The organism is Phocaeicola coprophilus DSM 18228 = JCM 13818 (assembly GCF_000157915.1).
In the GTDB taxonomy this organism is placed as follows: Bacteria; Bacteroidota; Bacteroidia; order Bacteroidales; family Bacteroidaceae; genus Phocaeicola; species Phocaeicola coprophilus.
The window spans coordinates 171,020-221,273 of sequence record NZ_EQ973635.1 but is presented as its reverse complement, the minus strand read 5'-3'; the positions used below and the strand labels follow the sequence as shown (position 1 = coordinate 221,273).

Below are 50,254 nucleotides of genomic sequence, written 5' to 3'. Positions count from 1 at the left end.
TTATGATTATCATGCTGAAAAATATGAAGTTATCGGCCGGGAAATGTCCATTGCCTGATTTGGATATTTCGTTTATATATCCTACATTTGCAGTATCTGACGAATCAGAAAGACCTTAATCACGGATTAGACATATTGATCATTTGATTTGAAAACATATTAATTTAACAAAAGATATCTACTATGGATAAGCGCCAACAAGCATTGTTGTTTTTATTGATCGCTGCCGGTGCATTCAGCGGATGTAAGGATCAAAAGCAGAATGCTCCTGAAAAAGAAGGGGTGGAAACAGTTCTTCCTGCCCAAGTAAATGAAGTAACGGTAATGACTTTAAAGAAAAACACCTTTGAGCATGAACTGGTAAGTAATGGAAAGGTGACTGCCTCTCAATATGCCGATTTATCGTTTCGTGTGACATCGGAACCTGTTGCTCATATTTATGTGAAGAATGGAGATGTAGTCAGGAAAGGACAAAAGATAGCAGAGCTGGATCTCTTTACCTTACAAAATAGTCTGGAAAAAGCTGAAGTCAGCCTTCGTCAGTCTGAACTGGAAATGAAGGACGTGTTGATCGGACAGGGCTATTCGCTGGACAAAATGCAAGAAATACCTCAGGATATTGTGAAGCTGGCTGAAGTGAAAAGCGGATATGCCCAGAGCCATGCTGCCTATGAACTGGCCAAATATGAATTGGACCATGCGGTATTGACTGCACCTTTTGATGGAGTCATTGCGAACCTTGAAACTCGCGGATTTAATCGTCCTGATGCAACCAAAGCTTTTTGCCGGGTGATTGGAGGCAGTGGCATGGAGGTCAGTTTTCATGTCTTGGAGAGCGAGTTGCCTCTTGTAAAAAGAGGAGACAAGGTAGAGGTCTCTTCCTTTGCCAATGCGTCGGGAACGTGCAGCGGTACTATTTCTGAGATCAATCCGTTAGTAGATGAGGACGGACTGGTCAGTGTCAGGGCAAAGGTGAACGGAAATATCCGCCTGTTTGACGGCATGAATGTGAGAGTCAGTGTAAAGCGTTCTGTTCCTGATCAGTTTGTCGTGCCTAAGACGGCTGTAGTTTTGCGTACCGGAAAGCAGGTGATATTTACTCTTAAAGACGGAAAAGCCATGTGGAATTATGTTACGACCGGACTGGAGAATATGACGGAATATACTGTGACAGGCGATGGAATGGAAGAAGGAGCACAGATCATTGTAACCGGAAATGTCAATCTTGCACATGAAGCTCCTGTTAAAGTGATACCTTAAACGCTTTGTATATGGTAAAATTTCTGATAAAACGGCCGATAGCGGTACTGATGGCATTTACCGCCTGCTTTATTGTGGGACTGGTGACTTATTTCTCTTTGCCTGTATCGTTGCTTCCGGATGTGGATATTCCGCAGATAACCGTACAGGTCAGCGGGGAAAACTCATCGGCAAGAGAACTGGAGAATACGATGGTGGCACCGGTCAGACGGCAGCTTATGCAGGTTTCCGGATTGACAGAGATGAAGAGTGAGACGCGTGATGGTTCGGGTATTATCCGTCTGTCGTTCGATTTCGGGACGAATACCGACCTTGCCTTCATTGAGGTGAATGAAAAAATCGATGCAGCCATGAACGGACTTCCGAAGGACGCTGTACGGCCGAAAGCCATTAAAGCCAGCGCTACGGATATTCCGGTGTTCTATCTGAACATGACCTTGAAGAATGATCTTCCATACAGGCAAACCAATGAAGATGCCTTCCTGAATATGTGTACCTTGGCTGAAAACGTCGTGAAGCGGCGTATAGAGCAGCTTCCTCAGGTGGCAATGGCCGATATGACAGGAGTTCCTCAGAAGATGCTTCGTATTGTTCCTGATATGGGAAAGATGGAAAGTCTGGGAATGGGGATCACTGATCTGGAGAATATACTCGCTGCAAATAATGTGGAGCCGGGGAGTATGCTTGTCCGCGACGGTTATTATGAATATAACATACGCATTGCATCTATTCTCCGTACGCCGGAAGACGTTGAGAATATATATTTCAACCGCAATGGGCTTGTTATGCAGCTCAAGGATATTTGTCATGTACAGACTGTAACCCGAAACGAAACCGGGCGTTCTCTGGCTGACGGCAAGCGGGCCGTAACTCTGGCCATCATCAAGCAGGGAGAAGAAAATATGGATAATCTGCGAAAGGAACTGAAGGAAACAACGGATTATTTTGCAGAGATTTATCCTGATATCGAGTTCGGTATTTCACGCAATCAGACGGAATTGCTGGATTATACAATTTCCAATCTGCAGCAGAACTTTACGCTGGGTTTCCTGTTTATCTTTATTGTTGCGGTGTTCTTTATCGGTGATGTACGTTCGCCCTTGGTGATCGGTATCACTATGATCATATCGGTTGTGATTACTTTCTTCTTTTTCTATATCTGTCACATATCCTTGAATGTCATCTCACTTTCCGGTCTGATTCTGGCCGTAGGTATGATGATTGACAACGCAATTATCGTTACGGAGAATGTGTCTCAGTATCGGGAGAAAGGATATTCGTTACGGCGTGCAGCAGTAGCCGGAACCTCAGAAATGATTACTCCGATGCTCAGTTCCTCACTGACCACTATTGCTGTCTTCGTACCTTTGGTTTTTATGAGTGGAATTGCCGGTGCCATTTTTATGGATGAGGCTTTTTCCATTACTTCCGGACTGATGGTGTCTTATTTCACAGGTATTATGCTGCTTCCGGTTCTTTATATGCTGTTTTATCGTATTGGAATCAGAAAGCATAACTGGTTTACCGCCAATTTCAAGAATTTGCTGAAGAATGAGTGGCTGACAAAATTTTATGATGCGGGTATAGAGTGGGTATTTTCCCATCGCAAACTTAATTTTGCCCTGGCATTGTTTTCATTGCCATTGTGTGTATTTATGTTCTGGATCATAGAAAAGGAACGTATGCCGAAGATTGATCAGAATGAGACCGTAGTCAGTATCGAATGGAATGAAAACATTCATGTGGAAGAGAACCACCGAAGAGTCAATGCTTTATTGGCCCTGACGGATAGTCTGGTGGAAGAACATACGGCTTATGGTGGGAATGCAGGACTATCTGTTAGGAACAGAAAATGAGCTGGCTTCCGGTGAGGCGGAACTGTATTTCAAGACAGAGAAACCTGAGCAGATTCCTGTTCTTACCGAGATGATCAGCAAGAATATTCATCAGGATTATCCTGCGGCGACTGTTACATTCTCTCCTCCAGTGACAATCTTTGAAAAATTGTTCGTTACCGGGGAACCGGATCTGGTTGCACAGCTTCGTTCGTCTGACCGTACTTCAATGCCTGAAGCAGATGATGTCAGAAATATTGAGAAGCGTATAGCGGAGGAAACCGGATACACGCCGGAAGGAACTCCTTTCAGAAGTCAGCTTAATCTGGAAATAGACCGTAACAAGCTGCTTATTTATAATGTTGACTATAATGATGTGGTAAAAGTGCTGCGGACAGCCTTGAAAGACAATCAGGTCTCTACGCTCCGTTCGTATCAGCAGTATCTTCCCATTGGTATAGCCGGACGGGAAATGAGTGTGAACCGCATTCTGGCAGAAACTATGGTAGAAACTTCCGGTGATAAAACGACTCAGGAGAAGAAATATATTCCTTTGCGTGAGCTTGTAAGAATTGTTTCCGATGAGGACTTGAAGGAAATCACTGCCGGACGTAACGGGGAATATATACCCGTGAATTTCTATCAGGTTGCGGATGTACCGGCAGCCATAGAGGGCGTAAGAAAGGCTGTAGATGAGGACAGCCACTGGGATGTCAGTTTCGGAGGAAACTTCTTTTCGAACCAGAAGATGATGGGAGAACTGACTGTGATCCTTTTCATTTCGATTCTGCTGATGTATTTTATCCTGTGTGCCCAGTTTGAAAGCTTCCTGCAACCCTTGATAGTGCTGGCAGAAATTCCGATGGATATAGCTTTCGGACTGGTAGTGTTATGGGCGACGGGACATACCATGAATCTGATGTCGGCTATCGGTATCATTGTTTCCTGCGGTATTGTTGTCAACGACTCCATTCTGAAGTTGGATTCGATCAACGAACTGCGGAAGGAAGGAATGCCTTTGCTGGAAGCCATTCATACTGCCGGCCACAGAAGACTGAGAGCAATTATCATGACAACCCTGACTACCGTGTTTGCCATGGTTCCTTTGCTTTTCACTTCTGATCTCGGTTCAGAAATGCAGCGTCCGCTTTCCATTGCCATGATAGGCACCATGATGGTAGGGCTTTTTATAAGTCTTTTTATAATTCCTTTGATTTACTGGTATATATATAGAAAACATGAAACTCACAAAAATTAGTATATGCTTCCTGCTTGCGCTATGCGGAGCAGGGGTGCAGGCCCAAAGCGTATTGAGGCTGGATCTGAAAGAAACTATTGCCATGGCCAATGACAGTTCATTATCAGCCTTCCGCTATAAGAACATGTATTTGTCCGGCTATTGGGAGTATCGCAGCTACAAGGCTGCACGTTTGCCGAGCCTTACCCTGAACATGACTCCGGCTCAATACTACAGATACATTACCCAGCGATACGATTCTCAGGAGAATGTTGATGTGTATCGTGAGCAGCAGATGCTGAGTGCGAGCGCAGGGTTGAGCCTGGCACAGAACTTCGATCTTCTCGGAGGTACATTCTATGTAGATACACAGTTGGATTATATGCGCAACTTTGGAGATTCCAAATCCACTCAGTTCTCTACCGTACCGTTCCGTATCGGTTATCAGCAGGACTTACTTGGATATAATGCTTTCCGATGGGACAGGAAGATTGAACCTCTGAAATTTGAGAAAGTCAAGAAGGAGTATCTGTATAATGCTGAGAGTGTGTCGGAAGAAGCTGTTACTTATTTCTTTGATCTTGCCATGGCACAGGCGGACTATAAACTGGCCTTGGATAACGTGGCTACGACGGATACGTTGTATGCCATCGGAGAACAGCGCCAGAAGATTGCTGCGATCTCCCAGGCTGATTTGCTTACGTTGAAGCTGGATAAGGTCAATGCCAGAAATACTTTGCGCAATGCTGAGATTACGAGAAAGCGTGCCATGTCTGCCCTTGCCACCTTCTTGAACCTGGACCGGAACTCATACATCGAGATAGATCTTCCGGCCCGTCCGAGATATATTGATGTTTCTGCAGATCATGCCATGACTCTTGCCCGGGAAAACAATCCTACCTATCTGGCCCAACGCCAGAATGTTCTGGAAGCCGAACGAGATGTGGATCGTACAAAAAAGGAATCCCGCTTCAATGCCAGCTTCAATGCCAGTGTGGGCTTTAACCAGGTGGCGGATAACATCAGTGCGGCCTACCGTAACCTGCTTCAGCAGGATCTGGTTTCGTTCACCGTATCTGTTCCTCTGATTGACTGGGGAGTACGCAAAGGCAAATATAATATGGCCAAAAACAACCTGAATGTTGTGAAGATTGCTGCCCGTCAGGAAGAAATCAGTCTGGAAGAAGATGTTATGATGACGGTGAGTGATTTCAGTGTGCAGCAGGACCTGATAGCCAGTGCTGAAGAAGCACTTGACCTTGCCGAACTGGCATATGATCAGACCCGTAAGCGGTTTATTATCGGAAAGGCAGACATCAACAGTCTGACACTTGCCCTGAACCGTCAGCAGGAAGCCCAGAAAAACTATATTCAGGCCATGCAGAATTATTGGTTGAATTATTATAAGATACGCAAGCTGACCTTATTTGATTTTGAGTCGGGTATGTCACTTTCCGAACGTTTTGATTTCGATAACCTGAGAAGATAGTTGAATAACTATGAGAGAAAAAGAAAACAGGCAACCTGCAACATGGTCGTCTTTCACCTTAATAGTCACATTCGTGTGCCTGTCACTGGTGGGATTGGCACTGGCACCTCTTTTGCCGGTAAAGCTGTCTCCCTCCCGCAATATGCCGGGACTTTCCGTCTTTTTTACGATGCCCGGCAATTCGGCAAGAGTGGTAGAGACGGAAGTAACCAGTCGGCTGGAAGGCATACTGTCCAGGGTGAACGGGATCAAAAGCATAACTTCCACTTCCGACAACGGAAGCGGTTATATACAAATATCGCTGGATAAGCACGCAGATATTGATGCAACGCGCTTTGAGGTGTCTACATTAGTCAGACAATTATGGCCGCAACTTCCTGAGGGAGTGAGCTATCCGCTTATTTCCACGCAGCGGAGTGATGATAACGCATCGCGGCCTTTCATGACTTATACGCTGAATGCTCCGGCCACACCGATTGTGATTCAGAGATACGGGGAGGAACATATCAAGCCGCAACTAGCCGCCTTGAATGGAATATATAAGGTAGAACTTAGCGGTGCTACCCCAATGGAATGGCGGATTGTATATGATAATGTGCAGTTGGAACGTATTGGAGTCGGTGTTCAGGATATTCTGACAGCTATATCGGAAAGATATGGCCGGGAGTTTCTGGGCATCTGTGAGCTGGAGACTGCCGGTAAAACAGAGTGGATCAGACTGGTTCGTACTACGGAAGGAAACCCGAAGGGATTTGTTCCATCTGAGATTTATGTGAAAACCAAGGATGGAAGCATGCTTCCTCTTGACCGTCTTGTGAAAGTTATCCGTTCCGAACAAGAGCCGACGTCCTATTACCGCATCAATGGTCTGAACTCGGTATATCTTTCCATTACGGCTTCAGAGACAGCTAACCAGCTGACATTGGCTGAGGATGTAAGGAAAGTGATTGCCGAGGTGGAGGCAACCATGCCGGCCGGATATGAGATACATACCAGTTATGATGCTACGGAATACATTTCAAAGGAACTGGATACCATTTATTTCCGAACCGGAATAACCGTATTGATTCTGTTATTGTTTGTAGCAGTTATCACCCGTAATCTGCGCTATCTTTTTTTGATCATCACCGGACTGTCGGTCAATATTGCTGTGGCTGCCATCCTTTATTACGCTTTCGGGCTGGAGATTCAGCTCTATTCGCTGGCCGGTATTACTATTTCATTGAACCTGGTGATCGACAATATTATTGTCATGACCGATCATATCCTGCGGCGACGCAACCTGAAGGCATTCATGTCGGTTCTGGCTGCTACGCTGACCACGATCGGTGCACTGGTGATCATCTTCTTCCTGGATGAGAAGATCCGTCTGAACCTTCAGGACTTTGCAGCTGTGGTAATTATCAACCTGGGTATATCCTTGCTGGTTGCCCTGTTCTTCGTTCCTCCGATGATTGAGAAGATCGGTCTGGCCGAAGGAAAGCCCAGACACGCCCGTATGTGGGTAAAACGGGGGACGGTGTACTTCACACGTTTCTATCGGAAAATGATCATTCTGCTGAGCAGATATCGGGGATTTGCTTTTTTTGTGCTGGTATTGGGATTTGGCCTTCCGGTATTTATGCTTCCCGAGAAAATTGAAGATGCGGAAAAGAAGGGGAAATGGGCGGAATGGTATAATACGCTTTTTGATAACAATACCTATAAGGAAGATGTGAAACCCATTGTAGATAAGGTGCTGGGCGGTTCTTTACGTCTGTTCGCCGAGAAGGTATACGATGGAAGTTACTTTAACCGTGACGAGAGTGAGGTGGTGCTTTACATCAATGCCACGCTTCCCAACGGAAGTACGCTTCAGCAGATGGATGTGCTGATTCGTAAGATGGAAACCTTTCTGAGTGAGTTCAAGGAGATCAAGCAGTTTCAGACTTCCATCTACAGTGCCCGCCGGGCAAGTATTCAGGTATATTTCAAAAAAGAATACAGTCATACGGGATTCCCTTATGTACTGAAATCGGACGTCATCAGCAAATCTTTGGCTCTGGGTGGAGGAAGCTGGGGAGTCTATGGTTTGCAGGATCAGGGATTCAGCAATGATGTGCGCGAGTCGGCCGGAAGTTTCCGGGTGAAGATGTATGGCTACAACTATGACGAGCTGAGTTTCTGGGCTGAAGAAATGAAGAAGCAGCTTCTTTCACACCGGCGTATCAAGGAAGTAAATATCAATTCCGAGTTCTCATGGTGGAAGGATGATTATACTGAATTCAGCCTGGAATTCAACAAACAGAAGATGGCTGAGGAGAATCTGACCGCACAGGAACTGTTTGCCGTGTTACAACCGGTGTTCATGCGTGATCAGATAGCGGGAGAGATACTCTATGACAATAGTCTGGAGCGCTTGTGCCTGTCGTCACGTCAGAGCAGTGAATATGACGTATGGGCTTTTATGTCGGTACCGTTCACCGTCAATGGTAAGTCGTATAAATTATCTGATCTGGCTGTACTTACCAAGGGACAGGCACCGAAACAGATTGCCAAGGAAAACCAGCAATACCGTCTGTGTCTGCAATATGAATATATCGGTTCTTCGGAGCAGGGGCGTAAATTGCTGGACAAAGATATCGAAGTGTTGCGCAAACGCCTGCCTATGGGGTATACCGTTGAGAATGATAACGCCTACTGGAGCTGGGGAAAGGATGACAACAGCCAGTATTTCCTGCTGGTGATCGTGATCCTGATCATCTTCTTCATCTCGGCCATTCTGTTCAATTCGCTGAGCCAGCCGCTTGCGATTCTGTTCGTGATACCGGTATCATACATCGGTGTGTTCCTGACATTCTATCTTTTCGGACTGAATTTTGATCAGGGAGGTTTCGCATCCTTCGTATTGCTTTGCGGTATTACGGTCAATGCGAGCATTTACATTCTGAACGAATACAATGCCATCCGCCGTAATTTCCCGAATCTTTCCCCGTTGCATGCCTATACCAAGGCCTGGAATGTGAAGGTGATTCCTATTTTCCTGACCGTCATGTCTACAATTCTGGGATTTGTTCCGTTTATGATTGGCGAGAAAACTCCTTTCTGGTTCCCGCTGGCTGCCGGAACAATCGGAGGCCTTGTGATGTCCGTGATCGGTATCTTCATCTATCTTCCTGTACTGAGTGTATCGGGAACGGTGCGGAAACGTCTGGTCCGGGTTGCTGTACCTCCAGAGAAGAAGATACGTTTCCGTCTGATGGATCTCTTGAAGTTCAGAAGAAAGAAATAACGGAATAAAGCTTGTTCCGGAGGGTGTGTCACAATATTCAAAACCGTTTTTCCTGGCTACAACTGTCTGTAGCAAGGATAATGCTTAAGGTTTGAATGTTGTGACATGCCCTTCCGGATTTTTTATTTGGATCTTAAAATTATTTAAATAAGAAAGTGTGATTTCTTAATTAGTGTGTGATCTGTTATTTTTGCAAAAAAATAGATTACAGAAGAATGTTATTGCGTAAAAACACTAAAAGACATATCCTGCGTGTTGTTTGTATGATCATGCTGATGCTCATACATTTTGATGCGTATGGTTATGAGCTGGCAGCTGTTTTTCAGGAAGTGAACGCAGAGCATGTTCTTCCCGTTTCGGAAGCCGAAATACAGATCGTTCAGGGTAATGACGTTGAAATAGAATGGGCTGATCCCGTTTATCGTCATTCTTCTTTACAGCAACGAAGTGTCGTTAAAATGTTCTTTACCTTATGTGGCTTCTGGGGACTTCTGGTAACCTGTTTCCGGTTAGTTCTACCCCGTTACTATGTTTTTGCTGATTTTGGGAAAGGTAAGATAAGGCAAGTTCATCTACTTTATTGTCTTTTACTTATTTAATACTTGTCACCTTTCTGTTTGTCCCCGACGTTGTCGGAGGACTTCTCTTTGTATATTAACATAGTTATCTTTTTTTATTTTATTTGTATCTTATGAAAATGTATTTTCACAAGGTAGTGGCTTTGTCGTGTATGACAGGGCTGCTTCCTGCTTGCCAGTCAGCAAGCGACAAGAAGGTTGGGGGAGATGAAACAATACCGGTGACCTTACTGCAACCGACCACGATTGAATTGCCGCGGTCGTATGTGGCCGATATCCAGGCTATCCAGTTTGTAGAAATAAAGCCGAAAGTGGAAGGCTTTGTAGAACAGGTACTGGTGGACGAAGGAGAACTCGTCAAGAAAGGACAGCCGCTGTTCCGTTTGAGTTCGGAAAATTATGCGGAGGCCGTCAAAGAAGCTGAAGCGAACTATAAGCAGGCTCAGGCTGAGCTGGAAATGGCAAATTATGAGACTGAACGTGTACAGCGTCTGGTGGAGAAACAGATTTTCTCTTCCATCCGTCTGGATCAGGTGAAGCGTGAACAGGAAGTGGTTCGTATGAAAGTGGAACAGGCACGCGCACAATGGCAGCGTGCACAGATGGACTATGGCTATACGACGATTGTATCTCCTTTTGCCGGATATGTAGACCGTATACCATATAAGGTGGGAAGTCTTGTGAATCCTGAAAGTCTGCTGACCACCGTCAGTGATATTTCTGAGGTCTTTGCTTACTATAAAGTGAATGAGAGCGAATACCTCCGTTTCAAGCGGGCTCAGCTGAAGGGAGAGAATCTGCAGCAGGAAGACAATGTGGAACTGGTTCTGGCCGACGGAATGGTGTACAGTCATAAAGGACGGCAGGAAACCGTGGAGGGAGACTTTGAAAGAGGTACCGGCTCCATTGCTTTCCGTGTGCGTTTCCCGAACCCTGACGGACTGCTGAAACACGGTGTGACGGGTAAGGTTCGTATGCTGACACGCATGGAGGATGTCTGTCTGGTTCCGCAGAAATCTACTTTTGAAATCCAGGATTTCACCTATGTTTATCTGGTCGATTCGCTGGGAGTGGCCAAAGTCCGCAGCTTCGATCCCATCGAACGTTATCAGAACTATTACATTACTCAGGACTTGCAGCCGAATACAGCCATTGTATATGAAGGAGTCCAGATGGTGAAAGACGGAATGAGCATACGTGTAGATACGGTAGCGTTTGAAGATGTGAGAAAAGAACTTCATCTGGATAACCTTCAACGATAATCTGTCGGCCTATGTTCAAGTTATTTATTCGCAGGCCGATTCTTTCGGCCGTTATCTCCGTGATCATTGTTTGTCTCGGAGCCCTGGCTATTGTTTCGTTGCCCATTACCCAGTTTCCGGACATTGTTCCGCCTTCGGTCACTGTTACTGCGCGCTATACCGGAGCGAGTGCTGACGTAATGTCCAAGACGGTGGCTACTCCGCTGGAGCGGGCCATCAACGGTGTGTCTGGTATGACTTATATGACGACGGTGTGTACCAATGACGGTATGTCGCTGACCACGATTTATTTCAAGGTCGGTACAGACCCTGATGTGGCGGCGGTGAATGTGCAGAACCGTGTGACGACTGTACTGGACGAGTTGCCGGAAGAAGTAATCCGTGCCGGAGTCGTGACGGAAAAAGAAGTAAACAGCATGCTGATGTATCTGAATGTGTTCAGTACGGACAGTACCCATACGGAAAAGTTTGTCTACAACTTTGCTGACATCAATATCCTTCGTGAGTTGAAACGTATTGACGGAGTCGGACTGGTAGAGATTATGGGTAGCCGGGATTATGCCATGCGTGTGTGGCTGAACCCCGGACGTCTTGCCGCCTACAATATGGTGCCTCAGGATGTGACAGAGGCCATCCGCCGGCAGAACATCGAGGCTGCACCAGGAAAAACCGGTATCGGTTCGGACAAACTTCCCCAGCAGTTGCAGTATGTGCTGCAGTACACGGGTAAATTCAGTACGCCTGAAGAATACGGTGAAATTGTGTTGAAGGCCATGCCTGACGGTTCGCTGCTGAGGCTGAAGGACGTGGCTCAGATAGAGTTTGATTCAGAAGACTATAACATGATTTCAATGACTGACGGACGTCCGTCGGCCTCCATCATGATCAAGCAGCGTCCGGGGTCTAATGCCCGTGAAGTCATCCAGAACATCAAGCAGCGCATGGAGGAAATCAAGGAAAGCAGCTTTGCACCTGGTATGGATTACAACATTGCCTATGATGTTTCCCGTTTTCTCGATGCATCCATCCAGTCGGTTCTGAAGACCCTGCTGGAAGCCTTCCTGCTTGTATTCATCGTTGTATATATCTTCTTGCAGGATTTCCGTTCGACCCTGATCCCGGCCATTGCCGTTCCGGTGTCGCTGGTCGGTACCTTCTTCTTCATGCAGTTGCTCGGTTTCTCCGTCAACATGCTGACTCTTTTCGCACTTGTGCTTGCCATCGGTATTGTGGTGGACAATGCCATCGTGGTGGTGGAGGCAGTCCATGTAAAGATGCACGAGGAAAAACTTTCTCCCTACAAGGCTTCTGTGGCTGCCATGAAAGAAATCGGTGGTGCGATTGTGGCCATTACTCTGGTAATGTCGGCCGTGTTTGTGCCGGTAGGTTTTATGGAAGGTACGGTCGGTATCTTCTATCGCCAGTTCTCTCTGACGCTGGCCGTAGCCATTGTCATCTCGGGAGTCAATGCCCTGACTCTTTCACCGGCCCTGTGTGCCCTGCTTCTCCGTCCTGCCGGAAAAGGTAAGAAGAAAGCAGTCTGGCTGCGCAAGTTCTTTGTCGTGTTCAACCGGGGATATGACCGTTTCGAGCGGCGTTACGATCTGGGACTGCACAAATACCTGGGACGTAAATTCTTCACTTACGCCACACTCGTGATCTTTTTGCTGGCAACTTACGGCATGAATCTGATCTTGCCTACCGGATTTATTCCCAACGAAGACCAGGGAATGGTGTATGTAAATGTGGATGCCCCTCCGGGAGCGACTGTGGAACGCAGTGAAAAAGTATTGAATGAGATTCAGGCAGCCCTGTTGCCCTTCGATGAGATTGAAAGTATATCCACTCTGGCAGGTTACAGTCTGATGACAGAAACGGAAGGTGCCAGCTACGGAATGGGAATGATCAACCTGAAACCCTGGAGCGAACGTGAACAGGGAGTAAACGAACTTCTACAGGTGTACAAGGACCGTACTTCGCATATCAAGGATGCGGATATTCAGTTCTTTCTTCCTCCTTCGGTTCCGGGCTTTGGTAATGCGAGCGGTTTTGAGCTGCGTTTGCAGGACAAGACGGCAGGCGACTTCCACGAGTTTGCTGAAGTAGCCGACCGTCTGGTGGAGAAACTGAATGCTGATCCGCGCCTTCGCGGTGTAACTTCCGGCTTCAATCCGAACTTTCCGCAATATATGCTGAAGGTGGATCTGGCCAAGGCCGCCAAGCTGGGAGTTGATCTGGACAAGTCGATGGAGACTTTGCAGGCATATATCGGAAGTTTCTATTCGTCCAACTTCATCCGTTTCGGTCAGATGTATAAGGTAATGATTCAGGCTTCTCCCGAATACCGTATGAAGCCCGAAGACCTTTACCGCCTGTATGCTAAGAACAATGACGGCAATGTGGTGCCTTATTCCAACTTCATGACCATGGATCGCGTATACGGCCCCAGCCAGATCACCCGTTATAACATGTTTACCTCGGCACTGATCACCGGTGAAGGAGAGCCGGGAGTCAGTACGGGTGATGTGATCCGTGTGGTAGAGGAAATCTGCAAGGAAGTGCTTCCCCGCGGATACGATGTGGAATGGTCAGGTGTTACGCGTGAAGAAAAAGATTCCGGCGGACAGACATTCCTGATCTTCGGTATCTGTCTTTTGTTTGTTTATTTGTTGCTGGCTGCCCAGTATGAGAATCTGCTGCTGCCCCTGTCCGTCATCCTTTCTTTGCCGGCGGGTGTTTTCGGCTCTTATTTCTTCCTGCAGCTGGCCGGACTTGAAAACAACATCTATGCACAGGTTGCCCTGGTCATGCTGATCGGTCTGCTTGGAAAGAATGCCATTCTGATTGTCGAGATGGCCAATCAGTTCCGTCATCAGGGCCTGTCCGCCTTCGATGCAGCCGTGAAGGGAGCTGTCAGCCGTCTGCGCCCCATCCTGATGACCTCGTTTGCCTTTATCTGCGGACTGATTCCGTTGCTGATGGCTAGCGGCGCAGGTGCTTTGGGTAACCGTTCCATTGGTACGGCAGCAGCCGGAGGTATGTTTATCGGAACCGTTGTCGGTATTTTCCTGGTTCCCGGATTGTATTTGATTTTTGAAACACTGTCGGCTCGGTTAAGCCGCAATAAAGTTCAGTATGAAGATGATGAAGACTAAATTGAAATATGTTCTGATTGCAGCCATGGGGCTGTCGGTGATGGGAGGGTGCAAGGCACCTTCCCTGACACCGGACGAAGCTGTCCGGCTTCCGGAGATGTATACGGAAGATACAGATACGGTGACGGTAGCCACGCTTTCCTGGAAAGCTTTCTTCCCGGATGACTATCTGAAAGCCTACATTGATACGGCCTTGCTCCGGAATCCGTCTTTCCTGCAGGCCGTGGAACAGGTATCCATTGCCCGTGCCCAGCTGCGTGTCGGGAAAGGAGCCTTGCTGCCTGAAGTTTCATTGGGGCTGGCCGGAGGCATCCAGCGCTTTGGAGAATATACGATGGACGGTGTGGGAAACAGCACGACCAACACGCCGGATCTGGCCAAAGACAAACATATCCCTGATCCTTATAAAGACTTGAACCTCGGACTGAACTTCAGCTGGGAGGCAGATATCTGGGGCAAACTGACAGACCGCAAGCGGGCTGCTGCCGCACGCTGGATGAAATCTGTCGAGGCACAGGAACTGGCCCGTACCATGATGATTTCGGAAGTGGCCTTGCAATATTACAACCTGGTGGGACTGGATAAGAAACGTTCTGTCCTGAAGGGAGCAATCAATAAGACTCGTGAGTCGTATTTGCTGACGAATGAACTGATGAAAGAAGGAGAAGTTTCCCGTCTTTCCGTTGACCAGTTCCGTTCGCGTCGCCTGAAACTGGAAGAGATGCTGCTGGATACCGAACAGCAGATTGCCGAGGCAGAACGGGCGATGGCGCTTTTGCTGGGCAAGCTTCCTTTCGAGATCCGGCGTTCCACTTTTGAGGAAGTTTCCGAATACAGTTTCCCGGCCGATGTCGGTATTCCGGCACAGTTGCTCCGGAACCGTCCGGACGTGCGTGCAGCAGAGTTTGAACTGCTGGCCAGCAAGTCGGATGTGTCTGCGGCGCGTAAGGCTTTCTTTCCTTCACTGGTGATCGGAGGAGGGGGAGGATTCAATGCGTTCAGTCTTGAAAAATGGTTTTCTTCTCCCGCTTCGCTGGTCTACAACCTTGCAGCAGGAATCACGGCACCGGTTTTCCGGCGTAACGAGCTGCGCAGCCTCTGGCAGGAAGCAAAGAGCCGCCAGCGGATAGCATTGCTCGGTTACCACGATACGGCCCTGCGGGCTTATCAGGAGGTGGTGAACCTGATGACGGCTTCTGAGCAGATGAATCAGCGGAAGGCTTTGAAGAAGGAAGAAAGCCGCATTCATCACCGTTCCATCTATAATGCCAATGAATTGTTCAAGACGGGATTCGCCGGTTATCTGGATGTGCTTTCAGCCGATGAACGTTATCTGGACTGCGAGCTGGAACGTATTGAACTGAATATAGCCTACTGTCAGCTGCATGCGATGCTTTACCGCTCGCTCGGCGGCGGACGGTTCTAGCCGGAAGTCTTTCGTCCGGACGGGGGATGAACCTTTCGTCCGGACGGCAGACTGCCGGACAGATATTTTGTCCCGGCACGGGTATGCCGTATCTGAATTGTTATTACTTTTGCGGAGATTTTTAAAGATGAAGCGAAATGAAAACTTATACGTTGGATGATCTCATCATCAAGGAGCATCTGCTGGAACTGGCGGAAAAGGGAAACAAGCCGTTTACCGAAAGCCTGAATCCCGGCGTAGAGCATGTGCTGGGCATACGTGTCCCGGATCTTCGCAGGCTGGCAGCCCGTATTGCCCGGACAGACTGGGAACGTTTTCTGGAAACGTCGGACACGTTCTATATGGAAGAGCGTATGCTCTATGGGATGGTGCTCGGATGCATTCGCCCCGACGAAGACCTGGAAGTCTATCTGCATCGGGTGACTTGTTTTGTCTGGATGATCAACAGCTGGTCTGTGTGCGACACATTCAAGTTCGCGGGAGGACAGCGTTTTGTGGACCGTCATGCCGGACGTCTGTGGGAATATCTGAAACAATGGATGAATGCGGACGGAGAATATGAAGTGCGTTTCGGCGTAGTCATGTCAATGAGTTATTTTGTCGATGAAGCCCATCTGGAGGAACTCTTGGCCTGTTATGATTCCATCCGTCACGAAGGCTATTATGTAAAGATGGCAGTAGCCTGGGCCCTGTCCGTCTGTTTCGTCAAGTTTCCGGAACGTACCATGGAGTATCTGAAAAACAATTCGTTGGACACCTTTACCTATAACAAGACATTACAGAAGATTGTGGAATCCTGTCGGGTGGACAAGGACACCAAAACCTTGATCCGTTCCATGAAGCGTCCCTCCGACAAGCAGAGGAACGTCATGGAGTAAGTTCCGGCCGGGAGGCTGCGATACGCTATTCAGCGTTTTTTCTCAGCCATTCCAGTCTGCGCTGATCGGGCAGGTGTTTCACCTTGAAATGTTCGAAAGTAGCCTTGAATCCTTTTCCGTCCGGGCAGGCAGCCATCAGTCCCACCTGCACAGGTGTGTTGTCCTGGAGCCAGGCATTCCGCATCAGTGTATAGTTCTTGTCATCGAATGAATAGAAGATTTCCACCGCATCGAGCCGTCTGACCGCTTTGATCCAGATATAGGGAACGGCTTTTTCCAGGGTGATGACACTCCAGTCTGATGTATTGTGGGTGACAACGGTGCTCAGGTTATATTTCCCGTCTACAAACTCAATACCGGCCTTGATGTAGTTCTTGTGGTCGATACGGATCATGATGCCGGCCTGGTCGAAACGGGCCTGATAGTCTCCGGTGATCTTTACCTTCGCTTCGAATTCCCCTCCGTAGGTTGCATAGTAAAAAGGTGCGTCGTCTACGGTAAATCCATAATGTGAGATACGCCAGTAGTCGCTTTGCGGAGTGACGAACAGGGAAAGTGTCTTGTCTTTGATTTCCCATTGTTCCGGTTCGTTGAACCATTGCATTTTTTCCAGTGACTGTGCCATGCCGGTCTGTAAGGACAGCAGCAAGGCAGCGCCTGCTAACAGTTTTTTCATCTTGCTTGTTGGTTAGTCTGAATTATGATTCTTTTTTGATTACTTTTGCAAAGGTAGCATCCTGAAGCAGGACGTGCAATGATTATTAATAACCATTTTATCGGTATGGACATTGTAGATAAACTGAACAGAAAGTTGTTGAAGCAGGATTTTATTCCTCGGGGAAAAGCCGCGTATCAGGAAGAACTCGAAATGTACAAAGGCATTGCGCGGGGGTATGCGGTGATGGAGAATGCTGTTGCCGTGTTGAGCGATATGCGTTCGGACTTCAGTTATATCTATTATGGCGGCTTTGCCCGGACGCTGGGGCTGGCCGGCAGCGTTTCTGCTGAGCAGGTGGATTCCATCTGGGAAGAGAATATCCTCCGCCTGATCCATCCGGATGACTTGCATGAGAAGTATTTGCAGGAGCTGCGTTTTCTTCATTGGATCAGCCGTCTTCCGGAGAAGAACCGGAAGGATTATTATCTGTCAAGCCGCCTGAGAATGCGGGATGATTCGGGCAATTATCAGCCCGCATTGCATCGGATGTTTTATGTACCCGCTCCCTGGGACCGTGGCTTGTGGCTTGCCCTGTGCCTGTATAACCCGTTGCTTACGGAGTTTCCGGAAGGTTGTGTGGTGGTACATGCGGTGACGGGACAAGTCAGAAGACTGGAAAAATGCCATGCAGGAAGTATCCTGACCGAGAGGGAGAAGCAGGTGCTCCGGCTGATTGATCAGGGAATGATGAGCAAGACCATTGCCGAACAGCTTTCCATCAGCGTGAATACGGTCAGCCGGCACCGGCAGGAGATTCTGAAGAAACTTCGGGTGAGTAATTCCATCGAAGCGTGCCGGGTAGCCAGGGAGCTGGACCTCTTCTGAATGAAGGGCGGGAAGTGACCGCACGATACCTTCGCATTGACTGGTCAATGCAAAAAAACGACCGCTCGATCGGGCCCCAACGACCGCTCGATTGAGCTGCAACGACCGCTCGATTCGGCTTCAATGACCGCACGATTCCGGCCGGAAAAAACGTCGAATTCTTTTGATGAAAAGCCCGAATTCTTTTCCCTGAAACGTCGAAACGTTTTTTAAAAAGCCCGGCGGCTTTTTTTGAATGCAGAAGTCTTCCGGGTGATGAAAGGAAAACAGAAATGCCGGTTACGCACAGGTTCTTTCACATGCGTAACCGGCATTTCTGTTGGAGGCTGTGTCAGATGCAGCCTTTGCTGGAAGGAATTTCGTAATGGTGGATATCCCTTCGGGCAGCCATCCGGATGCTTCGGGCCAGAGCCTTGAAGATGCCTTCAATCTTGTGGTGCTCGTTAGTGCCGCTCGCCTGGATATTCAGGTTCATGGCTGCGGCGTCGCTGAACGACTTGAAGAAATGAAGGAACATTTCGGTCGGCATGTCTCCGATGCGTTCCCGTTTGAATTCAGCATCCCAGACAAGCCATGCACGTCCTCCGAAATCGAGTGCCACCTGGCAGAGACAGTCGTCCATGGGCAGGCAGAAGCCGTATCGTTCGATGCCCCGCTTGTCACCCAGTGCCTTTCGGAGGCAGCTTCCCAGGCAGATGGCCGTATCTTCGATGGTGTGGTGTTCGTCCACTTCCAGATCTCCTTTCGTGTGAATGGTCAGATCCATGCCTCCGTGTTTGCCGATCTGTTCGAGCATGTGGTCGAAGAATCCCAGTCCGGTATGGATGTCGCAGGTTCCGTTTCCGTCCAGATTGACGCGGATATAGATGTCTGTTTCCCTGGTAGTCCGGCGTTCTTCCGCAATCCGTTCTCCGGCAAAGAGGAATTCAGCCACGCGGTCCCAGTCGCGGGTGGCCAGCACGCATACATCCTCCAGATCCTTTTCCTTCAGCAGATCCTTGTTGTCCTGCAGGAGGATGGCCTTGCAGCCCAGGTTCCGGGCCAGTTCCACGTCGGTTGCCCGGTCGCCAATCACAAAGCTGGCACTCAGGTCGTATTCCGGATTGTTGAGGTAGTCGGTCAGCATGCCCGTGCGCGGTTTCCGGGTCGGCGCGTTGTCCTCGGGGAAGCTCCGGTCGATCAGCACCCGGTCGAAAGTAATGCCTTCGTTTTCCAGACTCTTCATGATCAGGTTGTGCACGGGCCAGAAGTCTGTTTCGGGAAAAGACGGAGTCCCCAGTCCATCCTGATTGGTCACCATGACAAACTCGAAGTCCAGTTTATGCCGGATGAAGTAGAGATTGCGGAACACCTTCGGATAGAATTCCAGTTTTTCGAAGGCATCCAGCTGATAGTCTATGGGCGGTTCGATGACAAGTGTTCCGTCGCGGTCGATGAATAAGACTTTTTTCATAGGCGTTGTTCTAGGCTTTATATTCTCTCAATGCTTCCAGCAGGGCGTTGTTTTCCGGCCGCGTTCCGATGGTGATTCGCAGACAGTCGTGACAGAGGCTGACGTGTGTACGGTTGCGCACGATGATTCCCTGATGAACCAAGTAATTATAGATGGCATTGGCGTCCGTTACCCGCGTCAGGAAGAAATTGGCATCCGTAGGGAAGATGGTCTGGCAGCAAGGCAGTTTCCGGAATTCTTCCATCATGCGGGTACGTTCTTCCTGCAGGGATTTGATCCATTGCAGCACTTGCGGATGCTTGTACAGCATATGGATGGCTTCCTGCTGGGTAAGGCGGTTGACGTTGTAGGGATATTTGATCTTGTTCATCAGTCCGATGATTTCGGGGCTGGCAAAGGCCATGCCCAGTCGGATTGCTGCACATCCCCAGGCTTTGGAAAAAGTCTGAAGCACGATCAGATTGGGAAACTCGTCCAGCCGGGACAGGAAAGACGGAGCCTCGGAAAAGTCTGCATAGGCTTCGTCGACGATGACAATTCCCTGGAACTGCCGGAGCAGTGTCAGGATTTCCTCGTGGCTCAGATCGTTGCCGGTCGGGTTGTTGGGCGAACAGAGAAACATCAGTTTGGTCTGCTCGTCGGCTGCAGCCAGCAGGTCTGCTGCCCTGAACTGGAAATGCTCGTCAAGCTTTACTTTACGGTATTCCACATCGTTGATGTCGGCACAAACCTGATACATGCCGTAAGTCGGGTCGATGGCTACCACATTGTCTGTTCCCGGACGGCAGAAGATGCGGTAGACCAGGTCAATGCCTTCATCGCTTCCGTTACCCAGGAAGATCTGTTCCTCACGCACTCCTTTAATCGGTGCGATCAGGGCTTTCAGCTCATTCTGCAACGGATCCGGATAACGGTTGTTGGGATTGTTATAAGGATTTTCGTTGGCGTCCAGAAACACGGAAGCCTCAATGCCTTTGTATTCATCGCGTGCAGATGAATACGGCTTCAGGGCGAGGATGTTCGGACGCACCAGTTCTTGCAAGTCTTTCATGATTTATTTTTTGTCTGTTAAACGTACGGTAATCGCATTCTTGTGTGCATCCAAATATTCATTGGCAGCCATGATCTCAATAGCCGGGCCGATGGTACGGATTCCTTCCTGAGTTACTTCCTGGAAAGTGATCTTCCGGATAAAGCTGTCCAGACTTACACCGCTGTAAGCGCGGGCATAACCGTTGGTCGGAAGCGTGTGGTTCGTGCCTGATGCATAGTCGCCTGCACTTTCGGGAGAGTAGGAACCCAGAAATACGGATCCTGCATTGACTACCTTTTCTGCGAGTTCTGCGTAGTCTCTGGTTTCGATGATCAGGTGTTCTGGAGCGTAACGGTTCACCATTTGCAGAGCTTCTTCCGTGTTCTTCACCAGAATCAGTTTGCTGTGATCCAGTGAACAGGAAGCTATTTCCTTGCGCGGGAGTGCCTGCAGCTGGCGTTCCACTTCCTGAGCCGTTTGTTCCAACAGGCTTTCGGAAGTTGTGATCAGCAGAGACTGGCTGTCTCTTCCGTGCTCTGCCTGTGAAAGAAGGTCGGCGGCAACGAAAGTGGGATTTGCCGTTTCATCTGCCAGAACGGCTACTTCCGACGGTCCTGCCGGCATGTCGATAGCCACGTCCCGGAGTGAAACCTGCTGCTTGGCGGCGGTGACATACTGGTTGCCCGGTCCGAAAATCTTGTAGACTTTGGGAACGGTTGTGGTGCCGTAAGCCATGGCACCGATAGCCTGTACACCTCCGATCTTGAATACCCGGGTTACTCCCGCTACCTTGGCTGCATACAGAATGGCAGGATGAATTTTGCCTTCTCTGTCGGGAGGTGTGCAAAGGATAATTTCCTTGCATCCGGCAATCTGTGCCGGTGTAGCCAGCATCAGTACCGTAGAAAACAGGGGAGCCATGCCGCCCGGTATATAGAGTCCCACCTTCTCAATGGCTACGGCTTTCTGCCAGCAGGTTACTCCAGGCAGTGTCGTTACCTTTTTGGTTTCAAAGCGTTGTGCGGAATGGAAAGTCTTGATGTTATTCAAAGCCAGCAGGATGGCTGCCTTCAGTTCGATGCTGGTCAGCTTTTCAGCCTCGTCAAATTCTTCGGGCGTTACCTGAAGATTGTCCAGACGGACTTTGTCAAACTGTTCTTCGCAGTCACGTACGGCCTTGTCGCCTTCCGTGCGGACGCGGTTCAGAATTTCGCGTACCGTCTCGTTCAGGTCTTCTGAATTTAAGGTCGGACGTTTCAGTAATGCATCCCATTCGTCGGGATTGGGGTATCGGATGATGTTCATAGTTGTATGGAATAAGGTAAATGTCAGATAATCATTTTTTCGATGGGAAGAACCAATATGCCTTGTGCACCGATGGCCTTCAGCTTTCCGATAATGTCCCAGAAGCGTTTCTGGTCGAGCACCGTATGAATGCTGCTCCATCCTTCGGTGGCCAGCGGCATGATGGTCGGGCTTTTGATACCGGGCAATACTTCCAGAATGGCATCGATCTTGTCGGTCGGTACGTTCATCAGCACGTATTTCTTTTCTTCAGCTGCCTGTACGGCCTGTATGCGGAAGATCAGTTCGTTCAGGATTTCCTGCTTCTCTTCGCTGAGCTGCTTGTTGGCAATGAGCAGGGCTTCGCTTTTCATCACCACTTCCACTTCTTTCAGGTTGTTGCTGATGAGGGTAGATCCGGAACTTACGATATCGAAGATTGCATCGGCCAGTCCGATTCCCGGAGCAATTTCCACCGATCCGGTAATGACGTGGATATCTGCCTTGATCTGGTTCTTTTCGAGATAGCTTTGCAGGATGCCCGGATAGGACGTAGCTATTTTCTTTCCGTTGAACCATTCCGGTCCGTTGTATTCTGTTTCTTTTGGGATGGCCAGTGAGAGGCGGCATTTGCTGAATCCCAGGCGGTAGGCGATGTCGGCTTCTTCAGCCCGTTCTACGAATTCATTTTCACCTACGATTCCCAGATCGGCCACTCCGCTGGCAACGCATTGCGGGATATCGTCGTCACGCAGGAACAACACCTCTACCGGAAAGTTGGAGGACTGGGTGAGCAACGTACGTTTCGAAGTGGACAGCTTGATGTCTGCTTCGGCGAGAAGAGTCATTGTGTCTTCGAACAGACGACCTTTGGATTGTACAGCGATTCTTAGCATAGTATGAAATTTTAAATGTAAAAAAAGAGGCTTACCGTCAATATATAACAGCAAGCCTCTTGTATCAGTTAACTACACGCGTCGTCAGCCTACCGTTCATTCGTTAGGTAATGATGATGGTGGTGATGATGTGTAGCTGTAAAAATCATGGTTCTTTTTTCTTTTAGTTTCCACAAAAGTAGAGACTACAAATTAAAAATCCAAATATTTTTTAGGAAAAAACTTCGTAATCCACACATGCGCGGTCTTCCTTGGCCTCTTTCAGGATTCCGGCTGCAGCCAGATGATCGGGGTGCTGGGCATAGAAGCTGACGTCTTTCAGGCTGTCGAATTCACTTTCCAGACAGATGTCCCACTTTTCATCGGCATTACAGTTAAGACCGACAAAGATCTTCCGGATGACACTTATCTTGGAGGGCAGGGCCTCGATGGCTGCTTTGAAACGGTTCATGATGTCTAGTTTTTCCTCCTGAGGGAGACTTTCTTTCAATTTGAATAAAACAATGTGCTTGACCATAGTTGTTTTTTTTATGAATTATCGTATTTTTGTATAACATTGCAAATGTATAATTAATAATTGAAATATGCTATGATTATCATCGGAATTGCAGGAGGTACAGGCTCCGGAAAAACAACTGTAGTGAGAAAGATTGTAGAGAGTCTGTCGAAAGATGAAGTGGTAATCCTTCCTTTGGATTCATACTATAAGGACAGCAGCCATGTCCCTGTGGAAAAGCGTCAGGACATTAACTTTGACCATCCGAATGCATTCGACTGGGAACTGCTTTCGCAGCACATCGAGATGTTGCGTCGCGGAGAGGCGATCGAACAGCCGGTTTATTCTTTCCTGACCTGTACCCGTCAGCCGGAAACTGTCCATGTAGAGCCGCGCAAGGTGGTGATTATTGAAGGGATTCTGGCTTTGAGCGACCGGAAACTGTGTGAACTGATGGACTTGCGTATTTTTGTGGATGCTGATCCGGACGAACGCCTGATTCGGGTGATCCAGCGGGATGTCGTGGAACGCGGACGGACGGCCGAAGCGGTGATGGAACGTTATGTAAAGGTGCTTAAGCCCATGCACCTGGAATTTATAGAGCCTGCCAAACGCATTGCCGACCTGATCATTCCTCAGGGAGGTCATAACCGGAAGGCCATTGAAATCCTGAAAATGTATATTGAGAAGATCGTCGGCCGATGAAGTGGGGGAGGTTATGCTGTCTGTGTCTGCTGATAGGCTGTCTGCTGGCCTGCCATTCCGGTTCGAATCATTCGGAAGAAACGGGTGAGGAGAATGATTTGCCGCAAATCATTGACCGGGGAGAGCTGGTGGTACTGACGGTCAACGGTTCCACTTCCTATTTCAATTATCGGGGTGAACCGATGGGATTCCAGTATGAACTGGCTCAGCAGTTCGCGGCTTCATTGGGCGTCAAGCTGAAATTGAAGGTCGTGAAAAACACGGAAGAACTGGTCCGTCAGCTTCTGAATGGCGAAGGAGACCTGATCGCCTATAATCTGCCGGTGACGAATGCCCTGAAAGACAGTGTGATTTATTGCGGCGAGGCCAATATCACTCATCAGGTGGTGGTGCAGCGGAAAGGGAAGGATGCCTTGAAGAATGTTACCCAGCTGGTGGGCAAGGAGGTATATGTACAGCCCGGAAAGTATCAGGAACGTCTGATCAACCTGGACAAAGAACTGGGAGGAGGCATACAGATCCATACGATTGCTGCTGACAGTATTTCGGCGGAAGAACTGATTTCCTGGGTGGCAGAAGGCAAGATTGACTATACCGTTTCTACGGATGAACTCGCGAAGATCAACCGTACCTATTACCCGAACCTGAATATAGGGCTGGCCATCAGTTTCGACCAGCGTGCTTCATGGGCTGTCCGGAAGTCTTCACCCCTGCTGGCACAGGCTGCGGACAAATGGCACAAGGAGAATATCAACTCGCCGGAATTTAAGGCCAGCGCCAAACGATACTTTGAACTTAACAAGCATGTTCCGCATGGCACGATTCTGTCTTTAAAGGATGGACGCATTTCACATTTCGATCAGCTATTCCGGACTTATGCCAAAGAAATCGGATGGGACTGGCGTCTGCTTGCGTCGTTGGCTTACGTGGAATCAAACTTTGATCCGAAAGCTGTGTCGTGGGCCGGAGCAAAAGGACTGATGCAGTTGATGCCGGCTACGGCCCGTTCTTTCGGAGTTCCGGCCGGAAAAGAACAGGATCCTGAAGAAAGTGTCAAAGCAGCGGTTAAGTATATTGCGGCCTTGCAGCAGTCTTTCGGAAAGGTAAAAGACAAGGACGAGCAGGTGAAGTTTGTTCTGGCTGCCTATAATGCGGGAGTCGGTCACGTGACTGATGCGATGGCTTTGTCAGAGAAATATGGCCGGAGCAGCACGGTCTGGGAGCATCATGTGGCACACTATATGCTTCTGAAAAGCAATGAGGAATTTTATCAGGATCCGGTATGTAAGAACGGTTATTTCCGTGGGACGGAAACCTATAATTTTGTCAAGCGGGTGATTGCTCTGGCAGATGATTACCGGAAAAAGATAAAATAAGGGCAGGTTATTTGAACATATTGATAATCTTGTTCAGATTGACGGGATCGATTACACCGCTCTGCCGCCATACCTGCTTCCCGTTCTTAAAAAGAATCAGCGTGGGTATAGTCTGAATGAAAAAATGGGAGGCTACGGAGGGATTCTTGTCTATATCAACCTTGATGACGTGCATAGCTTCTCCTTGCAGGTCTTTAATCTTTTTCAAGACCTTGACCATTGTCTGACAAGGCGCGCACCATTCTGCATGAAAGTCCACAAGCACAGGCTCAGGTGAAGAGATCAGTTCATCAAAGGTTTCCATAACTCCCAAATGTTATAGTTTTTACTTATTTTCTAGTTATAACATTTGGGAGGTTATTTTTGTTCAGGTTATTTTTTACTTATAAATATGGAAAATGCGGGTCATCATTTTCCATTTTTCATTCGACGTGTCTTCGGGCGAACATTTCTGGAAGCGCGAAACGAAAGCTTCCCATTCAGCCTGCCGGGGAAGCGTTGCCAGCCGTTCCATGGCTGTGTCCCAGTCAAAGTCAAGAGGAGTTTCCACAATCATGAAGAGTCGTTCCTCCAGCTGGTAAAGTTCCATTTCCAGAATGCCGATGGTGTGGAAGCCTTCCAATATTTCCGGCCACATTTCTGATTCACTGTGGTATATCTGATAAGTTCTGATGAGTTCAGGATCATTTTTCAGATCGAGAGTCTGACAATACCGTTTGGTGGGTTGTCCGAAATTACGGGTGGGGTATCCTTGTGTCATTTTCGGGAGATTAAGTGGTTAAACAATCAGACACAGATCTCCGGGAAGCAGAATGTCCTCCATGAAATCTGTGTCTGTCTATATAAAAGGATTGGAAATTATTTCTTCAGGTTCGGAGTGTAGCGTGCATTCAGACCGTCTACAATTTCCTGAGTGATATCGAAAGCTTTGTCTGCATACAACAGGTTATCGAAACCGCTGTTGCTGATGATCAGGCTGTATCCCTTAGTCTTGTTGTAGATTTTCAGGAAAGAATTGATGGAGTCTCTCAGCTGCAGGCTGTTCTTCTGGTTTTCATCGGCCAGTTCTTTGCTGAGTTTTTCCTGCAACTGTTGCAGTTCCTGCTGCTGTTTCATCAGGCGGGCCTGCTGTTGCTGTGCGCTTTCCTGACTTACAAAGCCGTTGTTTTCATATTTTCTCTGGAAGTCTCTCATGGCTGCATCCAGAGCTTTTGCCTTTTCGTTCAGGGTCGTACGGATATTTTCTTCTTTCTGGATCATCAGTTCGTTCAAGTCATTCCAGAAACGGTATTTAGTCAGTAATGAGTCAATTTCCACATAAGCGATTTTCATGCCTTCCACACTTCCTCCTGCAGCAGGAGCAGCCGGGGCGGGAGTTGTGTTCTTATTTTCTGTACACTGAGTGAACAGGAATACGATAGCCAGTGCTAACAGACCTTTCAAGATGTTTTTTGCTTTTTTCATAATCAATGTAATAAGTATCATTTTTGTTAGTTATTCGTTTCTTCGGCCAGACTTCTCCGTTCGGGGATTGCGTGCGGGTTGTCTTTCTGTGCTTCCCGGTCTTGTGACTGAACGCATCCGATGCCTCTTTTGCGCATGGCTTTGCTTCCGCTGACATGGGTATTCGGGAAACGGCCATTCTTCTTAAAAAGAATTTTCACGGATAATAGTGCTATGCAGATAGCAACTATTAACATTGTTATAAGGATAATCTTGAGCATTTCTATTAATTTTGTGCTGCAAATATATAGTTTTTGTCACTATGTCTGTTGGCTTTGGCCTTGAAAAAAGTATTTATACAGCTTTAAACCCTGTATTTAACTTATTTTTGCGAAATAAAGAACGGATTATTTACTTCAACGAATGAATTTGTATGGAAAAAAAGGATTTGAAACCAGCATCGGTGTTTCACTATTTTGAAGAGGTTTGTCAGGTTCCCCGTCCTTCCAAGAAGGAAGAAAAAATCAGAACTTATCTGGTAAACTTTGCGGTATCTCATGGTCTGGAATATCAGATGGATGAGGCAGGAAATGTTCTGATCAGAAAAGCTGCCTTCCCGGGTAAGGAAAATCTGAAGAAAGTAGTTTTGCAGTCACACATGGATATGGTGTGTGAGAAGAATCGCGATACAGTACATGATTTTGAAAAAGATCCGATAGAAACTTATGTAGACGGTGAATGGCTGAAGGCGAAAGGTACGACACTGGGAGCCGACAATGGTATCGGTGTAGCTACTCAGCTGGCAGTACTGGCTGACAAGGATATGGTACATGGACCGCTGGAATGTTTGTTCACTGTGGATGAAGAGACAGGACTGACCGGTGCTTTTGCCTTGAAGGAGGAATTCATGAGCGGAGATATCCTGATCAACCTGGATTCGGAAGATGAAGGCGAGCTCTTTATCGGATGTGCCGGTGGAGCAGGTACGACTGCCACTTTCCCCTGTCCGATGGTAAAGGCTCCGGAAGGATATTTCTTTTTCCGTGTAGCTGTCAAAGGTCTGACCGGAGGACATTCAGGAGATGATATCAATAAAAACCGGGCTAATGCAAACAAGCTGCTGAACCGCTATCTGATGCAGCTGATGGATCGGTATGACCTTCACTTGTGTGAGATTGACGGAGGAAATCTGCATAATGCCATTCCCCGTGAAGCACATGCGGTCTGTGCTGTGCCGATGAAGGATAAGGAATCTGTACGGGTGGATCTGAATGTTTTCCTGGCTGAAGTGGAAAACGAATACGCTGTTACGGAACCGAATCTGACCATGGAGCTGGAATCGGAAACAGCCTGTGCGGAAGTGATGGACAAAGAAGCCATGAAGCGTTTCCTCCATTCCATCTATGCGGTACACAATGGAGTGTATGCCATGAGTCAGGATATCCCGGGACTGGTGGAAACTTCTTCCAACCTGGCTTCCATCAAGCAGCGTGACGGAAAGATTGTAGTAGTAACCAGTCAGCGCAGTTCCATTCTTTCTTCACGGAAAGATATGTCACAGATGGTTCGTTCAGCTTTCATTCTGGGTGGAGCTGACGTGGAAACCGGAGACGGTTATCCGGGCTGGAAACCGAATCCTTCTTCCGAAATCCTGAATGTGGCAGTGGAAAGCTACAAGCGTCTGTTCGGTACCGAGCCGAAGGTGAAAGCTATTCATGCCGGACTGGAATGCGGTCTGTTCCTTGAAAAGTATCCTTCACTGGATATGGTTTCATTCGGACCGACCTTGCGCGGTGTGCATTCTCCTGACGAACGGATGCTGATACCGACCGTAGAAAAATTCTGGAATCATCTGCTGGATGTACTGGCACATATACCGGAGAACGCATGATCAGCCTGAAAACTTTTTTAAGCGGGTTGGCGCTTTTCTGTGCGCTAGCCCCTTCCCAGGCTCAGGACAAGTTCCGGGTGATGGAATATAATGTGGAGAATCTGTTTGACTGCAGCCATGACTCCCTGAAGAACGATTATGAGTTTCAGCCGGACAGCCCAAGAGGATGGACGAAGGCCCGCTATTATGACAAGCTGGCTAAAATAGCCAAAGTGATCCTGGCGGCGGGAGACAAGCAGGTTCCTGATCTGGTGGGATTGTGCGAAGTGGAGAACGAACACTGCGTACAGGATCTGGTGAAGAACTCTCCTTTGCGTGATGCCGGCTATGACTTTGCCATTACCCAGTCTCCGGACGAACGGGGTATTGACGTGGTATTGCTGTATCAGCCTGCCACGTTTCGTCATCTGTCTACCCATGCCATCGGCATTCCCAGCAAGGAGATTGACCGCCGGCCTACCCGTGACATTCTGCATGTGTCCGGACGGATTGTGACCGGAGATACGCTGGATGTATTTGTCTGTCACATGCCATCCCGTTCAGGCGGCGAGAAGCAGAGTGAACCTTATCGTCTTTTCACGGCAGGTTATCTAAGACGGGCTGCAGACTCTGTGATGGCAGTTCGTCAGCATCCCAATGTGATCGTAATGGGAGACTTCAACGATTATCCTTCCAACCGTTCCATTGCAGAAGTAATCGGAGCCGTCAGACCGGGCGATCAGATAGAGAAGACCCGCCTGTATAATCTGATGGACGGCAAGGAAGGCGGAACTTATCGTTATCGCGGAGAGTGGGGAACACTCGATCAGATGATGGTAAGCGGCTATCTGCTGGAAGGTAACGAACGTATCCGTGCCAAATATGAAGATGCACAGATCCTGAAATTTCCTTTCCTGCTCGAAGAAGACGACCGGTATGGGGGCGAGTCACCGTCGCGTACATACTGGGGAAAGAAATATCATGGAGGATACAGTGACCATTTGCCGGTGTTGCTGGAACTGGAACTGAAGGAAGAATAAGAACCTGAATTCCTGAAATCAGATAAGAGGGCGATGAAGTTTCGAAAGATATTTCATCGCCCTTTTTGGGTGAATAACGATCCGGCAGATATATAGTCTCGTCAGAATTTTACTGCCGTTTGTCGCACATATTATCTTTCTGTAAGATTAAATCATTGGTATTTAGTCTGTTATTCTGTCGCTCAAGTTTGTATTCCTTGTCTGCCCGTTTTGCAGATTCCTCCCTAACTTTGCCTTAAACTTTAAATAAAAGATATCATGAAGAAAAACTTTTATGCAGCTATGCTGGGAGCAGGTCTGTTATTGACCGGGTGTCAGAATCAGCCATCGGCCCGTCATCTGTGGGTAGCCGATGTGCGCGAAGCAATCCGTACGGAAACTCCGGTTTCCTTAAAAGAAGATGTGGCGTCTGTTTCTTATGTTCCTCTTGAAACAACGGATTCCTGCCTGATCAGTAATGTAAGCAATCTGGTTATGGATGATGAATTTATTTTTGTAGAGAACGGAAAGACCCAGCAAATCTTTCAGTTTACCCGTGAGGGGAAGTTTGTACGCCAGCTGGGCAGAGCCGGAAACGGGCCGGGGGAATATGCTCCATATGCCATTGAAAGCATGACACTCGATTCTTCCCGGCGTGAAGTCTATCTGAATGCCCGTCAGCTTCCGGCTTGGGTATATAGCTACGACGGAACCTTTTTGCGGCGGGATACGCTGGTTTCACAGGCAGTCGGATACCGTTTCTTTCTGGATCGGGAACATGTTGTTCTGGGAGGCGCGCCGGTTACTCCTTTCGCACAGTCGCCCTGGCTCGTGGCTCTTGCCAATGAGAAGCAGGAAATATCTGCCTGGAAAGATCCTTTTTCTCCGTCTCTCGGTCAGGAGGTACGCTATATGCAGGAAATTCAGTTTATGCCTTATTCAGCTTCCGTTGTAGCCTATACTCCCTGCAATGATACTTTGTTCCGGGTTACTTCCGGAGGAATCTCGCCGGCTGTTGTGCTGGATCGCCGGAACGGGAAAGAATATTATGAGCAGATTGCAGACATCAATTACATGCAAACCGGAGGAGCATCTCTGGCTGGAGCTCTGGATCTGTATGGATTTCTGGAAACAGACCGCTGTTTCTTTTTCCGGATCATGAGAGGAGAAGATGGACGCTTCTATATTCTTCGTCTGGACAAAGAGAGCCGGAAGCTCAGTTCTACACCTGTCAATGAAACTTTTCAGGAGATGTCGTATGGACTCGGTGACGGAAATATTGCCGGACTGGACAATGATGTGGACGGAGGAATTCCTTTCTGGCCCTGTTATGTATACGGTGATCAGGTACGTGTGCAGGTCGTGAATACAACCTTACTGGAAGAGTTGAGGGAACAGGGATATCTGCAACATGCTCCGGAGGCTTTACAGACTGGTCCGGATCAGAATCCGGTGGTTATTATCTATACATTCCGCTGACCGGATTCGTATATTTCAAAGGAAGAACGTATTTTTGTGAAGGTAATTGAAAAATAACTTGAATGAAAATTCTTATATCTGTTTCCCTCTGGCTGGTGGCGTCTGCCTGTTTCTTCGTTTCATGTCACAAAGAGCAGTCCGTACCGCAACTGGCCTGGGGAAAATATTATGTCTGGTCGGACCCGGATTCTGCCTGTCAGGTGCTGCGTTCCATCGCTTTTCCCGAAAAGCTTTCTCCGGAAGATTATGCCCGATACGCCTTATTGACGGTGCAGGCCACCTGTCGCAGTGGGAGAACCTTGCCACCGGATTCGCTGGTAGAGGCAGCCTGTATATATAATAAGGTGTATGGATCGGCGGATGATAAGGCACTGGCCTGTTTTTATAAAGGGTATGTCTATGAGAACCAGGGGAAGGAAGAGGAAGCTTTGTTAAACTACAAGCAGGCAGAGGAAGCTTCGGCGTCCGGTGATGACCGGCGTACGCGTTTTCTGATTTATACGGCATTGGGAAACCTGATGGCCCGCCATTCCGGTTATGAATCGGCTATCGGTTATTTCAGAAAGGCATTGGACCTGAAGCTTTCTCTTCAGGCCTGGAATGAAGTAAAGGCAGACTGGATTCTGATTCCTCCTTCGATGCAGGTGAAAGGTTCTGATGCCTATCGGGAAGAAAAGCGCCTGATGTATGAAACATTGTCGGATGTGATTGAACGGATGGACTTTGCATCTCAGGAAAAGATTTATTATCGGTCGGCCCTGAAAGCCATGGATGACTATCGTTGGCCGGAAGCAACCGATTTCTTGCTTCTGGCAATGGACCGGACTGTTACGAAGGAAGACCGGCATCTTTATGAACTGACTTTGGCAGAGGTTTGTCTTCAGACGGGAAACCCTGTAAGGGCAGACAGCCTCCTTCGGGAGGTTGCAAAAAGTTCGTTCCCTTTCATGCGGGCCAAAGCTTTCCGGAAAATGGCAGAGACTTTGCAGGCGGAAGGAAAAACGGCAGAGGCACTTCTCCAGATGCAGCATTATGCAGAGGCAATGGAACTGACGGTCACATCGGATACCCGTGCTGATCTGCTGGAGATAGAGAAACGGTATGACTGTTCGGCTTTGGAACGTCAGAATGATGCTTTCCGGAATCGTTGGGCACTGACAGTTCTGCTGACGGTTGCCGTTTTGTCTTCACTGGCATTACTTGTCTTTCTCGGCTGGTCTTTCTTCCGGAAACAGCGAATGGAACTGCTGAAGCGTTCCAGACATGAAGTAGCCTGCCTGCAACAGCAGATAGACTCCTTGCAGGAGCAGATTGACGATAATCAGGGGGAAGCCCGTACGTTTCAGGAGAAGCTGATGGCACTTGAGGCTGAAAAGAAAAGTAAAGAGATACGCATCCGTCAGTTGGAAACGACTTTCCGTTCAAAACATATTTCGCTCTCCGTGGAAGCAATTGAAGCGGCTCAGGTTTATTTGCAGGTTGTGTCCCGAAAGACACCGGCATATCATCCTTCTTCGGACCGTTCGGCTCTGGAGCACTGGATGAACCTTTCCCTTGATTGCTGGGCCGAACGCCTGGCAATCCGTTATCCCTCACTGACCAATGGCGAAAAGGACATCTGTTATTTGTGCCGGCTGGGACTTGGGTTTGATGAGATGGCCTTGTTGCTGGGAGTGCAGTCCCGTTCCGTAGAACGGACTGTCTATCGGATTTGCAGGAAGATGGGACTTTCTCAGGGAAGTAAGGAGGAATTTCGTTCCCGTATCTTCATGGTGAATTAAAAAGAATGTTTATTTTTGCCCTGCTATTATAAAGTGAGATTGTATGAAAAACAACCCGATGAAGTTTCCACCTTTGATATTTTTCCTGATCATTCTGTTGTCAGCCTGTTCTCCATCGTCCGGATATTTGCTGGAAGAGGCCGAACGGACAAGCCGGATATCGCTGGACAGCTGCGATTATTATCTGATGCAGATCGAACATCCCGAACGCATGGATGCTTCCGGGCGGGCCCGATATTGCTATCTGAAAGCCCAGCTGAACTTTAATACAGGCAGATCGGCTTTGCTGGATTCACTGATACAGGCTGGTCAGGAGGCTTGTCGGGAAGCAGACAATCAGCGCCTGATGAAATCATTAAAGATGATGGAGATCCGGATTGCGCTTTGGAAAAACCAGTTTGACTCAGTGTTGTCGATGTCAGATACATTCCAGAAGGAATATCCGGCCTTGTCGGATACGCTTCTCGTTCAGATTTATTCATTCAGACGGGAAGCCTATATTCAGAAAAAGGAAGATTCACTGGCCCTGCAGATGGCTGATCAGGCTATCGCCTTAGCCTTTGATACGATATCTAAAGTCCGTACAGCCTGTTATCGCATTTCCCTGTTGTCGAAAAACGGATATAAGGAACAGGCAGAAGAGGAATACAGGCATCTGTTTGCTTCTTTACCGGAAGACGAGGATTACTCCTGGCTCCGGCACGAGGTGGTGATGTTCCGGATGTCCTGGCTGGAGAATGAGAAACGCTGGAAAGAAGCCTTGCAGGCCAGCCAGTATCTTCGTATTCCCAACCGGGATGGAGCGGCAGTACGGTTGTACCTTCGGGGAAAGTCGTATGAGTCTGTAATGGCTCTGGACTCAGCTTACCATTATTTTCAGCTGGCATCGCAGAGTCTTTCAACTGATGTATCCCGGATGGCATCCCAAATCCTGCTCGACCGTTTCCAGAAATTCCAACTGCCAGAAAACTTATATTGGCAAAGTGAACGGTTGCGTCATCAGGAGGAAGATGCCCGGAGGGGACTGAATTTTACGAAATCGGCTGAAGAGTTCCGACGTGTCCGTGTGGAAAATGAACTTTATCTGGTAAGGATGAAACGTCAGCAACAATTGATCTGGCTGATGAGTGGTCTTTTGGTGGCTTCCCTGCTTGCAGGCGGATTGATGATCGGTTATCTGCGGGAGAAGCGTCGCCGGATGCTGACTGACGAACGGCTTCGGAATGAACAGATCGAAGAGGAAACCCGTAAGTTGCGCTATGAAAATGCACTCCTTCAGAAAGAAACGGAGTTGACTACGCTGAGAGAGCAGGAAGCACAGCAACAGGTTAAGGTGGCCGATTTGCGTGCGGCGCTGTTCCGAAAACTGTCGGTCTATGGGAAACTGCCTTCCTTAGCGCAGAAAAGTGAGAAGGATCCTTCTGCACGTATCACGCTCAGCGAAGAGGAGTGGGGAGAAATCCAGCAGACCGTCAATGAAGCTTTCGACGGTTTTACAAAAAGGTTGGCTGAGGCCTATCCGTTGATGACGGAGAAGGATCTCCGTTTCTGCTGTCTGGTTAAATTAAATGTCAATATGAAAGACCTTTCTGACATTTACTGTGTAAGTAAAGCTGCAATATCCAAACGCAAATTCCGTATCAAGACCGAGAAGATGAATGTGACAGATGAACAGCTCAGTCTGGATGATTTTTTACGTTCTTTTTAGCAGATGTCCATCATACAGGGATAATGGCTCCTCTGTATCTTTTTGATAATCAATAAAAACAAGGTTTGTCTGTAACGGGGAAATGTCCAATATGTTTTAGGGAATAATTGAAGGGGAGTATCTAACTTTGTGCTGTTGAAGAAAGCAAAAGTCAAAAAATATAATGCTAACCTTATTAATGACAAACTAAAATAATAGGATTATGAGAACAAAAGTTTCCTTTTCATGGCAGGCACTTGCCGTTGCACTGACGGCAGTCGGTATGGTTTCCTGTTCTGACACAAAGAACGTAATGACTGATATGCCGGTTATAGCCGAACGCGTCCAGCTCCCGACCGGTGACTTAATCGCCTGTGATCTTTCAAAGGCTAATGATACGGTTGATATTCCGTTGAGCCTGCTGACCGAAGAACTTCAGGTCGTAAAGCTTGATAACCGGGATGAGGCTCTGGTGGGAGGATGGGTGAGAACCACTGTGTCCGACAACTATATATTGGTGAGCAACAACAAGCAGGTTCCTTATAAACTGTTTAAGCGTAACGGAGAGTTTGTTTGTTCCATAGGTTCTTACGGACAGGGGCCTGATGAATACATGAATACTTACGCAGAGCAGCTTGACGAGAAGCATAACCGCATCTATATTCTTCCGTGGCAATCCGACAGAATTCTGGTATTCGACCTGAAGGGAAATCCCCAACCGAACATCCCGCTTGGTGTACGTGTGGGTAAAGGAAAGTTCAGAGTCAATACATCCGATTCCACAGTGACTGTTACTGCTTTGCCTTTCGAAAGTATAATCAATGAAGTGGTTTGGGTGCAGGATATGCATGGAAAGAGAATACAGTCAGTCGCTCCACGCCATCTTACCGTACCCAGGGATTACAGTAACGAAGTCTATGATGCCAGAAATACCTCGGATTATGATGTGATGCTCTGCGTTATCATGCCCGATACCAGACCGGATTCTTTGTATCACTATAATTATGAGAAGAATCAGCTTGAGCCTAAATTTACCGTAAGATTCAATCAGGATCCAATACCCTGGCACGGATTTTATGAATTGCCGCATCATTTTATCGGAGATGCTTCTTTCCCGGTACAAGTGTCTAAAACTAGCTGGACAAGTTCTGAACCTGTATGTTATATCGTAGATAAAGAAACCTTGAAGGGTAACTTCATGCGATTGAGAAATGATTATCTGAATATACCAGCACCCTGGATCAGTTTCTCGAATGGGTATCATGTAGCGAACATGGAACCGCTTACTTTGAAAGATCGGCTGGAGAAAGCCCTGGAAGACAAGGAACTTTCCGATGAAGTCAGATCGCGTATCCAGTCATTGCATGACGACATTGATGAGAATGACAATAATATTGTATTGTTTGCCAAACTTAAAAACTGATTGATCTTGAACTTCTCGTTCACGAACTGAAGGTTTTATTAAACTGTGTCGATATGAAAAAGAATTTGCAATCCTGTTTCTTTATCTGTATATCTTCTCTGTTCTTCTTGTCTTGTGGAAATAAAAAAGAACAGGCTCAAGACGTATCTGATTTAACCGGATATCCTGTTCATATTCCTTTTGAGCAGGCTGTCGGTTCGGAACGGGATTTTAAACTCAGTGAAATAGCAGACTCTGTACGTTTTATTCCGCTGGAAACGACGGATGCTTCCCTTATGAACCGTATTCAAAAAGGTGGAATATTGAAAAGTTCCCGGTATTGGTTCTTGTATTCGTATAAGAATGTTTATCAGTTTACCGATGAAGGAAAATTTGTTCGGACGATAGGTTCACGCGGAAACGGCCCGGGTCAGTATACTTCTGCAGTGTGCATTGATATTGACGAGACTTTGGGACATGTATATGTATTGTCACCGGGTAAGAATATTAATGTATATGATATGGAAACAGGATCATACTTATATACCCGGAAAACTCCATCCTTTTCTTCATGGGCATTTGCCATGCTTAATGACAGTGTTTCGGCATGCTTTCAATATAATCTTAGCGGAAAGGAAAAAGACAGAATATTGGTGGCCGGTGCAGAAGGGGATACAATCAGAGCCTTTTCACGGAGTGACCTGTTTGACACTAAAACAGATTATGTTTCCCTGGTACATTTTGATGACGACCGTTATATGTTCCGTTATAAGGATATGGTATGTTATAAGGAATATTACAATGACACCTTGTTTGTTGTTACTCCTGATTCGCTGAAGCCACGGTATGTCTTTGATCTGGGCAGATATTCCATGCCCGTTGAACACAGGCCAGAAGTTATAGGGGCGGACAGGAAAGCCTTTGAATCGACTTCATCCTCTTACATACGCACCCAGGCACTGGAAACTGATACCTGGGTTTTCATGCCGTACTGTTATTGGCAATTGAAGAGTTCGGCTATTGATGATATGCATTTGTTGGTTTATGACAAACATAAAAAGGAAAGCTTTGAGGTGCGTGACGGTGCTATCTTAAATGATATGTGCGGTAATGCCAGCATTCCTTTCTATCCGCAAAACGTCGTAGGCTCCAATATCTTGTTGTCTCTATTACCGGCAGAGAAGATTGTTGAAATGGCAGAGGAGAATCCTTCAATCCTTAAGCATCCCCAGCTGATGGAACTGACGGAGGACAGTAATCCGGTTCTTATGGTGGTTTATTGTAAAGAAAAAGTTTGATAAATAAAGACAGAAATACTTGCCTGTTCTCCTGTTCCTTTTGTTTGGTGACTGATGTAGAATCAAAGAGAGGAACAGGAGAACTTGTATATATGGGAAGGGGTGGATAACTTACATGTGGCTTGATGACCAGCTAGATGATTATATGAAGCAGGGAGGTTAATAATTGTGAAAATGGGGGGGTAAAATTCTTTCATATACTTTTGCAGAAATTATCTTTAATAGTCTGCTTATCATATTGTATTACCTTAAATAGAAAAAAGAAAACTAAATGAAAAGAATTACCTTAAATTTATTTTTTTGCTGCTTGACAATGGGTGCTTTTGCCCAGCAGCCATTAGGTGGCTTTCTTTATGGAACTGAGGCAGAGCCGAAAGGAACAGAATGGGAGGCACCGGAAAAACTGTCATTAAACAAAGAACAGCCGCGTGCTTATTTCTTTTCTTTTGCTGATGTGGAAAGTGCCAGGAGAGTACAGCCGGAAGCCAGTTCTTACTGGCAGAGTCTGAATGGAACATGGAAATTTCATTGGGCTCCTAATCCGGATGAACGTCCGAAGGCCTTTTATGAAACTCAGTTCGATGTTGCTGCCTGGGATGATATTACTGTTCCTTCATGTTGGAATGTTGTCGGTATACAGAAAGATGGTTCCTTAAAATATGGAGTGCCGATATATTGTAACCAGCCTGTCATCTTTAAGCATACAAAGGTAGTTGGTGACTGGAAAGGAGGAGTGATGCGTGAGCCGAACAAAGACTGGACAACATATAAATACCGTAACGAAGTCGGTTCGTATCGCAGGACTTTCCGCATACCTGAGGACTGGAGGGAGCGTGAGGTATATATTAATTTCGATGGTGTCAATTCATTTTTCTATTTATGGATTAATGGAAAATATGTAGGATTCTCAAAGAATTCAAGAAATACGGCATCTTTTAATATCAGTGATTATCTTGTCAAGGGTGAAAATATGGTAGCCGTAGAGGTTTATCGTAATTCCGACGGATCATTTCTGGAAGCTCAGGACATGTACCGGCTACCGGGAATCTTTCGTGATACGTATCTGACTTCTACATCGAAGGTGGAATTACGTGACATGAAGATCAATACCGATCTGACTGCCGGCGGTGCTTCCGTAGAGGTAAATGCCATGTTGCGCAACCTGGGGGCTAAAGCAGTTAAAGGTTATTCCTTGACTTATAGTGTATATCAGAACAAATTATACTCTGATGAGATTGTAGGGCAGGTGGGAAAACCTGTTGTTTCTGAAACCTTTGTCTTAGATAAGGACGCCAGTCGGAATGTATCAACCAGATTTGAAATTGCAGGAGCCAGATTGTGGTCGGCAGAAGAGCCTAACCGCTATACCTTGGTTGCTGAGCTGAAAGATAAAAAAGGCAAGATCATCGATATTGTATCTTCTTATTTTGGCATTTGCAAGGTGGAGATACGCGATACGGAGGCTAAAGACGATGAGTTCGGTCTGAAAGGGCGTTATTTCTATGTGAACAACAAGCCTGTGAAGTTGAAAGGAGTAAACCGTCAGGAAATCAATCCGAACAGTGGTAACAGCATTACACATGAACAGATGGAAGAGGAAATCATGATTATGAAGCGCGGAAATATTAACCATGTCCGTAACTCTCATTATTCATGCGATCCTTACTGGTATTATTTGTGCGATAAATATGGTATCTATCTGGAGGACGAAGCCAATCTGGAAAGTCATGAATATTATTATGGAAAAGAATCCCTGTCACATGTGCCGGAATTTGAAGATGCTCATGTTGCCCGGGTTATGGAACTGGTTCATGCACATGTAAATCATCCTTCTATCGTAGTATGGTCATTAGGAAACGAGGCCGGTCCGGGCAAGAATTTCGTGGCTGCATATAATGCGATTAAGGCATACGATGTCAGTCGTCCTGTACAGTATGAGCGCAACAATGACATTGTAGATATGGGATCTAATCAATATCCGCCTATACCCTGGACCCGTGAGGCTGTCAAAGGAACTTTTAATATCAAATATCCGTTCCATATATCAGAATATGCTCATTCTATGGGTAATGCCGGTGGAAACCTGGAAGATTACTGGGAGGCTATTGAGTCTACTAATTTCTTCTGTGGGGGTGCTATCTGGGATTGGGTTGATCAGTCTCTTTATAATTATGATAAGATAACCGGCGAGAAATATCTGGCATACGGAGGCGATTTCGGAGAAAAGCCCAACGACGGAATGTTTTGTATGAATGGTATTTTGTTTCCCGGTCACAAGCCTAAGCCTGAATACTTTGAGGTTAAAAAGGTTTACCAGAATGTTGGAGTAAAGGCGATTGACATGAAGAAGGGACAGATTGAAGTGTTCAACAAAAATTATTTTGAACCGATGTCTGGTTATGATATGGTATGGTCTTTATGGAAAGACGGAAAGAAGGTCCAGGAAAGCAATGTATTTAAAGGGACTCGCAGTGTGGCAGGGCCTCGTGAAAGGGTTAGTTACACAATACCATATGACTTCAGTAGTCTGGATGCTCAGAGTGAATATTTTGTCAAGGTACAGTTCTTGCTGGCCGAGGATATGCCATGGGCCAGAAAGGGATTTGTACAGATGGAAGAACAGTTGCCGGTGAAATCAGCTGAAACTTTTGCAAGTATTGCTGAAGTGTCTGGAGGTGGTCGGATAAGTCTGGACAGATCAAAAGACGAATATATTGTTAAAGGTGATGATTTTACTGTTGTGTTTAATAATATGACAGGCACAATCCATAGCTTGCAGTATGGCAATAAGATGATATTCACAGACGGTAATGGTCCTAAGCTTGATGCTTTCCGTGCACAGACGGATAATGATAACTGGGCTTACGGGCAGTGGTTTGCAAAAGGATTGAATAATTTGCATCATAAGGTTTTGAACCAATCAGTTTATACGCGTAAGGATGGCTCAGTAATTATTGCTTATACTGTTGAGTCTCAGTCTCCATGTGGCTATAAGATCCGTGATCTGGGTATCAGTTCCGGAAAATATGAGATTACCAGGTCCAGGGATTTCGGGCCGGATGATTTTAAATTTACTACCAATCAGATCTGGACTGTTTACACGGATGGCTCCATAGAATTGCAGGCAAATATCATATCGAATGAACCAAGTCTGGATCTGGCACGGTTGGGATATGTGATGAAGACTCCTGAAGATCTGGGCTGTTACACGTATTATGGTCGTGGCCCTCATAACAACTATAATGACCGAATGAACGGTGCTTTTGTGGAGTTGTATAACAGTACGGTGAAAGAGCAGTTTGTAAACTTCCCCAAACCACAGTCCATGGGGAATCGTGAAGGGGTACGCTGGTGTGCTTTGACGGATTCAGAAGGGCAAGGAGCATTGTTTATTTCGGCTGCTTCACCTCTTTCGGCTTCTGCATTGCCATGGTCTGCCATGCAAATGGTGGAAGCTCCCCATCCTTATCAACTTCCTGAATCAGACGGTAACTATCTGCATCTTGACCTGAAGATGATGGGATTAGGCGGAAGCAGTTGTGGACAGGATGCTCCTTTGGAAGAAGATCGGATCAAAGCGGGCAATCATATGATGGGTTTCATCATTCGTCCGGCTGGAAATGATTTGACTCAGAGGGCAAAGGTTTCGGCTGCCGGTGAAATGCCTTTGGGTATGTCACGGGACCGTGCTGGTATGCTGAATATAACAACAGCCAGAAAGAATGCAGTGATATGTTATAGTATAAATGATTCAAAGAAGGTTTTCGATTACAAGGAACCATTTGGTCTGCGTGAAGGCGGAAAGGTTACAGCCTGGTATAAGGATAATGAACAACTGAGAGTTACGTTTGAGTTTAATAAGATTGAAAGTATACCGGTTGAGGTTATTTATGCAAGCAGTGCGGAGAAAGGAGAAGGTGATGCCAGCCATTTGGTTGATGGTGACCCCAATACATATTGGCATACTGTATATTCTGTTACGGTGGCGAAATATCCGCATTGGATAGATTTTGATTGTGCGGAGGTAAAAACAATCAAAGGATTTACTTATTTGCCACGTCAGAACAGCAGTAACGGAAACATCAAGGATTATCAGTTACAGGTAAGTAATGATGGTAAGAACTGGGGAGAAATCATCGTTAAGGGTTCATTTGAAAATAATCAGGAGGAGAAACGTGTCATGTTCACCAAACCTGTAAAGGCACGTTATGTACGTTTCACGGCTCTAAGTTCACAGAACGGTGATGATTTTGCGACAGGTTCGGAAATTAAGATCTTGAACTAAATCAATTATAAGATTGATACTTTCTGATATTTTTTTAATGAATTAGTAGTATCAGAACAGAAGTTCGTTAATAACCGGCTAAGTCTAAACGGCTCTGGCTGTAAATAAAATGAGTTCATTGAAATGTTTGTCAATTCATTCTTGACAGTATTTCAATGAACTTTTTAATATAATTTTGAACCGTCTAATATTGATTCTATTGTTTAATTTTAATTTGTCGGTAAAAAATTACTGAAGTATTGACTTGTGTATTATGAAAATATTTAATATCCTGTTATTGATGGGTTTAACTTCCCTTGCTGCAGCCTGCTCAGGTAATAAGACTATTGAAAAAGATGGTGTGATAAACGTTGCAACCCATATGCAGCATCTGAATCAATTATGTTTAGAAGATATACAAAGTAAGGAGGTTAGTTACGTTCCGTTGGAAACAACGGATAGTTCATTAATCGGTGACCGTCCTTATGTGAGATTGTTGAAAGATAAAATCCTGGTATCCTCTCAAGGTCAACCTTTGAAAATGTTTGATGCCCAGACAGGCAAGTTTATATCCACAGTAGGATTGGTAGGGCAAGGTAAAGGTGAATATAATCTGATAAGTGATATGCCCGTATTCTGGGTGGATGAAAAGGCAGAAAGGATTATGATTAAGTTTTCGGGACAAGAAATTCTTTGCTTTGATTCCAACGGTGACTTCATAGAGAACTTAACGATACCCGATGAAATTATTCTTCAATTGGCCTCACAGATTTCATCAGGAGGAAAACTCTACTTCTATTTTCCAACAGAGACAAGTAAAATCTCAGTTTATGATTTGAAAACTGGACAGATAAGCGAAACAATATCCGGTTATTCAGAAGAAAAAGCCATACAAAATGATTATCAGGGCATTCCTATTATTTACAATGGATATGGAAATGTGCCAACATGTCCATCCTGTATTATTCGTCAATTAAAAAATGACGGGTTATTTTTCCACTATAAAGAAGATCCGGTGATATGGAAATTTGAAGGAAATACTTATTTAAAAGAAAGATTTAATGATACCATTTATGTGGCGTCCGAAAACAAACTGGAATCCAGATTGATTTTCGACTTAGGCAGCTGGCATTGTCCTTATGAAAAGCGTTTTGATGTGGATGGTTGTGAAAACCGCATTTCGATAGACTACGTGCTGGAAGGCAAGAAATGTCTCTATTTCGTTTTTCAAACAAATTATTACAATATAGGAAAAACCAAAAACTTTTATGGCGTATTTGACAAACAAACTCATGAAGTGAAGATTTCGGATACGGAATCTATTCTTGATAACAATAAGAATATCTGCATCAATAAGTTGCAGACTGCAACTGAAGACGGGACTTTCCTCGGCCTTATTCCTGCAACGGAATATAATGAAAGTGCCAGCGAAGAAGATAACCCGGTGGTTGTGATATTGATGTAGTGTAACTGATACCTCAAAAAACGTTTCGGCGTTTGATTCAAAAGGCCGAAACGTTTTTTTATTTGTCGAAACGTTTTAAAAAAAGCTCGCGGCTTATTTCGAGGCAGGTTGCAGAGAGTATTGCTGATACACTCCTTTGATCAACTGGCAGGCTGTCTGAAGACCGATGGTTCCTGTATTAAGCATCAGATTGTAGTGGTGAGGCTCACCCCATTTCCTTCCCGTGTAGTACTCATAATGATGGATGCGGTTGCGGTTGATCCGGCGGATTTCCGTTTCTGCATTTTGCCGGGGAATTCCATATTCCTGTACGCAGCGGGTCAGAGCGTGCTGCAGATCGGAATAACAGAACACTTTCACTGCCCTGGGATAATCTTTCAGAATGAAATCAGCGCACCGTCCGACAATGATGCAGGATTCCCGGGCTGCCAGTTCCTGAATAATCTTGCTTTCGGATACGAACAGGACATCGTCTGAAGAAAGGCTGGATTCCAGCGGCTGTTCACTGTTCTTGGAGAGGATACACTTCAGCCAGAAGGAGGGAATGGACTGCTCGTTCCGGACGATGTACTGTTCGTCCATACCGCTGCGCTGGGCTGCCATGCGGATAAACTCCTTGTCGTAAAGTTTGATCCCCAGTTCTTTGGAAAGCATTTCGCCAAGCAGATGGCCTCCACTGCCGTATTCGCGGGCAATGGTGATGATGGTATGCTGGTTTTGTTGCAGGGCGATGTCTTGCCGGAGAGAAGGATCGGTGATCCATTTGTCCAGAAAATTGTAATACGGGCTGACAAAATGAACGATCGGTCCGACAATCAGTGCAGCCACGACGGTACCTTCGCGTACACCATAAATGCCCGACATGAAAATCAGGGACAGCAGGCAGGCGATGGCAACCAGTGTGACATCGAAGCCCAGCTTGACATATCCGAACTCTCCGTGGAAGCGTTTCGTTATGACCTTGACAAAATATTCTCCGGCCATCATGGCTGCATTGGCTTTTACCTCCAGTGCAATGCCTACGGCCAGAATGACACAGCCGATAAGCAGGGCGACAATCATGTGAAGATATTCGGCGGGATTCAGCCAATAAAGAATACAGTGCATGCACAGGTCAATAAACATACCGAAGCAGAAGGAGATCGGGATCTGAAGCAGGTACATGCGCAGATCGGATTTCAGGTCCTTGCGTGTCATCAGGAAAGGTTCCACTACTACAAAGAGGAGGTTCAGCATGATGGTCCACTGGCCGATGGTGAACGGCGTGAACATGCTCAGTACATACGTGACACTTGTGATGGGAGAAGTTCCCAGGGCCGCTTTGGTGATAAATGCAATGCCGAGTGCATTGACAAACAGGGAGACGCAGAACAACAGGTAGCGCCGGAGAAGTATCTTACTCATATCAGCTTATATTATAGTTTCTGAAAACGCCGCAAAGTTCAGCTTATTTGTTGTTTGTCGTATAGAAAAGCACAACTAATTTTGGTCGGAAACGAAACAAAGCCTATTTTTGTTTGTGAAAATTCGATGATGATGGAGACTTCTTTGCTTGAGATGATCCGGACGCGGGGAATCTGTGCCGGGCATAAGTATAGTTGTGTTGTAGACGATTCTTTTTCGGTTTATGGACCGATGCAGATCAGAAAAGGTTTTTTCTTTCTGCTCGTCACAAACGGAACAGCCTGTCTGGATGATGTCTATCGGCATTATGAGATAGGAACAGGGAATCTGGTTGTACTGACTCCCAGTACCGAGAGTGTGCTTGGGCAATTGAGTTCCGGCTTCCGCATGCAGGTGCTTTATGTGGTTCCTGATTATTTTGACAGTCTGCCTGACGGACAGGCTCTGTATAATCAGGTGGCCAGACTGCTGGGTAACTTCCGTCTGCCGGTCTTTGTTCTTGAACAGTCGCGGATGGAATACCTGTCGCGGACATTGTCTTTGTTTTCCCGTCAGCTGGAGGATCTTTCCCTTTATCGGGATGGCATCATCCGTCATCTGTGCAGCTTTGTCCTCTTGCAGATGGCCGATGCCCTGTGCCGGGAGAATCTGGAATCGTCCGTTTATGTGAAGCGTTCCAGTGAAATTTTCCGTCAGTTCAAGAAACTGCTTGTGTAACATTACCGTCAGCATCACGATATCGGATTCTATGCCGGCTGTCTGAATATCTCTACCACGTATCTGTCGCGTATCGTAAAGAACATTACAGGACATACCGTCCGCTTTCATCTCTCGGAATTACTGGGGGCAGACGCCCGGAGAATGCTGGAGTGTACGGATCTGGATGTGCAGGAGATCAGTAATCAGCTGGGTTTCTCTGATCAGTCGGTTTTCGGGAAGTTCTTTATTCGTCAGACCGGACTTTCACCTCTGAAGTTCCGGATGCGGAAGGAGGAACTTCGGAAGCAGTGAAAGCCCGGCCTTGAAATTAAGGACGGTATGTCCATCCGCAGTCGTTGTGATACACCATAAGTTTGCTCATGCCTCCGTCGACTGTAATATTTTCTCCGTTGATGAAGGTGTTCCGTTCGTCACAAAGAAAATCGATTGTCCGTACGATGTCTGCCGGTTCTCCTACCCGGAGTGAAGGATGCTGGGCAATGTCTCCTTCCGTATAGGCTGGCACATAATTGTTGTCATCATGATAGGCGCCTGTATCAATCCAGCCGGGAGCAATGGAATTGACTCGGGCTATACCCTGCAGGCTTACAGCGAGCGCATGGGTCAGCGCAGTGATGCCCCCTTTGGCAGCCGTATAGCTTTCCGTATTGGGCTGTGACTGGAATGCCCGGGTAGAGGAGATGTTGACGATGGATCCCAGGCCGCAGAAATGATCCTTGAAGAGTTTGGCCAGCATATAGGGAGCGGCTACTCCTACACGCTGTATGTAAAGAAAGTCCTCGTAGTCACACCCTTCCAGAATGCCTCCATGCATCAGGCAGGCATTATTGATAAGGCAATGAATGCCTTGAGGCTGTTCGTCGAGCACCCGTCTGGCAAAATCTTCCAGAACTTGTTTTTCTGCAATGTCACCGGTATAGCCTGTTACGTTCAGTCCTTTCCGGTGCATGCGTTCTGTCAGGGCAAGAGTGGCTTTCTGGTTGTTGTCGATAAAGTAAATCCGGTCGCCCTTTGAGGCGAAATATTCAACGGTACAGCGACCGATACCGGCAGCTCCACCTGTTACGACGATAATTCTATTCATGGTTGATGTCTGTTATAGGTTTCTTAAAATCTTGTCCATTGGTTTGCCTTTGGCCAGCTCGTCCACCAGCTTGTCCAGATAACGGATTTCCTGCATCAGCGGTTCCTGGATTTCTTCCACCCGAATGCCGCAAATGCTTCCTTTTATCAGTCTGCGGGCAGGGTTGGGAGCAGGAGAGTTACGGAAAAAGTCACCGTACGTAATGGGTTGGTCCAGCAGTTCCTTCAGTTGCTGCAGATTGTATCCGGTCAGCCAGCAGATGATTTCATCGACTTCTTCCTGGGTACGTCCTTTCCGCGTGGCTTTGTTCACTAGCAGCGGGTAGACTTTGCCGAGAGGCATCTGGTATACTTTTTCAAATCCCGTATTTCCATCTTTCATTTGTTTTCTCATTTTATAATTAATCAGTTGCAGGCGGTTAGCCTGTGCGCGTTGTTCCAGTTCCACGATATACCCCTGTTTCTCAAAGAAAGGGCGGGCTGTGATACTCACTTCCGAAGTGATTTCACTGATTCCATGTTTAGCGGCATATGCTTCGATACGGTGCAGAAGGGCGCTGGCGATGCCCTGTCTCTGATAGTCTTTATGAATGAACATAGAGTGCAGGTATCCGTCGTTTCGGATGGAAGTAAAGCCGATGATGCGGCCTTGCCCATTGCAGGCAGCAATGAAATGCAGGGTTGCAAACAGTTTCTCCCAGTGTCCCGGGCGATTACCGCATGAAGCCCAGTCAGCTACTTCTTCCGTTGTATAGTCGCGGGCGTTGACAGTCAGTACTGTGTTGCAGAATAATTCTTTCAGCTCTGGTATGTCGGCGGTCGTGACGGAACGGAAGATGATATCCTGCGTCCGGATGGTCTCTTCCGGTTTCAAGGCACGTATGATGTGGTTTGAATTCCCCATATTTTATCCTGTTAAAATCAAATGCGAATAAAGATAGGAAAGTTTTTTATGAAAATATGTTTCTGAGTAAGCTTTTTATCTGCCGGATAAAAAAAGAGCAACATCGTAACGAAACGATGCTGCTCCATGATGAAAGTATGTTTCCGGTATCAGCCGATTATAACTTCGCCGTCGGCAGTAACCTGATTGCCCCAGGCATTGATAGAACCACCTTCCACAGTGATTCCTTCACGGCTGACCTTTAAGGTCAGTGTACAGCGTTTGCTTCCGTTCAGTTCCGGTTGGGCGGAACCCAACTGTTCCAGTAATTTGTCTAAGGTCAATGACTTCGTATCATTTCCTATGCTGATCTTCAATGTAATTCCTGCTGTGCTCTGTGGTACCAGATAAAATGAAGCTTTGGTATTGTTGGCTGTATATGTACCTGTTTCCCTCTTTACTCCTTTTATCTTGCCTTGCAGTCCGTCTACCACACAGGTTGTCTTGGCATTAAGACTGATGGAAAGTGATTCAAGGTCTTCGCTTGTGTAACTTTCACCCGGTGTGAAGGTCAGATCCAGACGATGCAGGGCATGATTGAAGTTCAGATATACGGCTTCGGAAGTTCCTGCAGTTACAGACTGTGCAGGGGCAAGCAGCAGATCTTTGTCTGAAGCCGTGAGTGTATTGAATTCGAATTCGCCGTTCTGTATTCTGTCCTGTTGCGGGTAACAGGCAGCTAAAGTAATTTTTGCGTTGCTGTCTGCAAGTCCGAGGCTTCCCCAGGTCAGGATGCCTGAACCGTATTCATAATCTACAGACTGGTTGTTTGCGTCATCTTCTGTCAGGAACAGTGACATTTTATCTCCTTGAGAGAAGCTTCCGCTTCCGTCATTGGCCAGCTGAGGGGCACGGGCTTGTGAGGCAATGCTGGCTACGATATGAATTGCATTGTCTGCTGCTGACGGGGTTTCCAGTACATTTTTCTTACACGAAGTCAGAGCCAGCGTTGTGGCTGCGAGTGCATAAAATAGAATCTTCTTCATGATCTATAAATTTATTGTTATTATTTACTTTACATTAGGAAAAGCTTTCTGCCAAAGGTCAAGACGCAAATCAACCAATGTCAGGGAAGTGAAACGGAAACGGGCTTTTGAGGGAGTTCCGTCTATGTTGTCCAGTGGGGTCAGATAAGCATAATCTCCTTTCATTTCGGGTACGTTTGATTTCTCATAAACGACTTTATAGCGCTGGAGTGATGCATGATTGGGTTCATCCTCTGCACGGTTATTGTCACAGATATAAACGTAAGCGACATTTCCTTCGGCATCGAATTCTGCTCCCCAGATAACCATGGAATGGCTCTTGGTATTGGGACCGGCAAAATCGTAAGCGGCAAATCCGATGGCCTGATTATACCGGAAAGCATCTTTGAACCAAAGGTTGAATGTTTCCTTGGATGTGTCGGATGTTCCTTTTGCCACAGCATCATCTTCTGAAAACACCTTGCTGAAGAATCCATGGAAGTTCTTTTGGGAACAATGTATCAGGTTCTTTTTGTTTCCGTTTATGAACCAGTTGACACCTCCGGTATCCCAGCTTCCCAGATTATCGAAAGAGGATTTGAAGAAGTTGAAAACCTCGCTATGCTGCTGGTTGCTTTCTGTCATTCTGTTGTATTTCTCCGGCCGGCTGAGATCTTTGTATTCAGGACCATATTCCTTGTCATAGGCTTCAATGTATTTTTGGTTCTGTGCCAGCCACCAGTGAATCAGATTGGATGCTGCTGCCGCCCAACGCATGTTGCCATCTCCGTAATAATTGAAGGTCTTGTTGCAGTCGAACCAGCCGGATCCTTCTTTCCAGGTCAGATATTCTTCCTCAAACAGCAGCGGGGGATACATCGTTTCATTAGCATAACGGAACCATAGCCCGTCTTCGAATTTTTTGACCCCTGGTCTGGCAGAGTAAATATTTTCCTTGCCCGGAAAGTCGGGAGCTGTAACTCCGTACACCCAATAGGTCTGGTTGCTGAATTCCAGATCTACATTGCTGTCTTCTGTTTTCAGGGTCAGATTGAGAGTTGTCTGCATACCGGCATCGAACTTCTCCGCATTACCGTTAAATGTATACGAGGCTGATTTGCCTTCTGTTGTCAGACGAATCAGTCCTTCACCGCTACAGAATGCCTGGGTTTCCTGTGGAAGAATAATGAGGCTATAGGATTCGTTGCTAATCCGATATGGCTTGATCCAGACATAATCCGCAGACAGATTCGCAGTTGCATTTCCATCTTTCAGGGAGATCTGTCCGTTGGCAAGACTTTTCACCTCAATGGTCAGGTCATCAGGAATAGTACCTTTTAAGTTTATGTTGATGCGGTGTAAGGCATGGTTGAATTGCAGGGTAGCCACAGCATCACTGGCACCGACCGTTGTAGTTGCAAAAAGAACATCGGCATCCGAATGATTCTTTTCGTTGCTTTGATCAGTGGGGATGCCGATATTCCGCATGATAGGATTATCATTACTGGCCGGCAATACCGGATAAATTGCGAACAAGCCGAGACTTCCTGTTCCATAGTCGTTGCGCTGCAGCTAAGGAGTCCAGCGGTTATCTGTATATTCCAGTTGGATATTTGCCGTTTGTTGATTGCCTGTTGCCAGAACGTCAATTCTGTCACCTTCGGAAAAGCTGCCTTGACCTTGGTCGTTTGTAACTGCACGGGTATCTGTCCATGAGGCCTGGACACATGTCATTGTAAGTTCGTCACTGGCAGCCGGATATTTTTCATCCGACTGGTCACAGGATGACAGAACCCACATGCAGCCTGAAAGCAAGGCAAAAATTGTCTTTAGTTTAGTCTTTGTCATAAAAGCTTTTGTGAAAATCTGTATTAATATACAAATGAACGCGTATAATGTTCATTCGGACAGGGTAAAAAGTCTGTTAAATACAGATCTGGACTTTAAAATTCTATTTGTCCTCAATGTCTGGCAGCTTGTTCTTGCCGGTGACATACAGTTCCTGTTGCCTGATAGGTAGGCATGACAAGTACCTCGGCTATCTGCACATGAGCCGGAGCCGATGCTGCGTAATATACCACGTCAGCAATGTCGTCGCCTGTCAGCGGACGGATTCCTTTGTATACGGCGTCAGCTTTATCCTGATCTCCCCGGAAGCGTATAACGGAAAAGTTTGTCTCGACCATGCCGGGCTTGATGTTGGTGACACGTACAGGTGTATCTACCAGATCAATCCGAAGACCGTCGGACAAGG

At 46.8% G+C, this 50,254-nt stretch carries 39 protein-coding genes and 2 pseudogenes; 23 read left to right on the top strand and 18 right to left on the bottom strand.

Features of this window, described 5'->3' with window-relative positions; all coding sequences use genetic code 11:
• Nucleotides 1–183 precede the first annotated feature (183 nt).
• The 9 genes and pseudogenes from BACCOPRO_RS05515 (at nucleotide 184) to BACCOPRO_RS05475 (ending at nucleotide 16,391) form a co-directional block, all read left to right on the top strand.
• A complete protein-coding gene (locus tag BACCOPRO_RS05515) occupies nucleotides 184–1,260 on the top strand; it encodes an efflux RND transporter periplasmic adaptor subunit (protein WP_008141710.1) in 1,077 nt (358 codons plus the stop codon).
• Between the two features lie 11 nt (nucleotides 1,261–1,271).
• Nucleotides 1,272–4,353, top strand: a pseudogene (locus tag BACCOPRO_RS17795) (efflux RND transporter permease subunit).
• On the top strand, nucleotides 4,334–5,821 hold the full coding sequence (locus BACCOPRO_RS05505) for a TolC family protein (protein ID WP_008141706.1): 1,488 nt from the start codon (nucleotides 4,334–4,336) through the stop codon (nucleotides 5,819–5,821). Before BACCOPRO_RS17795 ends, BACCOPRO_RS05505 begins: the two are co-directional and overlap by 20 nt.
• 10 nt (nucleotides 5,822–5,831) lie before the next feature.
• On the top strand, nucleotides 5,832–9,092 hold the full coding sequence (locus BACCOPRO_RS05500; protein WP_008141705.1) for an efflux RND transporter permease subunit: 3,261 nt from the start codon (nucleotides 5,832–5,834) through the stop codon (nucleotides 9,090–9,092).
• A gap of 215 nt (nucleotides 9,093–9,307) precedes the next feature.
• Nucleotides 9,308–9,691, top strand: coding sequence for a hypothetical protein (locus tag BACCOPRO_RS05495; protein ID WP_022277405.1), 384 nt, complete (start codon nucleotides 9,308–9,310; stop codon nucleotides 9,689–9,691).
• Nucleotides 9,692–9,783: 92 nt separating this feature from the next.
• Entirely contained in the window at nucleotides 9,784–10,932 is a 1,149-nt protein-coding gene (locus BACCOPRO_RS05490; protein ID WP_008141703.1) for an efflux RND transporter periplasmic adaptor subunit, read from the top strand.
• 11 nt (nucleotides 10,933–10,943) lie between these two features.
• Complete coding sequence (locus tag BACCOPRO_RS05485) at nucleotides 10,944–14,087, top strand: efflux RND transporter permease subunit (RefSeq protein WP_008141702.1); 3,144 nt, start codon at nucleotides 10,944–10,946, stop codon at nucleotides 14,085–14,087.
• The gene (locus tag BACCOPRO_RS05480) at nucleotides 14,068–15,513 is read left to right on the top strand and encodes an efflux transporter outer membrane subunit (protein ID WP_008141701.1); all 1,446 of its coding nucleotides are present in this window, start codon (nucleotides 14,068–14,070) and stop codon (nucleotides 15,511–15,513) included. Before BACCOPRO_RS05485 ends, BACCOPRO_RS05480 begins: the two co-directional genes overlap by 20 nt.
• 137 nt (nucleotides 15,514–15,650) lie before the next feature.
• Complete coding sequence (locus BACCOPRO_RS05475; protein ID WP_008141699.1) at nucleotides 15,651–16,391, top strand: DNA alkylation repair protein; 741 nt, start codon at nucleotides 15,651–15,653, stop codon at nucleotides 16,389–16,391.
• 25 nt (nucleotides 16,392–16,416) lie between these two features.
• On the opposite strand, the gene BACCOPRO_RS05470 is transcribed toward BACCOPRO_RS05475, so the two are convergent.
• Nucleotides 16,417–17,067 carry a DUF1349 domain-containing protein gene (locus BACCOPRO_RS05470; protein ID WP_008141698.1) on the bottom strand — a complete coding sequence of 217 codons (651 nt, stop codon included), beginning with the start codon at nucleotides 17,065–17,067 and terminating at the stop codon, nucleotides 16,417–16,419.
• A 78-nt stretch (nucleotides 17,068–17,145) separates the two neighbouring features.
• Between BACCOPRO_RS05470 and BACCOPRO_RS05465 the strand changes: the two genes are divergently transcribed.
• On the top strand, nucleotides 17,146–17,934 hold the full coding sequence (locus BACCOPRO_RS05465; protein WP_008141697.1) for a response regulator transcription factor: 789 nt from the start codon (nucleotides 17,146–17,148) through the stop codon (nucleotides 17,932–17,934).
• Nucleotides 17,935–18,265: 331 nt separating this feature from the next.
• Here the strand turns inward: BACCOPRO_RS05465 and hisB are convergent, their stop codons facing one another.
• The 5 genes from hisB to BACCOPRO_RS05440 form a co-directional block, all read right to left on the bottom strand.
• Nucleotides 18,266–19,387, bottom strand: a complete 1,122-nt coding sequence (gene hisB / locus BACCOPRO_RS05460) for a bifunctional histidinol-phosphatase/imidazoleglycerol-phosphate dehydratase HisB (RefSeq protein ID WP_008141695.1) — start codon at nucleotides 19,385–19,387, stop codon at nucleotides 18,266–18,268.
• Between the two features lie 10 nt (nucleotides 19,388–19,397).
• Nucleotides 19,398–20,438 (bottom strand): histidinol-phosphate transaminase, encoded by a 1,041-nt coding sequence (hisC, locus tag BACCOPRO_RS05455; protein ID WP_008141694.1) that lies wholly within the window; start codon nucleotides 20,436–20,438, stop codon nucleotides 19,398–19,400.
• 3 nt (nucleotides 20,439–20,441) lie between these two features.
• On the bottom strand, nucleotides 20,442–21,725 hold the full coding sequence (gene hisD, locus BACCOPRO_RS05450; RefSeq protein ID WP_008141693.1) for a histidinol dehydrogenase: 1,284 nt from the start codon (nucleotides 21,723–21,725) through the stop codon (nucleotides 20,442–20,444).
• A gap of 23 nt (nucleotides 21,726–21,748) precedes the next feature.
• Nucleotides 21,749–22,600, bottom strand: coding sequence for an ATP phosphoribosyltransferase (hisG, locus tag BACCOPRO_RS05445; RefSeq protein WP_008141692.1), 852 nt, complete (start codon nucleotides 22,598–22,600; stop codon nucleotides 21,749–21,751).
• Between the two features lie 211 nt (nucleotides 22,601–22,811).
• Nucleotides 22,812–23,117, bottom strand: coding sequence for a Dabb family protein (locus tag BACCOPRO_RS05440; RefSeq protein WP_008141691.1), 306 nt, complete (start codon nucleotides 23,115–23,117; stop codon nucleotides 22,812–22,814).
• Between the two features lie 72 nt (nucleotides 23,118–23,189).
• Here BACCOPRO_RS05440 and udk point away from each other — a divergent pair, with 72 nt between their 5' ends.
• On the top strand, nucleotides 23,190–23,801 hold the full coding sequence (udk, locus tag BACCOPRO_RS05435) for a uridine kinase (protein ID WP_008141689.1): 612 nt from the start codon (nucleotides 23,190–23,192) through the stop codon (nucleotides 23,799–23,801).
• The gene (locus tag BACCOPRO_RS05430; RefSeq protein WP_008141687.1) at nucleotides 23,798–25,177 is read left to right on the top strand and encodes an MltF family protein; all 1,380 of its coding nucleotides are present in this window, start codon (nucleotides 23,798–23,800) and stop codon (nucleotides 25,175–25,177) included. The genes udk and BACCOPRO_RS05430 overlap by 4 nt, the downstream gene beginning before the upstream one ends.
• A gap of 7 nt (nucleotides 25,178–25,184) precedes the next feature.
• Here the strand turns inward: BACCOPRO_RS05430 and BACCOPRO_RS05425 are convergent, their stop codons facing one another.
• From BACCOPRO_RS05425 to BACCOPRO_RS05410, 4 genes are all read right to left on the bottom strand, one after another.
• The gene (locus BACCOPRO_RS05425) at nucleotides 25,185–25,481 is read right to left on the bottom strand and encodes a thioredoxin family protein (protein ID WP_008141686.1); all 297 of its coding nucleotides are present in this window, start codon (nucleotides 25,479–25,481) and stop codon (nucleotides 25,185–25,187) included.
• Nucleotides 25,482–25,556: 75 nt separating this feature from the next.
• On the bottom strand, nucleotides 25,557–25,937 hold the full coding sequence (locus BACCOPRO_RS05420) for an L-rhamnose mutarotase (RefSeq protein ID WP_008141685.1): 381 nt from the start codon (nucleotides 25,935–25,937) through the stop codon (nucleotides 25,557–25,559).
• A gap of 98 nt (nucleotides 25,938–26,035) precedes the next feature.
• Entirely contained in the window at nucleotides 26,036–26,641 is a 606-nt protein-coding gene (locus tag BACCOPRO_RS05415; protein ID WP_040311238.1) for an OmpH family outer membrane protein, read from the bottom strand.
• A gap of 26 nt (nucleotides 26,642–26,667) precedes the next feature.
• Nucleotides 26,668–26,901, bottom strand: a complete 234-nt coding sequence (locus BACCOPRO_RS05410) for a hypothetical protein (protein ID WP_008141683.1) — start codon at nucleotides 26,899–26,901, stop codon at nucleotides 26,668–26,670.
• A 152-nt stretch (nucleotides 26,902–27,053) separates the two neighbouring features.
• On the opposite strand from BACCOPRO_RS05410, the gene BACCOPRO_RS05405 reads away from it, so the two are divergent.
• The 9 genes from BACCOPRO_RS05405 (at nucleotide 27,054) to BACCOPRO_RS05365 (ending at nucleotide 42,885) form a co-directional block, all read left to right on the top strand.
• Nucleotides 27,054–28,511 (top strand): aminoacyl-histidine dipeptidase, encoded by a 1,458-nt coding sequence (locus tag BACCOPRO_RS05405; RefSeq protein ID WP_008141681.1) that lies wholly within the window; start codon nucleotides 27,054–27,056, stop codon nucleotides 28,509–28,511.
• 5 nt (nucleotides 28,512–28,516) lie between these two features.
• On the top strand, nucleotides 28,517–29,530 hold the full coding sequence (locus BACCOPRO_RS05400; protein ID WP_040311237.1) for an endonuclease/exonuclease/phosphatase family protein: 1,014 nt from the start codon (nucleotides 28,517–28,519) through the stop codon (nucleotides 29,528–29,530).
• 258 nt (nucleotides 29,531–29,788) lie between these two features.
• Entirely contained in the window at nucleotides 29,789–30,988 is a 1,200-nt protein-coding gene (locus BACCOPRO_RS17440; protein ID WP_008141679.1) for a DUF4934 domain-containing protein, read from the top strand.
• 62 nt (nucleotides 30,989–31,050) lie between these two features.
• Nucleotides 31,051–32,769 carry a hypothetical protein gene (locus BACCOPRO_RS05390; RefSeq protein ID WP_008141677.1) on the top strand — a complete coding sequence of 573 codons (1,719 nt, stop codon included), beginning with the start codon at nucleotides 31,051–31,053 and terminating at the stop codon, nucleotides 32,767–32,769.
• A gap of 43 nt (nucleotides 32,770–32,812) precedes the next feature.
• A complete protein-coding gene (locus BACCOPRO_RS05385; protein WP_008141675.1) occupies nucleotides 32,813–34,477 on the top strand; it encodes a hypothetical protein in 1,665 nt (554 codons plus the stop codon).
• Between the two features lie 202 nt (nucleotides 34,478–34,679).
• Nucleotides 34,680–35,879, top strand: coding sequence for a DUF4934 domain-containing protein (locus tag BACCOPRO_RS05380; RefSeq protein ID WP_008141673.1), 1,200 nt, complete (start codon nucleotides 34,680–34,682; stop codon nucleotides 35,877–35,879).
• 53 nt (nucleotides 35,880–35,932) lie between these two features.
• Nucleotides 35,933–37,156, top strand: coding sequence for a DUF4934 domain-containing protein (locus tag BACCOPRO_RS05375; RefSeq protein WP_008141671.1), 1,224 nt, complete (start codon nucleotides 35,933–35,935; stop codon nucleotides 37,154–37,156).
• 271 nt (nucleotides 37,157–37,427) lie between these two features.
• A complete protein-coding gene (locus tag BACCOPRO_RS05370) occupies nucleotides 37,428–41,441 on the top strand; it encodes a glycoside hydrolase family 2 TIM barrel-domain containing protein (protein ID WP_040311215.1) in 4,014 nt (1,337 codons plus the stop codon).
• A gap of 253 nt (nucleotides 41,442–41,694) precedes the next feature.
• Nucleotides 41,695–42,885 carry a DUF4934 domain-containing protein gene (locus tag BACCOPRO_RS05365; RefSeq protein ID WP_008141668.1) on the top strand — a complete coding sequence of 397 codons (1,191 nt, stop codon included), beginning with the start codon at nucleotides 41,695–41,697 and terminating at the stop codon, nucleotides 42,883–42,885.
• A gap of 93 nt (nucleotides 42,886–42,978) precedes the next feature.
• On the opposite strand, the gene BACCOPRO_RS05360 is transcribed toward BACCOPRO_RS05365, so the two are convergent.
• Nucleotides 42,979–44,289, bottom strand: a complete 1,311-nt coding sequence (locus BACCOPRO_RS05360) for a cytidylate kinase family protein (RefSeq protein WP_040311214.1) — start codon at nucleotides 44,287–44,289, stop codon at nucleotides 42,979–42,981.
• 126 nt (nucleotides 44,290–44,415) lie between these two features.
• On the opposite strand from BACCOPRO_RS05360, the gene BACCOPRO_RS05355 reads away from it, so the two are divergent.
• Together BACCOPRO_RS05355 and BACCOPRO_RS18465 are read left to right on the top strand one after the other, a co-directional pair.
• Nucleotides 44,416–45,006 carry a hypothetical protein gene (locus tag BACCOPRO_RS05355; protein WP_246497768.1) on the top strand — a complete coding sequence of 197 codons (591 nt, stop codon included), beginning with the start codon at nucleotides 44,416–44,418 and terminating at the stop codon, nucleotides 45,004–45,006.
• Nucleotides 45,007–45,027: 21 nt separating this feature from the next.
• Nucleotides 45,028–45,300 carry a helix-turn-helix domain-containing protein gene (locus BACCOPRO_RS18465; protein WP_309299842.1) on the top strand — a complete coding sequence of 91 codons (273 nt, stop codon included), beginning with the start codon at nucleotides 45,028–45,030 and terminating at the stop codon, nucleotides 45,298–45,300.
• A 16-nt stretch (nucleotides 45,301–45,316) separates the two neighbouring features.
• Here BACCOPRO_RS18465 and BACCOPRO_RS05350 read toward each other — a convergent pair whose 3' ends face one another.
• From BACCOPRO_RS05350 to BACCOPRO_RS05320, 7 genes and pseudogenes are all read right to left on the bottom strand, one after another.
• Nucleotides 45,317–46,093: an SDR family oxidoreductase gene (locus BACCOPRO_RS05350; protein WP_008141661.1), complete on the bottom strand. Its 777-nt coding sequence runs from the start codon at nucleotides 46,091–46,093 to the stop codon at nucleotides 45,317–45,319.
• 12 nt (nucleotides 46,094–46,105) lie between these two features.
• Nucleotides 46,106–46,435, bottom strand: coding sequence for a DUF2200 domain-containing protein (locus BACCOPRO_RS18200; protein ID WP_204083401.1), 330 nt, complete (start codon nucleotides 46,433–46,435; stop codon nucleotides 46,106–46,108).
• Between the two features lie 36 nt (nucleotides 46,436–46,471).
• A pseudogene (locus tag BACCOPRO_RS17790) lies at nucleotides 46,472–46,996 on the bottom strand (GNAT family N-acetyltransferase); the annotation flags it as partial.
• A 149-nt stretch (nucleotides 46,997–47,145) separates the two neighbouring features.
• Nucleotides 47,146–48,021, bottom strand: a complete 876-nt coding sequence (locus tag BACCOPRO_RS05335; protein WP_008141658.1) for a fimbrillin family protein — start codon at nucleotides 48,019–48,021, stop codon at nucleotides 47,146–47,148.
• A gap of 24 nt (nucleotides 48,022–48,045) precedes the next feature.
• Nucleotides 48,046–49,536: a fimbrillin family protein gene (locus tag BACCOPRO_RS05330; RefSeq protein WP_155819095.1), complete on the bottom strand. Its 1,491-nt coding sequence runs from the start codon at nucleotides 49,534–49,536 to the stop codon at nucleotides 48,046–48,048.
• Between the two features lie 36 nt (nucleotides 49,537–49,572).
• Nucleotides 49,573–49,848 (bottom strand): hypothetical protein, encoded by a 276-nt coding sequence (locus tag BACCOPRO_RS05325; RefSeq protein WP_008141654.1) that lies wholly within the window; start codon nucleotides 49,846–49,848, stop codon nucleotides 49,573–49,575.
• Nucleotides 49,849–49,961: 113 nt separating this feature from the next.
• Nucleotides 49,962–50,254: short-chain dehydrogenase (locus BACCOPRO_RS05320; protein WP_040311212.1), on the bottom strand; the 293-nt coding region annotated here is incomplete at its 5' end.

What these genes read in the sequence shown, in the direction of transcription:
- BACCOPRO_RS05515 (WP_008141710.1), top strand. Translation starts at nt 184, where the DNA reads ATGGATAAGCGCCAACAAGCATTGTTGTTTTTATTGATCGCTGCCGGT.
- BACCOPRO_RS05505 (WP_008141706.1), top strand. Translation starts at nt 4,334, where the DNA reads ATGAAACTCACAAAAATTAGTATATGCTTCCTGCTTGCGCTATGCGGA.
- BACCOPRO_RS05500 (WP_008141705.1), top strand. Translation starts at nt 5,832, where the DNA reads ATGAGAGAAAAAGAAAACAGGCAACCTGCAACATGGTCGTCTTTCACC.
- BACCOPRO_RS05495 (WP_022277405.1), top strand. Translation starts at nt 9,308, where the DNA reads ATGTTATTGCGTAAAAACACTAAAAGACATATCCTGCGTGTTGTTTGT.
- BACCOPRO_RS05490 (WP_008141703.1), top strand. Translation starts at nt 9,784, where the DNA reads ATGAAAATGTATTTTCACAAGGTAGTGGCTTTGTCGTGTATGACAGGG.
- BACCOPRO_RS05485 (WP_008141702.1), top strand. Translation starts at nt 10,944, where the DNA reads ATGTTCAAGTTATTTATTCGCAGGCCGATTCTTTCGGCCGTTATCTCC.
- BACCOPRO_RS05480 (WP_008141701.1), top strand. Translation starts at nt 14,068, where the DNA reads ATGAAGATGATGAAGACTAAATTGAAATATGTTCTGATTGCAGCCATG.
- BACCOPRO_RS05475 (WP_008141699.1), top strand. Translation starts at nt 15,651, where the DNA reads ATGAAAACTTATACGTTGGATGATCTCATCATCAAGGAGCATCTGCTG.
- BACCOPRO_RS05470 (WP_008141698.1), bottom strand. Translation starts at nt 17,067, where the DNA reads ATGAAAAAACTGTTAGCAGGCGCTGCCTTGCTGCTGTCCTTACAGACC.
- BACCOPRO_RS05465 (WP_008141697.1), top strand. Translation starts at nt 17,146, where the DNA reads ATGATTATTAATAACCATTTTATCGGTATGGACATTGTAGATAAACTG.
- hisB (WP_008141695.1), bottom strand. Translation starts at nt 19,387, where the DNA reads ATGAAAAAAGTCTTATTCATCGACCGCGACGGAACACTTGTCATCGAA.
- hisC (WP_008141694.1), bottom strand. Translation starts at nt 20,438, where the DNA reads ATGAAAGACTTGCAAGAACTGGTGCGTCCGAACATCCTCGCCCTGAAG.
- hisD (WP_008141693.1), bottom strand. Translation starts at nt 21,725, where the DNA reads ATGAACATCATCCGATACCCCAATCCCGACGAATGGGATGCATTACTG.
- hisG (WP_008141692.1), bottom strand. Translation starts at nt 22,600, where the DNA reads ATGCTAAGAATCGCTGTACAATCCAAAGGTCGTCTGTTCGAAGACACA.
- BACCOPRO_RS05440 (WP_008141691.1), bottom strand. Translation starts at nt 23,117, where the DNA reads ATGGTCAAGCACATTGTTTTATTCAAATTGAAAGAAAGTCTCCCTCAG.
- udk (WP_008141689.1), top strand. Translation starts at nt 23,190, where the DNA reads ATGATTATCATCGGAATTGCAGGAGGTACAGGCTCCGGAAAAACAACT.
- BACCOPRO_RS05430 (WP_008141687.1), top strand. Translation starts at nt 23,798, where the DNA reads ATGAAGTGGGGGAGGTTATGCTGTCTGTGTCTGCTGATAGGCTGTCTG.
- BACCOPRO_RS05425 (WP_008141686.1), bottom strand. Translation starts at nt 25,481, where the DNA reads ATGGAAACCTTTGATGAACTGATCTCTTCACCTGAGCCTGTGCTTGTG.
- BACCOPRO_RS05420 (WP_008141685.1), bottom strand. Translation starts at nt 25,937, where the DNA reads ATGACACAAGGATACCCCACCCGTAATTTCGGACAACCCACCAAACGG.
- BACCOPRO_RS05415 (WP_040311238.1), bottom strand. Translation starts at nt 26,641, where the DNA reads ATGAAAAAAGCAAAAAACATCTTGAAAGGTCTGTTAGCACTGGCTATC.
- BACCOPRO_RS05410 (WP_008141683.1), bottom strand. Translation starts at nt 26,901, where the DNA reads ATGCTCAAGATTATCCTTATAACAATGTTAATAGTTGCTATCTGCATA.
- BACCOPRO_RS05405 (WP_008141681.1), top strand. Translation starts at nt 27,054, where the DNA reads ATGGAAAAAAAGGATTTGAAACCAGCATCGGTGTTTCACTATTTTGAA.
- BACCOPRO_RS17440 (WP_008141679.1), top strand. Translation starts at nt 29,789, where the DNA reads ATGAAGAAAAACTTTTATGCAGCTATGCTGGGAGCAGGTCTGTTATTG.
- BACCOPRO_RS05390 (WP_008141677.1), top strand. Translation starts at nt 31,051, where the DNA reads ATGAAAATTCTTATATCTGTTTCCCTCTGGCTGGTGGCGTCTGCCTGT.
- BACCOPRO_RS05385 (WP_008141675.1), top strand. Translation starts at nt 32,813, where the DNA reads ATGAAAAACAACCCGATGAAGTTTCCACCTTTGATATTTTTCCTGATC.
- BACCOPRO_RS05380 (WP_008141673.1), top strand. Translation starts at nt 34,680, where the DNA reads ATGAGAACAAAAGTTTCCTTTTCATGGCAGGCACTTGCCGTTGCACTG.
- BACCOPRO_RS05375 (WP_008141671.1), top strand. Translation starts at nt 35,933, where the DNA reads ATGAAAAAGAATTTGCAATCCTGTTTCTTTATCTGTATATCTTCTCTG.
- BACCOPRO_RS05370 (WP_040311215.1), top strand. Translation starts at nt 37,428, where the DNA reads ATGAAAAGAATTACCTTAAATTTATTTTTTTGCTGCTTGACAATGGGT.
- BACCOPRO_RS05365 (WP_008141668.1), top strand. Translation starts at nt 41,695, where the DNA reads ATGAAAATATTTAATATCCTGTTATTGATGGGTTTAACTTCCCTTGCT.
- BACCOPRO_RS05360 (WP_040311214.1), bottom strand. Translation starts at nt 44,289, where the DNA reads ATGAGTAAGATACTTCTCCGGCGCTACCTGTTGTTCTGCGTCTCCCTG.
- BACCOPRO_RS05355 (WP_246497768.1), top strand. Translation starts at nt 44,416, where the DNA reads ATGATGATGGAGACTTCTTTGCTTGAGATGATCCGGACGCGGGGAATC.
- BACCOPRO_RS05350 (WP_008141661.1), bottom strand. Translation starts at nt 46,093, where the DNA reads ATGAATAGAATTATCGTCGTAACAGGTGGAGCTGCCGGTATCGGTCGC.
- BACCOPRO_RS18200 (WP_204083401.1), bottom strand. Translation starts at nt 46,435, where the DNA reads ATGCCTCTCGGCAAAGTCTACCCGCTGCTAGTGAACAAAGCCACGCGG.
- BACCOPRO_RS05335 (WP_008141658.1), bottom strand. Translation starts at nt 48,021, where the DNA reads ATGAAGAAGATTCTATTTTATGCACTCGCAGCCACAACGCTGGCTCTG.
- BACCOPRO_RS05325 (WP_008141654.1), bottom strand. Translation starts at nt 49,848, where the DNA reads ATGACAAAGACTAAACTAAAGACAATTTTTGCCTTGCTTTCAGGCTGC.